Annotated in this window: 50 protein-coding genes and 1 riboswitch (2 of these 51 only partly in view); of the genes, 14 read left to right on the top strand and 36 right to left on the bottom strand. The window is 72.1% G+C overall.

The window, feature by feature from the left end:
- Together B082_RS0106830 and B082_RS0106825 are read right to left on the bottom strand one after the other, a co-directional pair.
- Positions 1-299: the 5' portion of a GNAT family N-acetyltransferase gene (locus B082_RS0106830; RefSeq protein ID WP_078622509.1), read on the bottom strand. It extends 193 nt beyond the left edge of the window; the window shows 299 of its 492 coding nt (coding positions 1-299); it begins with the start codon at positions 297-299; its stop codon lies beyond the left edge, outside the window.
- Positions 300-329: 30 nt separating this feature from the next.
- A complete protein-coding gene (locus B082_RS0106825) occupies positions 330-731 on the bottom strand; it encodes a DUF1992 domain-containing protein (protein ID WP_018551066.1) in 402 nt (133 codons plus the stop codon).
- Positions 732-986: 255 nt separating this feature from the next.
- On the opposite strand from B082_RS0106825, the gene B082_RS0106820 reads away from it, so the two are divergent.
- On the top strand, positions 987-1571 hold the full coding sequence (locus B082_RS0106820) for a hypothetical protein (protein ID WP_018551065.1): 585 nt from the start codon (positions 987-989) through the stop codon (positions 1569-1571).
- Positions 1568-2137, top strand: coding sequence for a hypothetical protein (locus tag B082_RS0106815; RefSeq protein WP_018551064.1), 570 nt, complete (start codon positions 1568-1570; stop codon positions 2135-2137). Before B082_RS0106820 ends, B082_RS0106815 begins: the two co-directional genes overlap by 4 nt.
- Positions 2138-2225: 88 nt before the next feature.
- Here B082_RS0106815 and B082_RS0106810 read toward each other — a convergent pair whose 3' ends face one another.
- Positions 2226-3029, bottom strand: a complete 804-nt coding sequence (locus tag B082_RS0106810) for a tyrosine-protein phosphatase (protein WP_018551063.1) — start codon at positions 3027-3029, stop codon at positions 2226-2228.
- A 528-nt stretch (positions 3030-3557) separates the two neighbouring features.
- On the opposite strand from B082_RS0106810, the gene mutA reads away from it, so the two are divergent.
- The 4 genes from mutA to rho all read left to right on the top strand — a co-directional run bounded on the left by mutA (position 3558) and on the right by rho (position 10082).
- Positions 3558-5414, top strand: a complete 1857-nt coding sequence (gene mutA / locus B082_RS0106805) for a methylmalonyl-CoA mutase small subunit (protein ID WP_026249501.1) — start codon at positions 3558-3560, stop codon at positions 5412-5414.
- Positions 5414-7615, top strand: a complete 2202-nt coding sequence (gene scpA / locus B082_RS0106800) for a methylmalonyl-CoA mutase (protein ID WP_018551061.1) — start codon at positions 5414-5416, stop codon at positions 7613-7615. Before mutA ends, scpA begins: the two co-directional genes overlap by 1 nt.
- 11 nt (positions 7616-7626) lie before the next feature.
- Positions 7627-8625 carry a methylmalonyl Co-A mutase-associated GTPase MeaB gene (gene meaB, locus B082_RS0106795; RefSeq protein ID WP_026249500.1) on the top strand — a complete coding sequence of 333 codons (999 nt, stop codon included), beginning with the start codon at positions 7627-7629 and terminating at the stop codon, positions 8623-8625.
- A gap of 314 nt (positions 8626-8939) precedes the next feature.
- Positions 8940-10082: a transcription termination factor Rho gene (gene rho, locus B082_RS0106790; protein WP_018551059.1), complete on the top strand. Its 1143-nt coding sequence runs from the start codon at positions 8940-8942 to the stop codon at positions 10080-10082.
- Positions 10083-10094: 12 nt separating this feature from the next.
- Here rho and B082_RS0106785 read toward each other — a convergent pair whose 3' ends face one another.
- The 6 genes from B082_RS0106785 to B082_RS0106760 all read right to left on the bottom strand — a co-directional run bounded on the left by B082_RS0106785 (position 10095) and on the right by B082_RS0106760 (position 18758).
- Positions 10095-11456 (bottom strand): NAD(P)/FAD-dependent oxidoreductase, encoded by a 1362-nt coding sequence (locus B082_RS0106785; protein WP_026249499.1) that lies wholly within the window; start codon positions 11454-11456, stop codon positions 10095-10097.
- A 133-nt stretch (positions 11457-11589) separates the two neighbouring features.
- Positions 11590-11892 carry a hypothetical protein gene (locus tag B082_RS0106780; protein WP_051094592.1) on the bottom strand — a complete coding sequence of 101 codons (303 nt, stop codon included), beginning with the start codon at positions 11890-11892 and terminating at the stop codon, positions 11590-11592.
- A 74-nt stretch (positions 11893-11966) separates the two neighbouring features.
- Positions 11967-13697, bottom strand: coding sequence for a cytochrome c oxidase subunit I (gene ctaD, locus B082_RS0106775; RefSeq protein ID WP_018551056.1), 1731 nt, complete (start codon positions 13695-13697; stop codon positions 11967-11969).
- A gap of 174 nt (positions 13698-13871) precedes the next feature.
- Positions 13872-16091, bottom strand: a complete 2220-nt coding sequence (locus tag B082_RS0106770; RefSeq protein ID WP_018551055.1) for an NADP-dependent isocitrate dehydrogenase — start codon at positions 16089-16091, stop codon at positions 13872-13874.
- Between the two features lie 101 nt (positions 16092-16192).
- Positions 16193-17224, bottom strand: a complete 1032-nt coding sequence (locus B082_RS0106765) for a glutathione S-transferase family protein (RefSeq protein ID WP_018551054.1) — start codon at positions 17222-17224, stop codon at positions 16193-16195.
- Positions 17225-17252: 28 nt separating this feature from the next.
- Complete coding sequence (locus B082_RS0106760; RefSeq protein ID WP_018551053.1) at positions 17253-18758, bottom strand: MFS transporter; 1506 nt, start codon at positions 18756-18758, stop codon at positions 17253-17255.
- Between the two features lie 98 nt (positions 18759-18856).
- On the opposite strand from B082_RS0106760, the gene B082_RS0106755 reads away from it, so the two are divergent.
- Positions 18857-19252 carry a TOBE domain-containing protein gene (locus tag B082_RS0106755; RefSeq protein WP_018551052.1) on the top strand — a complete coding sequence of 132 codons (396 nt, stop codon included), beginning with the start codon at positions 18857-18859 and terminating at the stop codon, positions 19250-19252.
- A gap of 16 nt (positions 19253-19268) precedes the next feature.
- On the opposite strand, the gene B082_RS0106750 is transcribed toward B082_RS0106755, so the two are convergent.
- The gene (locus tag B082_RS0106750; protein ID WP_018551051.1) at positions 19269-19814 is read right to left on the bottom strand and encodes a DUF1697 domain-containing protein; all 546 of its coding nucleotides are present in this window, start codon (positions 19812-19814) and stop codon (positions 19269-19271) included.
- A gap of 150 nt (positions 19815-19964) precedes the next feature.
- Between B082_RS0106750 and dhaK the strand changes: the two genes are divergently transcribed.
- The 4 genes from dhaK to B082_RS0106730 are packed head-to-tail and all read left to right on the top strand — an operon-like array spanning position 19965 to position 22548.
- On the top strand, positions 19965-20957 hold the full coding sequence (gene dhaK, locus B082_RS0106745; protein WP_026249497.1) for a dihydroxyacetone kinase subunit DhaK: 993 nt from the start codon (positions 19965-19967) through the stop codon (positions 20955-20957).
- Positions 20958-20987: 30 nt separating this feature from the next.
- Complete coding sequence (gene dhaL, locus B082_RS0106740; protein WP_018551049.1) at positions 20988-21602, top strand: dihydroxyacetone kinase subunit DhaL; 615 nt, start codon at positions 20988-20990, stop codon at positions 21600-21602.
- Positions 21599-22009 carry a PTS-dependent dihydroxyacetone kinase phosphotransferase subunit DhaM gene (locus tag B082_RS0106735; protein ID WP_018551048.1) on the top strand — a complete coding sequence of 137 codons (411 nt, stop codon included), beginning with the start codon at positions 21599-21601 and terminating at the stop codon, positions 22007-22009. The genes dhaL and B082_RS0106735 overlap by 4 nt, the downstream gene beginning before the upstream one ends.
- 47 nt (positions 22010-22056) lie before the next feature.
- Positions 22057-22548, top strand: coding sequence for an NUDIX domain-containing protein (locus B082_RS0106730; protein WP_018551047.1), 492 nt, complete (start codon positions 22057-22059; stop codon positions 22546-22548).
- 76 nt (positions 22549-22624) lie between these two features.
- Here the strand turns inward: B082_RS0106730 and B082_RS0106725 are convergent, their stop codons facing one another.
- From B082_RS0106725 to B082_RS35745, 8 genes are all read right to left on the bottom strand, one after another.
- The gene (locus B082_RS0106725) at positions 22625-23665 is read right to left on the bottom strand and encodes an NAD(P)-dependent alcohol dehydrogenase (protein ID WP_018551046.1); all 1041 of its coding nucleotides are present in this window, start codon (positions 23663-23665) and stop codon (positions 22625-22627) included.
- Positions 23666-23772: 107 nt separating this feature from the next.
- Positions 23773-24549 (bottom strand): SDR family NAD(P)-dependent oxidoreductase, encoded by a 777-nt coding sequence (locus B082_RS0106720; protein ID WP_018551045.1) that lies wholly within the window; start codon positions 24547-24549, stop codon positions 23773-23775.
- Positions 24546-25241, bottom strand: a complete 696-nt coding sequence (locus tag B082_RS0106715) for a TetR family transcriptional regulator (protein ID WP_018551044.1) — start codon at positions 25239-25241, stop codon at positions 24546-24548. Before B082_RS0106715 ends, B082_RS0106720 begins: the two co-directional genes overlap by 4 nt.
- A gap of 98 nt (positions 25242-25339) precedes the next feature.
- Positions 25340-26554: a PP2C family protein-serine/threonine phosphatase gene (locus B082_RS0106710; RefSeq protein ID WP_018551043.1), complete on the bottom strand. Its 1215-nt coding sequence runs from the start codon at positions 26552-26554 to the stop codon at positions 25340-25342.
- Between the two features lie 168 nt (positions 26555-26722).
- Entirely contained in the window at positions 26723-27475 is a 753-nt protein-coding gene (locus B082_RS0106705) for a GNAT family N-acetyltransferase (RefSeq protein ID WP_018551042.1), read from the bottom strand.
- A complete protein-coding gene (locus B082_RS0106700; protein WP_018551041.1) occupies positions 27472-28389 on the bottom strand; it encodes an NADP-dependent oxidoreductase in 918 nt (305 codons plus the stop codon). Before B082_RS0106700 ends, B082_RS0106705 begins: the two co-directional genes overlap by 4 nt.
- Before the next feature lie 245 nt (positions 28390-28634).
- Positions 28635-29540, bottom strand: a complete 906-nt coding sequence (locus B082_RS0106695) for an NAD(P)-dependent oxidoreductase (protein WP_018551040.1) — start codon at positions 29538-29540, stop codon at positions 28635-28637.
- A complete protein-coding gene (locus tag B082_RS35745; RefSeq protein ID WP_234018120.1) occupies positions 29537-30319 on the bottom strand; it encodes an adenosylcobinamide amidohydrolase in 783 nt (260 codons plus the stop codon). The genes B082_RS0106695 and B082_RS35745 overlap by 4 nt, the downstream gene beginning before the upstream one ends.
- Positions 30320-30588: 269 nt before the next feature.
- On the opposite strand from B082_RS35745, the gene B082_RS0106685 reads away from it, so the two are divergent.
- The gene (locus tag B082_RS0106685; RefSeq protein WP_018551038.1) at positions 30589-31620 is read left to right on the top strand and encodes a PRC and DUF2382 domain-containing protein; all 1032 of its coding nucleotides are present in this window, start codon (positions 30589-30591) and stop codon (positions 31618-31620) included.
- Between the two features lie 93 nt (positions 31621-31713).
- Here B082_RS0106685 and B082_RS0106680 read toward each other — a convergent pair whose 3' ends face one another.
- From B082_RS0106680 to B082_RS0106600, 17 genes are all read right to left on the bottom strand, one after another.
- Positions 31714-32502 (bottom strand): ABC transporter ATP-binding protein, encoded by a 789-nt coding sequence (locus tag B082_RS0106680; RefSeq protein WP_018551037.1) that lies wholly within the window; start codon positions 32500-32502, stop codon positions 31714-31716.
- A complete protein-coding gene (locus B082_RS0106675; protein WP_018551036.1) occupies positions 32499-33590 on the bottom strand; it encodes an iron chelate uptake ABC transporter family permease subunit in 1092 nt (363 codons plus the stop codon). The genes B082_RS0106680 and B082_RS0106675 overlap by 4 nt, the downstream gene beginning before the upstream one ends.
- The gene (locus B082_RS0106670) at positions 33587-34657 is read right to left on the bottom strand and encodes an ABC transporter substrate-binding protein (RefSeq protein WP_037709571.1); all 1071 of its coding nucleotides are present in this window, start codon (positions 34655-34657) and stop codon (positions 33587-33589) included. Before B082_RS0106670 ends, B082_RS0106675 begins: the two co-directional genes overlap by 4 nt.
- Before the next feature lie 33 nt (positions 34658-34690).
- Positions 34691-34879, bottom strand: a riboswitch (cobalamin riboswitch).
- A gap of 74 nt (positions 34880-34953) precedes the next feature.
- Positions 34954-36177 (bottom strand): beta-ketoacyl-[acyl-carrier-protein] synthase family protein, encoded by a 1224-nt coding sequence (locus B082_RS0106665; protein WP_018551034.1) that lies wholly within the window; start codon positions 36175-36177, stop codon positions 34954-34956.
- Positions 36174-36434, bottom strand: coding sequence for an acyl carrier protein (locus B082_RS0106660; protein ID WP_018551033.1), 261 nt, complete (start codon positions 36432-36434; stop codon positions 36174-36176). Before B082_RS0106660 ends, B082_RS0106665 begins: the two co-directional genes overlap by 4 nt.
- Positions 36435-36525: 91 nt before the next feature.
- Positions 36526-36681, bottom strand: a complete 156-nt coding sequence (locus tag B082_RS39145) for a hypothetical protein (RefSeq protein ID WP_018551032.1) — start codon at positions 36679-36681, stop codon at positions 36526-36528.
- Positions 36678-38579, bottom strand: coding sequence for an acyl-CoA dehydrogenase (locus tag B082_RS0106650; RefSeq protein WP_018551031.1), 1902 nt, complete (start codon positions 38577-38579; stop codon positions 36678-36680). The genes B082_RS39145 and B082_RS0106650 overlap by 4 nt, the downstream gene beginning before the upstream one ends.
- Positions 38580-38629: 50 nt before the next feature.
- Entirely contained in the window at positions 38630-39874 is a 1245-nt protein-coding gene (locus B082_RS0106645; RefSeq protein WP_018551030.1) for a beta-ketoacyl-[acyl-carrier-protein] synthase family protein, read from the bottom strand.
- Between the two features lie 112 nt (positions 39875-39986).
- Complete coding sequence (locus tag B082_RS0106640; RefSeq protein ID WP_018551029.1) at positions 39987-40859, bottom strand: hypothetical protein; 873 nt, start codon at positions 40857-40859, stop codon at positions 39987-39989.
- A 99-nt stretch (positions 40860-40958) separates the two neighbouring features.
- Positions 40959-41585, bottom strand: coding sequence for a GNAT family N-acetyltransferase (locus tag B082_RS0106635; RefSeq protein ID WP_018551028.1), 627 nt, complete (start codon positions 41583-41585; stop codon positions 40959-40961).
- 98 nt (positions 41586-41683) lie between these two features.
- Entirely contained in the window at positions 41684-42010 is a 327-nt protein-coding gene (locus tag B082_RS0106630) for a cupin (protein ID WP_018551027.1), read from the bottom strand.
- Positions 42011-42113: 103 nt separating this feature from the next.
- A complete protein-coding gene (locus B082_RS0106625; protein WP_018551026.1) occupies positions 42114-43739 on the bottom strand; it encodes a glycoside hydrolase family 13 protein in 1626 nt (541 codons plus the stop codon).
- A gap of 122 nt (positions 43740-43861) precedes the next feature.
- A complete protein-coding gene (locus tag B082_RS0106620; RefSeq protein WP_018551025.1) occupies positions 43862-44821 on the bottom strand; it encodes a carbohydrate ABC transporter permease in 960 nt (319 codons plus the stop codon).
- A gap of 14 nt (positions 44822-44835) precedes the next feature.
- Complete coding sequence (locus B082_RS0106615) at positions 44836-45795, bottom strand: carbohydrate ABC transporter permease (protein WP_026249496.1); 960 nt, start codon at positions 45793-45795, stop codon at positions 44836-44838.
- 93 nt (positions 45796-45888) lie between these two features.
- The gene (locus tag B082_RS0106610) at positions 45889-47313 is read right to left on the bottom strand and encodes an extracellular solute-binding protein (protein WP_026249495.1); all 1425 of its coding nucleotides are present in this window, start codon (positions 47311-47313) and stop codon (positions 45889-45891) included.
- A 214-nt stretch (positions 47314-47527) separates the two neighbouring features.
- Positions 47528-51808 (bottom strand): discoidin domain-containing protein, encoded by a 4281-nt coding sequence (locus B082_RS0106605; protein WP_199783765.1) that lies wholly within the window; start codon positions 51806-51808, stop codon positions 47528-47530.
- Positions 51809-52260: 452 nt separating this feature from the next.
- Positions 52261-52752 (bottom strand): GNAT family N-acetyltransferase, encoded by a 492-nt coding sequence (locus tag B082_RS0106600; RefSeq protein ID WP_018551021.1) that lies wholly within the window; start codon positions 52750-52752, stop codon positions 52261-52263.
- A gap of 162 nt (positions 52753-52914) precedes the next feature.
- Between B082_RS0106600 and B082_RS0106595 the strand changes: the two genes are divergently transcribed.
- Positions 52915-53643: a 4'-phosphopantetheinyl transferase family protein gene (locus B082_RS0106595; RefSeq protein ID WP_018551020.1), complete on the top strand. Its 729-nt coding sequence runs from the start codon at positions 52915-52917 to the stop codon at positions 53641-53643.
- Positions 53644-53695: 52 nt separating this feature from the next.
- Entirely contained in the window at positions 53696-55336 is a 1641-nt protein-coding gene (pgm, locus tag B082_RS0106590) for a phosphoglucomutase (alpha-D-glucose-1,6-bisphosphate-dependent) (RefSeq protein ID WP_018551019.1), read from the top strand.
- Positions 55337-55384: 48 nt separating this feature from the next.
- Here pgm and B082_RS0106585 read toward each other — a convergent pair whose 3' ends face one another.
- Positions 55385-57006: the 3' portion of a rhamnogalacturonan lyase gene (locus B082_RS0106585; RefSeq protein ID WP_026249494.1), read on the bottom strand. Its footprint extends 268 nt past the window's final position; the window shows 1622 of its 1890 coding nt (coding positions 269-1890); the start codon falls outside the window, past its right edge; the stop codon is at positions 55385-55387.

Genomic DNA, 57006 nt, shown 5'->3' with positions numbered 1-57006 from the left:
CCGGTGCCCTGCGCGTCGTCGGCGACGAAGAGGAGGTCCAGCTCGGGCGGGTCGAGGACCAGCGCGTAGAAACCGAGCACCCGCTGCGTGGCCTCCTGCACGGCCGCGAAGACCGCGTGCGTCTCGATGTAGTCGGGACCCACCCGGTATCCGGCGACCATCGGCGCGTACGGGCCTTCGTACGCCCGCGAGGACCGGACCAGGCGGGTCAGCCGCCTGGCGTCCCGCGCGGTCGCCCGCCGGATGCGGACCGGACCGCCGGGCTCGCCCCGGCGCGAAGGCGTAACGCTTGATCTCATGGAGCGAGTATTACGCATCCGCCGCCGGTCTCAGGAGGCGCGCGCCTCGCGCCACTCCTCGATCAGGGCCGCCACGTCGAACGGCCGGAGGTTGAGCAGCGGTCCGGGCGGCGGACGCCGGACAGCCTCGTGGATCTTCTCGTTCACCTCGGTCAGCACGCGGCGCACCTCGGCCTCCGTCCGGATCTTCGGCAGGCGGGCGAGCACGTCCTCGGCCTCCTTGCGCAGCGCCAGCGCCGGCGGGAGCACCGACACCCCTTCGCGCTGCATCTTCGCCTTGATCCACCACGCCTCGTCGTACGGGGCGCTCAGCGCTTCGAGGGGCTTTCCGAATCCCGGCAGCCGGGAGATGTCACCACGCTGTTCGGACTCCCGGATCTGGTGATCGACCCAGGATTCGAAGCTGACACCCGCGGGTTTGCGCTCTGTCACGTGTTTCGCCCCTCTCGGAATGCTCCTGCTGCGGCCCCTCAAGCCTACCGAGGCGCCCCGCGCGGCCCGTTCGGCGCGGGGCGGTGCCAGGGGCCGTGCCCGGCACGCGATACGAGGAACGCGCGCCGGGTGCGTCTCGAACGCGTTCACAGGGGTACACGGGCTTCACGCCCGGCCGGAACGGAAGCCGGGCAGCGAACCGAAAGGGATGGTGGGAGTGGAACACAGCGACTTGCGGACCGACTACCGCCGGGGGTGGTGACCATGACGGCCCTCGTGATCATCCTCGCGGTCGTCGTGGTGGTGGCCGCCGGACTGTTCCTCGCCTTCGGCCGGACGACCGGCGGGCACGGACTGCGGCGCCGCTTCGGGCCCGAGTACGAGCGTGCCGTCGCCCGGCACGACGGCGACACCAAGGCCGCCGAACACGAGCTGAGCGAACGGCTGAAGCGTCACCGCTCGCTGGACGAGCGCCCGTTGACGCCCGAGGAGCGGACCGAGTACACCGCACGGTGGGCGCGGGTCCAGGACCGGTTCGTCGACTCGCCGCAGCAGGCGGTGGCCGACGCCGACGCGCTCCTCGCGGAACTGGCCCGGGATCTGGGCTTCCCCGACGGCGAGGACTTCGGCGAGCAGAGCGACGCGCTCTCCGTCCACCACGCCGAACAGGTCGGCGGCTACCGGCGGGTCCACGCCGCCAGGCGGGGCGAGGGCGACACGGAGGAGATGAGGACGGCCCTGGTCGAGGCCCGCGGCCTCTTCGACGTCCTGGTATCGAACGGCACGGACGGCCCGGTCCGCCGGGACCCCCACCATGCGGAAGGAAGTGGCACGGCATGACGAAGGACACCGACCGCACACCGCGGACCCCCGCCGAGGCTCCCGGAGCGCCCACGAACCGCCCGGTCGTCCCACAACCGGCCGCCGGCACCGGAACGGGGGCCGCCCGCCCCTCGGACGAGGCCTCGGCCCGGCCCCCGCAGACGACGGCCCCCGCTCCCCCGGGCGCCGCAGACTCCGCGCGCACGGCGTCAGGCGCCCCGGCCGGTGAGACGGGGACGGACACCGGACACACGGCGGCCGGTCACGCACCGGACGGCGGCACCGCACCGCACGGCGCGCCCGACGCGGCGCGGCCCCTGATCGCGACCGGCGACCAGGACAAGCTGGCCCACCGCCTCCAGCAGGCGGTCACGGACTTCGTGGAGAGCCCGCACCGGGCGGTCGAGGAGGCCGAATCCACCTTCGACGCGGCCGTCATCGGCCTCACGGACGCGCTCCAGGAACGCCGCCGCACCCTGCACGTCACGGACGGGGACGGCTCGGACCCCGGATCCCGGACCGAGGAGCTGCGGGTCACCCTCCAGCACTACCGGGACATCACCGAACGACTGCTGAAGGTGTGAGGAGCCCGGCCGGCGCGAGACCCGGCACCCGCACACAGGACTCCGCCCCCGGCGCGCGCCGGGGGCGGAGTGCCGCGTGGTGCGGCCGCTACGGGCGGGCGTACACCACCAGTTCGCTGCGCAGGCGCCGCAGCGTGAGACCGCGGACGCGCAGGCAGTCGCGCACATAGCCGTCCAGCCCGCCCCAGCGCTCGTCCATGGCGTCCAGCGCCGTGTCGAGGTAGCGGGGGCGCACCTCGATGATCGCGGAGGCGATCTCCGGGTCGCCGCCCGCGTCGAGAAAGCCCTGTACGTACGGCCGGTAGGCGTCCCGCACCACCGGGTTCACCGCCAGGAACTCCTGCCGTACGACGTCCCGCGACGCGCCGAGGAGCAGGAGCAGGAGGGCGGCCGCCCAGCCCGCGCGGTCCTTGCCCGTCGTGCAGTGGAACAGCACCGGCCGGGCCGCGGTGTCGGCGGCGGTGTCGATGAAGGCGCGGTACGCGGCCGCGGCACCCGGTGAGAGCACCATCTGCCGGTAGGACTGGGCGAACATCTCCTCGGCCCTGCCGTTCCCGAGCAGCCGCTCCGCCTCGACCGGGTCGGCGAGCAGCGTGCGGAAGCGGGCGGGGGCCACGCCCGGGTTGCCCCCGAGCACATCGGCGACGAACAGCCGGGAACCGGGCGGGAGCGCGTCGGGGGCCGAGCCGCGCTCGTCCGCGCTGCGCAGGTCGACGACCGTACGGATACCGAGCGCGGCCACGGAGGCGGCGTCCACCGGGTCGAGCCCGCTCAGGCGTCCGGAGCGCAGCACCACGCCCCGCCGCACCTGCCGGCCGGGGCCCAGGGGGATGCCTCCCAGATCGCGCAGATTGAGGGCGGAAGCGGTCGGGACGGCCCTGACGGTTTGCACGATGGGTTTCCTCTTTTCCCGACACGAATCCGAAGGGAGGCTTCGGCTTGGCCGGATCAAAAGTCGCATGATGTCGGCAAATCGACAAAGTAAAACGCCGGGGATCATCGATCGGGCGCGCCGCGAGCGGGAAGGGGTGCACGGGCGCCGGTTGCCGTCCCGTTGTCCCGTTCACCCGGAGACGGCGTCGTCCCGTTCACCTGGAGACGGACTGGAGGCGGAACGGCGGGGCGATGGAGCGCCCCTGGGGCACGGACCGGTGCGCCGCCCTCATTCCGCCGGAGGCCCGGCCCTCCGCGCCTCGACGAGGTACTCCACTGGTCCCACAGCCACGGGCGTGTCCTCTCCGGATGGATGGATTGTCAGCAGCATAACTTCGGGCATTCAGCGCCGCACTACGACAAAGCGCCGCACGGCGAAGAGCCCGGCGGACGCGACCGTGCGTGAAGGATCAGGTGCTGTGAGGGAGGGCAAGGTCACAGGCCGACGCACTGCTGCACCCCCGGGACCTGCCCTAGCATCTGGGCCATGACGGTCCAGCCTGCTGACGGGCTTTCGCTGGCCGCCGGATTCCCTGACCCCGCCCATGAGCAGTGGCAGAGCCTCGTCGAGGGTGTGCTTCGCAAATCGGGCAAGGATGTCTCGGGACCGGCCGCCGAGAAAGCGCTGTCCACCACGGTGGAGGACGGGCTCATCACCCGGCCCCTCTACACCTCGCGCGACGACGCGCCCGATGCCGGTCTCCCCGGCTTCGCCCCCTTCACCCGCGGCAGCAAGCCCGAGGGGTCCACGACGGACGGCTGGGGGGTACGCCAGCGGCACGCGTACACAGATCCCGTCCGGCTGAACGAGGCTGTGCTGACGGACCTGGAGAACGGCGTCACCTCGCTGTGGCTGGCCGTCGGCGGCCCCGACGGCGTACCGGTGTCCGGTCTGGCCCGAGCCCTGGACGGCGTACTCCTCGATCTGGCGCCCATCGTTCTCGACGCGGGTGACGAACTGGACGCGGCGGCGACCGAGTTGCTGCGGCTCCACACGGAACGCGAGGTGCCGGCACCGCAGGTGCGGGGCAGCCTCGGCGCCGATCCGCTGGGGAGGGCCGCGCGCACCGGCACCGAGCCGGAGCTCGGGCGGGCGGTCCACTGGTCCCGGCGCTGCGCGCAGGAGTACCCGGGGCTGCGGGCGATCGTCGTGGACGCGATGCCGTACCACGAGGCGGGCGGTTCGGCTGCCCAGGAACTGGGCACTTCGCTGGCCACCGGCGTCGCGTATCTGCGGGCGCTGACCGATGCCGGGCTCGGCCTCGAAGAGGCTTGCGGACAGCTGGAGTTCCGGTACGCGGCCACCGCCGACCAGTTCCTGACGATCGCCAAGCTGCGCGCGGCGCGCCGGCTCTGGGCGCGGGTCGCCGAGGCCTGCGGGGCTCCCGGCGCGGGGGCCCAGCGGCAGCACGCGGTGACCTCGCCGGTGATGATGACCCGGCGCGACCCGTGGGTGAACATGCTGCGCACCACGCTGGCCGGTCTCGGCGCGGGCGTGGGCGGGGCCGACTCCGTGACCGTGCTGCCCTTCGATCACGCGCTGGGCCTGCCCGACGCGTTCGCCCGGCGTATCGCCCGCAACACCTCCACGATCCTGCTGGAGGAGTCGCATCTGGCCCGGGTCATCGACCCGGCGGGCGGGTCCTGGTACGTGGAGCGGCTGACCGACGAACTCGCGGGCGCGGCCTGGGCGTTCTTCCAGGAGATCGAGCGGGCGGGCGGTCAGGCGGCCGCCCTGGGCTCCGGGCTGGTCGCGGAGCGGATCGCGACGACCTGGGAGGCACGCGGCAAGGACCTGGCCCGCCGCAAGGAACCCATCACCGGCGTCAGCGAGTTCCCCTCGCTGAACGAGCGCCCGGTGGAGCGCGAGCCGCTGCCGTCGGCCCCCGTGGGCGGCGGGCTTCCCGTGGTCCGGCGCGACGAGGCGTTCGAGGCGCTGCGGGCCCGCTCGGACGCCCATCTGGCGGCGACCGGCGGCCGGCCGCGGGTGTTCATCGCGGCGCTCGGTCCGGCGGCGGCGCACACCGCGCGGGCCTCGTTCGCCGCGAATCTCTTCCAGGCCGGCGGCATCGAGCCCGTGCACGAGCCGGTGCGGGTGGACGCCTCCTCGGTGGCCGAGGCGTTCGCGGCCTCCGGCACCGACGTCGCGTGCCTGTGCTCCACCGACGCGCTCTACGCCGAACAGGCGGACGAGGTCGTCCGCGCACTGGTGGCGGCAGGTGCGCGGCGCGTGTACCTGGCGGGGCGGCCCGGCGAGTACCCCGGCGTCGACGCGTACGTCTTCGCCGGCTGCGACGCGGTGGCCGTGCTCTCTTCCCTTCTCGACCGTATGGGTGTGGCGTAATGCGGATCCCCGACTTCTCCGACATCGAGCTCGGTCCGGGCGGCGGCGCCGAGGTGACCGAGGACCAGTGGCGTGCCGCGGTCAAGGAGTCCTCCGGAAGCTCCGACGGCGACCTGCTGTGGGAGACCCCGGAGGGCATCGCGGTCAAGCCGCTGTACACCGGCCATGACCTGGAGGGGCTCGACTTCCTGAGTACGTACCCGGGTGTGGCGCCGTATCTGCGCGGCCCGTACCCGACGATGTACGTCAACCAGCCCTGGACGATCCGGCAGTACGCGGGCTTCTCCACCGCCGAGGAGTCCAACGCCTTCTACCGCCGCAATCTCGCGGCCGGGCAGAAGGGTCTGTCGGTCGCCTTCGACCTGCCCACGCACCGAGGCTACGACAGCGACCACCCGAGGGTGACGGGCGATGTCGGCATGGCCGGGGTGGCGATCGACTCGATCTACGACATGCGCCGGCTTTTCGACGGCATCCCGCTCGACAGGATGTCGGTGTCGATGACGATGAACGGCGCGGTGCTCCCCGTCCTCGCGCTGTACATCGTGGCCGCCGAAGAACAGGGCGTACCGCCNGANAAGCTGGCCGGGACCATTCAGAACGACATTCTGAAGGAGTTCATGGTCCGCAACACCTACATCTANCCGCCGAAGCCGTCGATGCGGATCATCTCCGACATCTTCTCGTTCACCTCGCAGAGGATGCCGCGCTACAACTCGATCTCCATCTCCGGCTACCACATCCAGGAGGCCGGGGCGACGGCCGATCTGGAGCTGGCCTACACCCTGGCCGACGGGGTCGAGTACATCCGCGCGGGCCGGGANGCNGGNCTGGACGTCGACGCGTTCGCACCNCGTCTGTCGTTCTTCTGGGCGATCGGCATGAACTTCTTCATGGAGATCGCCAAGCTGCGCGCCGCCCGGCTCCTCTGGGCCAAGCTCGTGCGACAGTTCGACCCGAAGAACGCCAAATCGCTCTCTCTGCGCACCCATTCGCAGACCTCCGGCTGGTCGCTGACCGCGCAGGACGTGTTCAACAACGTCACCAGGACCTGCGTGGANGCGATGGCNGCNACGCAGGGACACACCCAGTCGCTGCACACCAACGCCCTGGACGAGGCGCTGGCCCTGCCCACCGACTTCTCCGCCCGCATCGCCCGCAACACCCAGCTCCTCCTCCAGCAGGAATCCGGCACCAGCCGNGTCATCGACCCCTGGGGCGGAAGCGCCTACGTNGAGAAGCTGACGTACGACCTCGCACGNNGGGCATGGCAGCACATCGAGGAGGTCGAGGCCGCCGGCGGCATGGCCAAGGCCATCGACGCGGGCATCCCNAAGCTCCGCATCGAGGAGGCCGCCGCCCGCACCCAGGCCCGCATCGACTCCGGACGCCAGCCCGTCATCGGCGTCAACAAATACCGCGTCGAGACCGACGAACAGATCGACGTCCTCAAGGTCGACAACTCCTCCGTCCGCACCCAGCAGATCGAGAAGCTGCGCCGACTGCGCGAGGAACGCGACGAGCGGGCCTGCCAGGACGCGCTGCGCGCCCTGACGGACGCCGCCGGACGGGCTCCCGGCCCCGGTCTGGAAGGCAACCTCCTCGCCCTGGCCGTGGACGCGGCCCGTGCGATGGCGACGGTGGGCGAGATCTCGGACGCGCTGGAGAAGGTGTACGGCCGGCACGCGGGCCAGATCCGTACGATCTCCGGTGTGTACCGCAACGAGGCAGGGGAGTCGCCGTCCGTGGACCGGACCCGCGCGTTGGTCGACGCGTTCGAAGAGGCGGAGGGGCGGCGTCCGCGCATCCTGGTCGCCAAGATGGGCCAGGACGGGCACGACCGCGGTCAGAAGGTCATCTCCACCGCCTTCGCCGACCTGGGCTTCGACGTGGACGTCGGCCCGCTCTTCCAGACGCCGGGCGAGGTCGCCCGGCAGGCGGTCGAGGCGGACGTGCACATCGTGGGCGTCTCCTCCCTGGCCGCCGGCCACCTCACGCTCGTCCCCGCGCTCCGCGAGGAACTGGCCGCCGAGGGGCGCGAGGACATCATGATCGTGGTGGGCGGGGTCATCCCGCCGCAGGACATCGAGGCGCTGCGCGAGGCGGGTGCCGCCGCTGTGTTCCCGCCCGGGACGGTAATCCCAGAAGCGGCGCACGACCTGGTGACACGCCTCGGCTCCGCTCTCGGTCACGAGCTGTGAGCCGCTGACCCATGGCCCCCAGGATCGATCTCGACAGTTATGTGAAGGGGGTACTCGACGGGAAACGCGCGCACATCGCGCGCGCCATCACCCTCGTCGAGTCCACCCGCCCCGACCACCGGGCGCTGGCCCAGGAGTTGCTGCGCGAACTGCTGCCGCACTCGGGCAACGCCCGCCGCGTCGGCATCAGCGGCGTGCCCGGGGTCGGCAAGTCGACGTTCATCGACGCGCTCGGCACCATGCTCACCGGGCTCGGACACCGGGTCGCGGTGCTGGCCGTCGACCCGTCGTCCAGCCGTACCGGCGGCTCCATCCTGGGCGACAAGACCAGGATGGAGCGGCTCGCGGTGGACCCGGCCGCCTTCGTACGCCCCTCCCCCACCGCCGGCACCCTGGGCGGGGTGGCCAAGGCGACCCGCGAGTCCATCGTGGTCATGGAGGCGGCGGGGTACGACGTCGTGCTGGTGGAGACCGTCGGCGTCGGCCAGTCGGAGACGGCCGTCGCCAACATGGTCGACACCTTCCTGCTGCTCACCCTGGCGCGCACCGGTGACCAGTTGCAGGGCATCAAGAAGGGCGTGCTCGAACTGGCGGACGCCATCGCGGTGAACAAGGCCGACGGCCCGCACGAACGCGACGCGCGCGCCGCCGCCCGCGAACTCGCGGGCGCGCTGCGGCTGATGCACCCGGTGGACGCCGCGTGGACCCCGCCGGTCCTGACGTGCAGCGCCCGCGAGTCGAGCGGGCTCGACACCCTGTGGGAGCGGCTGGAACAGCACCGGGCGCTGCTGGAGTCGACCGGCCGGCTCGCGCAGAAGCGCAGCGAGCAGCAGGTCGACTGGACCTGGACGATGGTGCGGGACGAGCTGCTGGAGAGCCTGCGCGGGCACGCCGGGGTGCGTGCGCTGGCACCGGAGCTCGAACGGCGGGTGCGGGAGGGAACGCTGCCGGCGTCCCTGGCCGCGGAAGAGATCCTGGAGGCGTTCCGGGGGTCCGGTCCACCGTCCTGACCAGCCGGAACACCTGAACAGCCCAGCCGTCCGGCCCTCCGGGGCCGGACGGCTTTCGCGGTCCCGCCCGGTGGGCGTGGTACATTTCCATCGGTACTTGTGTACGTCTCGTTCCGCAGACGCCGGTGCCGGTTCATTTCTCTCACGCTGACGCGCCCTTCATTGCGACCGGCGATCCAGCTTCGTCACACCGTTTCCCCAGTCCGGTACGGACTCCTCGCACCGGGCTTTCCCGCCCGTCGTCCGGGGCGTGATCATCCGCCCCCGTCTCTGCCGGGCCCCTTCATTCGCATGTCCGCGAAAGGACCACCCGCATGACCACCACACTCGAACACCCCACCACCACCCGGCCCGCGACCCCCACGGCCGCCGCCGGCATCCTCGACGTCACGCACCAGGGGAACGGCGCCCTGCGCTCGCCCCAGGGGCACCCCGCCCCCCGCGACGTACAGGTCCCCTCGGCGCTCGTCCGCCGGTACGGCCTGCGCAAGGGCGACGTCGTCGAGGGCATGTGCGAACGCGCCCGCTCCCTGAGCTCCGTCGAACGCGTCAACGGCCTTCCCCCGCAGGCACTGCGGGGCCGCCCCCACTTCCGTGACCTCACCCCGCTCCACCCCCGGCAGCGGCTGCGTCTGGAGACGGCGGCCGGCAGCCCGGCGACACGCGTCGTCGACCTGGTCGCCCCGGTCGGCAAGGGGCAGCGCGGTCTGATCGTCGCGCCGCCCAGGACCGGCAAGACGGTCCTGCTCCAGCAGATCGCGGCCGCCGTCGCCGAGAACCACCCCGAGAGCCATCTGATGGTGGTCCTCCTGGACGAACGGCCCGAAGAGGTCACCGACATGCGCCGCTCGGTACGCGGCGAGGTCTACGCCTCCACGTTCGACCGCCCCGCCAAGGAGCACATCGCCCTCGCCGAACTCGCCCTCGCCCGCGCCGAGCGGCTGGTCGAGCAGGGCCGGGACGTCGTCCTGCTGCTCGATTCCCTCACCCGGCTCTGCCGGGCCCACAACAACGCGGCGGGCAGCGGCGGACGCACCCTCAGCGGCGGGGTGGACGCCGCGGCGCTGCTCGGCCCCAAGCGCCTCTTCGGGGCCGCCCGCCTCACCGAGGAGGCCGGGTCGCTGACCATCCTGGCCACCGCCCTCGTCGAGACCGGCTCCCGGGCCGACGAGTACTTCTTCGAGGAGCTGAAGGGCACCGGGAACATGGAGCTGCGGCTCGACCGCGCTCTGGCCGAGAAGCGCGTCCACCCGGCGGTCGACATCGCCGCATCGGGCACCCGCCGCGACGAACTCCTCGTACCGGCCGATGAGTTGGCCGCTGTGCGGGGGCTGCGGCGGGCCCTGCACAGCCGGGACGCGCAGACATCCCTGGAGACGCTGCTCGACCGCATCCGGCGCACCCCGGACAACGCCGCGTTCCTGCGGCTGATCCGCACCACCGTGCCGTCCGCCTGACCTGCGTCCGGGTCACATCCGGGCGTGCAGCGCGGCCGTGTGCTTGCGGACCTGCTCCGGGGTGAGATAGCTGTCGGTGTACTCGAAGTCCCGCAGCGTCGCCGGTTTGCGCATCTGGAACCCGGTGCGGACGAAGTCGTCGCCGGCCGAGGCGTTGATCAGCCAGTTCGCCATGACGCGGGCCTTGGCCACGTTGGTCCGCAACGCCGTCCAGTGGTAGCCGCGGGCCACGGCCTGGGCGCCGATCCCGTGCATCTCGATGCCGAGGGGCTTGGAGACGGCGTCCTTCCCGCCGAGGTCCACGACGAGCCCGAGGTCCTTGTGGACGTACGGCTGGAGCGGCCGGCCGCGGAGGGTCGCCAGGAGGTTGTCGGCGAGCTTGCGGCCCTGGCGCATGGCGTGCTGGGCGGTCGGCGGGCAGACCGCGCCGTCTCCCTTGACCAGGTCGGGCACGGCGGCCACGTCGCCGAGCGCGAACATGCCGTCGTAGCCGGGGAGCGTCATCTCGGGGGTCACGGCGAGCCGGCCCTTCACGGTCTCCGCGTCGAAGGTGCCGACCAGCGGGCTCGCCGTGACCCCGGCCGTCCAGATCAGCGTGCGGCACGGCAGCACCCGGCCGTCGGTGAACTTCACGGTGTCGGGCCCCGCCTCGGCGACGGACACGCCGAGCGACACCTCGATCCCCCGGTCGCGCAGCACCTTCAGGGCGCTGTTGCCGAGCTTGTCGCCCAGTTCGGGCATGAGCTTGGGCGCGATGTCGATCAGGTGCCACTTGATGAGCTTCGGGTCGAGGCGGGGGTAGTGCCTCAGCGCGTTGGTGGTGAGCCGCTGGAGGCAGGCCGCGGTCTCGGTGCCCGCGTACCCGCCGCCGACCACGACGAACTGGAGCCGTGAGGCCCGTTCCTCCTCGTCGTCGCTGGCGTCCGCGAGGTCGAGCTGCGCGATCACGTGGTCGCGTACGTAGGCCGCCTCCGCCAGCGTCTTCATGCCGCGGGCGTTGTCGAGGAGGCCGGGGATGTCGAAGGTGCGGGTGACGCTGCCGGGGCTCAGGACGAGGTGGTCGTACGGCTCGTCCACGATCTCGTCGGTGATCTTGCGGACCACGCACACCTTCGCCTTGGGGTCCACTCCGATGGCCCCGCCGGGAATGATGCGCGTGCGGTGACGGCTGCTGCGCCGCAGGGACACCGCGACGGACTGCGGCGTCAGCACACCGGAGGCCACCTGGGGCAGCAGCGGCAGGTAGAGCTGGTACGAGAACGGGGCGACAAGTGCGATGTCCGCTTCACCGGGCCGCATCCGCCGCTCCAGACGGCGCACGCACTCGACCCCGGCGAAACCGGCTCCGACAACGAGAATCCTGGGTCGTGCCACAGTGATCGTCCCTTCTGGGGGGTCTGCACGGTCGTCCGTTCGCCTGCCCCGTCACACGCGCCCGTCACCTCTCATCTTCACGACGAAGGTGGCGGTCCGCCCGCTGGGACGGCAGAACGGACGACCTCGCCCCTCATCTGGCCAGGTACGTCACCACACCGCAGGCACCGCCCGCCGCGCCCGCCCAGACCAGCGCGGTGGCGACGCAGCGGGCACGGAGCCTGCGGTAGCGCTCGCTGTACTCGCCGCGCAGTTGCGTGGCGCGGGCCGAGATCCGCGCCAGCATCAGCCGGGAATCCATGGTGCGCTCCGCCGTGTAGACCCGCTCCACGTCCTCGCGCTGGGCGGTGGTGAGCCAGGGCAGCTGGTCGGTGAAGCGGCGGGCGAGCCTGCGCGCCTGCTCGACCTCGGCGTTCCACAGCAGGTAGCCCTCCATCTGGGCCAGCCCCCGGGCGCTCTCGGTGTCCGGGCCGCTCGCCGCCCGATTCTCCTTGCGGCCGTCCCTGGCGCTCACGCCTGCTTGTCCCCCGGTGCCACCGTGACGGAGCGGCCGGGACGGGTGGCGGCCTCCTCCAGCTCACGCACGGCCGGATGGTGCAGGTCGAAGGCCGGGGACTCGGAGCGGATGCGGGGCAGGGTGACGAAGTTGTGGCGCGGCGGCGGGCAGGAGGTCGCCCACTCCAGCGAGCGGCCGTAGCCCCAGGGGTCGTCCGCCTCGATCTTCTTGCCGTACTTGGCGGTCTTCCAGACGTTGTAGAGGAAGGGCAGCATCGACAGGCCGAGCAGGAACGAGGAGATCGTCGAGATCGTGTTCAGCGCGGTGAAGCCGTCCGCGGCGAGGTAGTCCGCGTAACGCCGCGGCATGCCCTCGACGCCCAGCCAGTGCTGCACCAGGAACGTGCCGTGGAACCCCGCGAACAGCGTCCAGAAGGTGATCTTCCCGAGCCGCTCGTCCAGCATCTTGCCGGTGAACTTCGGCCACCAGAAGTGGAACCCGGCGAACATCGCGAACACCACGGTGCCGAAGACGACGTAGTGGAAGTGCGCGACCACGAAGTACGAGTCCGAGACCTGGAAGTCCATCGGCGGCGACGCGAGGAGCACTCCGGTCAGTCCGCCGAAGAGGAACGTCACGAGGAAGCCGATGGACCAGAGCATCGGTGTCTCGAAGGACAACGAGCCCTTCCACATCGTGCCGATCCAGTTGAAGAACTTCACCCCGGTGGGCACCGCGATGAGGAACGACATGAACGAGAAGAACGGCAGCAGCACCGCGCCGGTGACGAACATGTGGTGCGCCCACACGGTGATCGAGAGGCCGGCGATGGAGATCGTCGCGGCCACCAGGCCGATGTAGCCGAAGATCGGCTTGCGGCTGAAGACCGGGATGATCTCGGAGACGATGCCGAAGAACGGCAGGGCGATGATGTACACCTCGGGATGGCCGAAGAACCAGAAGAGGTGCTGCCAGAGCAGCGCACCACCGTTGGCGGCGTCGAAGACGTGTGCGCCGAACTTGCGGTCCGCCTCCAGCGCCAGGAGTGCCGCGGCGAGCACCGGGAAGGCCAGTAGGACCAGCAGGGCGGTCAGCAGGACGTTCCAGGTGAAGATCGGCATGCGGAACATCGTCATGCCGGGGGCGCGCATGCAGATGATCGTGGTGATGAAGTTGACCGAGCCGAGGATCGTGCCGAAGCCGGAGAAGGCCAGACCCATGATCCACAGGTCACCGCCGATCCCGGGCGAGCGGACCGCGTCGGTCAGCGGCGAGTAGGCGAACCAGCCGAAGTCGGCGGCGCCGTTCGGGGTGAGGAAGCCGGCCACCGCGATGAGCGAGCCGAAGAGGTAGAGCCAGTAGGCCAGCATGTTCAGCCGCGGGAACGCCACGTCGGGCGCGCCGATCTGCAGCGGCATGATCCAGTTCGCGAATCCGGAGAACAGCGGCGTCGCGAACATCAGCAGCATGATCGTGCCGTGCATCGTGAACGCCTGGTTGAACTGCTCGTTCGACATGATCTGCATGCCGGGACGGGCCAGCTCGGCGCGCATGAACAGCGCGAGCAGCCCGCCGCCGAGGAAGAACGCGAACGAGGTGACCAGGTAGAGCGAGCCGATCGTCTTGTGGTCGGTGGTGGTCGCCCACTTGATGACGACGTTGCCGGGCTCCCTGCTGTGCACCGGTAGCTCGTTGGCGTACGACTCCTCGTCCTCCGCCGTACCTGCTGTGCCCGTCGTCGTCAAGGCCCGCTCCTTCGATCCGGTCAGCCGCGCATTACCGGTGCAGCAAACCAGCGAAGGGGCCCCCGGACGCGGCCCGGCACCCGCCGTGGCGCGACTTTCACCCGTCAGGGTGGTCGCGGCGGAAACGGCGATGCCCCGGCGCGGCGGAGACCGGCCGGGGCATCGCGCGTCAGATCAGGCGAGGCTCGCGATCGCCTGGTTGAACGTCGCGGAGGGACGCATGACGGCCGCGGCCTTGGCCGGGTCGGGCTGGTAGTAGCCGCCGATGTCGGCCGGCTTGCCCTGGACCGCGATCAGCTCGTCGATGATCGTCTGCTCCTGCTCGGCCAGCGTCTTGGCGAGCGGGGCGAACGACGCGGCGAGCTCGGCGTCGGCGGTCTGCTGCGCCAGCTCCTGCGCCCAGTACAGGGACAGGTAGAAGTGGCTGCCGCGGTTGTCGATGCCGCCGAGGCGACGGCTGGGCGACTTGTCCTCGTTGAGGAACGTGGCCGTGGCGCGGTCCAGCGTGTCGGCGAGGACCTGGGCGCGGGCGTTGCCCGTGGTCTGCGCGAGGTGCTCGAAGCTGACGGCGAGGGCGAGGAACTCGCCCAGGCTGTCCCAGCGCAGGTAGTCCTCCTTGACGAGCTGCTGCACGTGCTTGGGCGCGGAGCCGCCGGCGCCGGTCTCGAAGAGGCCGCCGCCGTTCATCAGGGGGACGACGGAGAGCATCTTCGCGCTGGTGCCGAGCTCCAGGATCGGGAAGAGGTCCGTCAGGTAGTCACGGAGCACGTTGCCGGTGACGGAGATGGTGTCCTCGCCGCGGCGGATGCGCTCCAGGGAGAAGGCGGTGGCCTCCTCGGGAGTCTTGATCTCGATCTGCAGGCCCTCGGTGTCGTGCTCGGCGAGGTAGGTGCGGACCTTCTCGATGAGCTGCGCGTCGTGCGCGCGGCCCTCGTCCAGCCAGAAGACGGCCGGGTTGCCGGTCGCGCGGGCGCGGGTGACGGCGAGCTTGACCCAGTCCTGGATCGGCAGGTCCTTGGTCTGGCACATCCGGAAGATGTCACCGGCGCCGACCGCCTGCTCCAGCACCGCGTTGCCGGCGGCGTCGACGACGCGGACCGTGCCGGTGGCGGGGATCTCGAAGGTCTTGTCGTGGCTGCCGTACTCCTCGGCCTTCTGCGCCATGAGACCGACGTTGGGCACCGAGCCCATCGTGGACGGGTCGAAGGCGCCGTTGGCGCGGCAGTCGTCGATGACGACCTGGTAGACACCGGCGTAGCTGCTGTCCGGGAGGACGGCGATGGTGTCGGCCTCCTGGCCGTCCGGGCCCCACATGTGGCCGGAGGTGCGGATCATGGCCGGCATGGAGGCGTCCACGATGACGTCGCTGGGGACGTGCAGGTTGGTGATGCCCTTGTCGGAGTCGACCATCGCGAGGGCGGGGCCCTCGGCGAGCTCGGCCTCGAAGGATGCCTTGATCTTCGCGCCCTCGGGCAGCGCCTCCAGGCCCTTGAGGATGCCGCCGAGGCCGTCGTTCGGGGTCAGGCCCGCCGCGGCGAGCGCGTCACCGTGCTCGGCGAAGGTCTTCGGGAAGAAGGCACGCACGACGTGACCGAAGATGATCGGGTCGGAGACCTTCATCATCGTGGCCTTGAGGTGCACGGAGAAGAGCACGCCCTCGGCCTTGGCGCGGGCGATCTGGGCGGTGATGAACTCGCGCAGCGCGGCGACCCGCATGACGGAGGCGTCGACGACCTCGCCCGCCAGGACCGGTACGGACTCGCGCAGGACGGTGGTGGTGCCGTCGTCACCGACGAGCTCGATGCGCAGGCTGCCCGGCTCGGCGACGACCGCGGACTTCTCGGTGGACCGGAAGTCGTCGACGCCCATGGTGGCGACGTTCGTCCTGGAGTCGGCGGTCCAGGCGCCCATGCGATGCGGGTGGGTCTTGGCGTAGTTCTTGACCGACGCGGGGGCACGGCGGTCGGAGTTGCCCTCGCGCAGGACGGGGTTGACGGCGCTGCCCTTGACCTTGTCGTAACGGGCGCGGACGTCCTTGTCCTCGTCGGTCTTCGGGTCGTCGGGGTAGTCCGGGAGGGCGTAGCCCTGGCCCTGGAGCTCGGCGATCGCGGCCTTCAGCTGCGGGATCGAGGCCGAGATGTTGGGCAGCTTGATGATGTTGGCCCCGGGGGTGGTGGCCAGCTCGCCGAGCTCGGCGAGAGCGTCGTCGACGCGCTGGTTCTCCGGGAGGCGGTCGGGGAAACCGGCGATGATCCGGCCCGCCAGGGAGATGTCACGGCTCTCCACGGTGACCCCGGCCTTGGAGGCGTAGGCCTCGATCACGGGCAGGAACGAATACGTCGCCAGGGCCGGGGCCTCGTCGGTGTGTGTATAGATGATGGTCGAGTCAGTCACCCTGTGCTCCGCTCCACGTCTGCAACATTGCTTGACATCAAGATATCTCGTGAGTGGGGCCGACTCGACAGGGCCCCGCCCCGCACCGGCCGGAACACGCCCTATGGCCGGTGCGGGGCGGGTACCGCCTCTCCGTCCGGCACCGGTCCCGGCGGGGTCCCGTCGCCGAAGGGACGTCCGCCGAGCTGTTCGCGGTGGTGCGGGGCCAGCCAGCCGGACAGGTCGGGTCCCACGGGGACGATCCCGGTGGGGTTGATGCCGGTGTGCACCCGGTAGTAGTGCTGCTTGATGTGGTGGAAGTCGACCGTGTCCCCGAACCCGGGGGTCTGGTAGAGGTCCCTGGCGTACGCCCACAGCACCGGGTCCTCGGTCAGTTTCCGGCGGTTGCACTTGAAGTGGCCGTGGTAGACGGCGTCGAAGCGCACCAGGGTGGTGAAGAACCGGATGTCGGCCTCGGTGATCGTGTCCCCGACGAGGTAGCGGCGGTCCGCGAGCCGCTGCGACATCTGTTCCAGCCTGCGGAAGACCGCCTCGTACGCGGCTTCGTAGGTGCTCTGGCCGTCCGCGAATCCGGCGCGGTACACGCCGTTGTTGACGTCCTGGTAGATGCCTTCCATGACCTCGTCGATCTCCGCGCGAAGCGGCTCGGGGTAGAGGTCGGGCGCGCCGGGCCGGTGCAGGGCGGTCCACTCGGTCGCGAGGTCCAGGGTGATCTGCTGGTAGTCGTTGGTGACGAGCATCCCGCTGGGTACGTCGACGATCGCGGGGACGCTGACGCCGCCCGGGTAGTCGCGTTCCCTGGCGTCGTAGGCCTCGCTCAGGTAGCGGATGCCGAGCACCGGGTCCCGGCCGCCGGCGTCCAGCGTGAAGCGCCAGCTGCGGTCGTCCTGCAACGGGTCGGTCACGCCGAGCGAGAGGGCGCTCTCCAGGCCGAGCAGCCTGCGGGAGACCAGGGCGCGGCTCGCCCAGGGGCAGGCGCGGCTGACGACGAGCCGGTAGCGCCCGGCCTCGACGGGCCAGCCGTCGCGGCCGTCGGCGGTGATGCGGTCGGCGAAGTGGCTGCGGGAGCGCTTGAACGGTTTGTGCCCGTACGCGCTGTTGCCCTCGGATCCGGTGCCGGCGGTGTCGTTCATCGCGTTCTCCTAACGAGGCGTGCGAGGCTTACGAGGCGGCTGCGGGAGGTACGGAGCGCCGCCCCCGGTTCCTACCCCGCCGGGCGCCGCCCACGTCGGCCAGCGCGACGAGCAGTCCGGCGACGACGAAGGCGACCGAGACGACGAGCCCGTGGTCGTAGGCGCTGGACCAGCCGTCGGAACCGACCCGGGCGAAGAAGACCGCGCCGACGGCGGCGATACCGATCGCGGAACCGACGCGCTGGCCGGTCTGAAGGGTGCCGCCGGCGCTGCCCGCGGTGGCCACCGGAACCTCGGAGAGGGTGAGGGTCTGGTTGGGCGCGATGACCAGGCCGCTGCCGAGTCCGGCGAACAGCAGGGGTGCGGCCATCGCCCAGCCGGCTCCCCGGCCGGGCACCAGGTGGACGGCGAGGGCGGTCGCCCCGAGGCCCACGGCCACGGCAGCCAGGCCGACGACGACGAGGGGGCGGCCGAACCGTCCGACGAGCCGGCCGCCGGGGCTCGCCGCGACGGCGGAGCCCAGGGCGAATGGGGTGATGGCCAGACCCGCCTGGAGGGCGGTGTAGTGCAGACCGCTCTGGAGATAGAGGGTCGTGATGAAGAAGATCGAGGTGAATCCCGCGAAGTACAGCAGGATCAGCAGGCAGCCCAGCCAGTAGGAGCGCACCCGGAAGAGTCTGAGGTCGATCACCGGCTGGGTGCCGCGGCGGCCGCACCGGCCCTCCCAGGCCACGAAGGCGGCGAGCAGTGCCACGGCCAGGATGAGCAGCAGCCATTTGCCGTTGCCGGGCCACTGCCGGGACTGGACGAACGGCAGCAGCAGCGTCAGCACCCCCGTGCCCAGCAGCAGGACCCCCAGCGGGTCGAGGTCCCGCAGCCTGACCGGCCCGGCCGACGGGGTGTCGGGCAGCAGGCGGCGGGCCAGCAGGAGGCAGATCAGGCCGAGCGGCAGGTTGACGTAGAACACCCACCGCCAGCCCTCTTCGGCTCCGGCCGCCTGGATGAGCAGGCCGCCGAGGAGCGGGCCGACGGCGGTGGAGATGCCGACCACCGTGCCGAACATGCCGAAGGCCCGGCCGCGTTCCCGTCCCTGGAACATCTGCTGGATGAGGGCGGAGATCTGCGGCGAGACCATGCCGCCGGCCAGTCCCTGGACCAGCCGGGCGATCACCAGCCAGAGGCTGGACTGGGCGGCGCCGCAGGCCGCGGACGAGAGCGTGAAGAGCGTCAGCCCGGCCATGAACACCGCGCGCCGGCCGCGCGCGTCGCCGAGCCGCCCGGCCGGGATCAGGAACAGGCCGAAGGCCAGGGCGTATCCGGACAGGACCCATTGCAGGTCGGACTCCGGGGTGTGCAGGCCTTCCCTGATGGACGGCAGCGCGACGTTGACGATCGAGACGTCCAGGAGGGTCATGAAGCCGGCGACCAGGCAGACGGCGAGCGCCCGCCACCGCCGGGGGTCGGGCGTGCCGTGGCCGGACGCGGAGTCCGTACCCCGTCCCGCGGAACCCCGGTCCGCCGCGCTCTCTGCCATGGTTCGCACCCTAGGACGCGCACCGCGATTCCTCATCCCGGCAGGTCCACCCGGCCGTGCCGGAATGGCCCGCGACCGGGCCGGTTAAGGTACGGCGCATGCAGTCCTACACGATCGGGCAGGCGGCCCGCCTCCTCGGGGTCAGCCCCGACACCGCACGGCGCTGGGCCGACGCAGGCCGCGTCGCGACGCACCGGGACGAGGGCGGCAGGCGCCTCATCGACGGCCGCGACCTGGCGGCGTTCTCCGTCGAGGTCGCCCAGAGCGGCGCGGGCGAGTCGGACGTCTCGTACACCTCCGCCCGCAACGCGTTCCCGGGCATCGTCACCGCCGTCAAGCTCGGTGACGTGGCCGCTCAGGTCGAGATCCAGGCCGGCCCGCACCGGCTGGTGTCGCTGCTGACCCGGGAGGCCGTCGAGGAGCTGGGTCTGGAGGTCGGTGTGCAGGCCACCGCCCGGGTGAAGTCGACCAGCGTGCACATCGACCGCGCCTGACCCGCGAGCCGGGCCCTCAGGCCGCGCCCTGCTCGGCCGCGGCGAGGATCTTCACCACGGTGTGGAAGTAGCGGGTCGTCGCGTCCCGTCCGAGGACCTTCTCCTGGAAGCCCTTCGCGGCCGGTGCCTTGCCGTTGAGGAGGTACCAGACGACGAAGGCGTCGTACTCCGTGCTGCCGATGATCTCCATGTCCTTCTTCGGAGAGAGCAGCGGCAGCGCCAGGTCCGGATCGATCCGCTCGGTCGTGAACACCACGCAGCAGCGCATGTCGTCGGTGACGGTGATGTCCTTGAACGGGTCGAGCGCGATGAGCGCCTTCAGTTCCGGGACCGTACGCAGGCATACCGCGACGGAGTAGCCGAGAGTGGTGGCGAGGTGGCCGCCGATCCGGGCGGCGAGCGCGGAGCGGTCGGTCTCGTCGGTCTCGAAGAAGACGTTGCCGCTCTGGATGTGGCTGCGCACCGACGCGAGGCCCAGCTCCGTGAACAGGCCGCGCAGGCGCTCCATCTTCACTGAACGGCCCGGGACGTTCAGTCCTCGCAGGAACGCGATGTACAGCAAGTCCGATCACCTGTTCGCACGAAGAGGGGTGGGAAAGGGGGCGCGGCAGACGCCCGACAGCGTAGCCCGGTGGCTCTTCGCACAGGGCCGATGACGGCCTACGGTGGTGTCGACGCCGTCCGGGTCCGACAGCCCTCCTGGGAGATTCCGTTGCGCATGCTGATCAATGTGCCCGAAACCGTGGTCGCCGACGCGCTGCGTGGCATCGCGGCAGCCCACCCCGAACTGACCGTGGATGTCGAGAACCGCGTCGTCGTCCGCCGTGACGCCCCCGTCGCGGGCAGGGTGGCCCTGGTCTCCGGCGGCGGGTCCGGGCACGAACCGCTGCACGCCGGGTTCGTCGGCCCGGGGATGCTGTCGGCCGCGTGTCCCGGCGAGGTGTTCACCTCTCCGGTGCCGGACCAGATGGTGCGGGCCGCGGCGGCCGTCGACAGCGGCGAGGGCGTGCTGTTCGTCGTCAAGAACTACACGGGTGACGTCCTCAACTTCGAGATGGCCGCCGAACTCGCCGACGAGGAGGGGGTGCGGGTCGCCCAGGTGCTCGTGGACGACGACATCGCGGTGAGCGACAGCCTCTACACCGCCGGACGACGGGGCACGGGGGCGACGCTGTTCGTGGAGAAGATCGCCGGCGCGGCGGCCGACGAGGGCGCCCCGCTGGACCGGGTGGCCGCGCTCGCCCGCCGGGTGAACGAGTCCTCGCGCAGCTTCGGTGTCGCCCTCAGCTCCGTCACCACCCCCGCGAAGGGCTCCCCCACCTTCGACCTGCCCGCCGGTGAACTCGAACTGGGCGTGGGCATCCACGGCGAACCCGGCCGGGAGCGGCGGGCGATGATGACCTCGGGGGAGATCGCCGACTACGCGGTCAACGCCGTGCTGGACGATCTGCGGCCCGGGGGGCCGGTGCTCGTCCTGGTCAACGGCATGGGGTCGACTCCCCTGCTGGAGCTGTACGGCTTCAACGCGGAGGTGCAGCGGGTGCTGGCCGAGCGGGGTGTGGTGGCGGCCCGTACCCTCGTGGGCAACTACGTGACCTCGCTCGACATGGCGGGCTGCTCGGTGACGCTCTGCCAGGCGGACGAGGAGCTGGTACGGCTGTGGGACGCGCCGGTCCAGACGCCCGCCCTGCGCTGGGGCCGCTGACCCGCTCGTTCCACGGACCAAGGAGTTGATGTGCTCGACGCCGCTTTCTTCCACCGCTGGATGACCACGGTCACCGCTCTCGTCGACCGCGAGGCGGAACGGCTGACCGAGCTGGACTCCGCGATCGGGGACGCCGATCACGGCAGCAATCTGCGCCGCGGATTCACCGCGGTCTCGGCGGCCCTGGAGAAGGAGCCGCAGCAGACCCCGGGAGCCGTACTGGCGCTGGCCGGACGGCAGTTGATCTCAACCGTCGGCGGGGCATCGGGACCGCTGTACGGGACACTGCTGCGGCGTACGGGCAAGGCGCTCGGCGACGCCCCCGCCGTGACGGCCGACGAACTGGCCCAGGCCCTCGGCGCAGGCGTGGCGGCCGTGGCGCAGCTGGGCGGGGCGCGGGCCGGTGACAAGACGATGCTCGACGCGCTGCTGCCGGCCGTCGACGCGCTCGGGACCTCGTTCGCCGCGGGGCGGGAGGCGGCGCTGGCGGGCGCGGAGGCGACTGTCCCGCTCCAGGCGCGCAGGGGCAGGGCGAGCTATCTGGGCGAGCGGAGCATCGGGCACCAGGACCCGGGGGCCGCGTCCGCGGCGCTCCTGATGGCCGCGCTGGCGGACACCGAGGACACGGCCGGGGGCGCGGCATGAGTACGGACGCGCAGGTGGGCATCGTGCTGGTCTCGCACAGCGGGCCGGTGGCCGAGGCGGTGGCGGAGCTGGCCAGGGGGCTCGCGGCGGGCGGTGCGACCGCTCCGGTGGCCGCGGCCGGCGGCACACGGGCGGGTGGCCTCGGGACGAGCGCGGAGCTGATCGCCGACGCGGCCCGGTCGGTGGACGCGGGCGCGGGGATAGCCGTGCTCGTCGACCTCGGGAGCGCGGTGCTGACGGTGAAGGCGATGCTGGCCGAGGGGGACGAACTCCCGGACGGGGCACGGCTGGTGGACGCCCCGTTCGTCGAGGGCGCGGTGGCGGCCCTGGTCACGGCCTCGGCCGGCGGAGACCTGGACGCCGTGGCCGCGGCCGCGTCGGAGGCGTACGACTACCGCAAGGCGTAGGGGGTGTCACCGGGGCGTGAGGGCGCTCGCCGCGCACACTTGGCGGTATGACGGCCACGAAGAACCCCCGCCGCAGCGCGGGCCTGCTGCTGTTCCGTACCGGTGCCGGGCGTGGGCTCGAAGTTCTCATCGGGCACATGGGCGGCCCGTTCTGGGCGGGCCGCGAGCAGGCCGCCTGGTCGGTGCCCAAGGGCGAGTACCTCCCCGGCGAGGAGCCCCGGGCGGCGGCCCGCAGGGAGTTCGAGGAGGAGTTCGGCCGCCCGGTGCCGGACGGTGAGTGGCTGGCGCTGGGCGAGGCCCGGCAGCCCAGCGGCAAGACGGTGACGGTGTGGGCGCTGCGGGCCGAGATCGATCCGGCGTCCGCCGTGCCCGGCACGTTCACGATGGAGTGGCCGCGCGGCTCCGGGGTGCTGCGGGAGTTCCCGGAGATGGACCGGTTCGCCTGGTGCGGCCCGAAGGTCGCGGCCGAGCGGCTGGTCAAGGGGCAGCGGGTCTTCGTGGAGCGGTTGCGCGCGCGTCTGGCGGGTGGCGGGGACTGAGCCCGGAGCATGAGCGCGGAGGCGGGCCGTCGTCCGGTGCGACGGCCCGCCTCCGTGCGCGGGTCCTCTCGCGGGGTCAGCCCTGCGGGAGGATGACGGCCCGGCCGTTGATCTTGCCGGCGTGCAGTCGCTCGTAGGCGAGCGGCGCCTCGTCCAGGGTGTACGTCTCGACGTGCACGTCGACCGCGCCGGCGTGGGCGAGGTCGAGGACCTCGGCCAGTTCGGAGCGTGATCCCCAGTACGGGGCGCTGACCGTCGTGTTGAACGGCAGTACGCCGAAGCCGACGGGCAGGGCTCCGCCGCCGATGCCGACGATCGTGACGTCGGAGTCGATGGCGGCCGCCGCTCCGGCCGTGGCGACGGTCGGTGCGGCGCCGACGAAGTCCAGGACGACCTGGGCGCCGACGCCGCCCGTCAGCTCCCGGATGCGTTCCGCGGCGTGCTCGTCCGACAGCACCGCCTCGTGCGCCCCGACCGTGCGGGCGAGGGTGAGCTTCTCCTCGGTGACGTCGAGGGCGATGACCCGGGCCGCGGTCAGGGCGCGCAGCAGCTGGATGGCCACGTGGCCGAGCCCTCCGGTGCCGATGACGACGGCGGTGGCCCCGGGTACCAGCTTCGGCAGGGAGCGCTTGATGGCGTGGTACGGGGTGAGGCCGGCGTCGGTGAGCGGCACCGTCCGCACCGGGTCGAGGTCGCCGATGGGGACGAGGTGGCGCGGGTCGTCGACGATCATGTACTCGGCCATGGCGCCCGGCGAGCCGAGTCCGGGCGGGTTGATGCCCAGCTCCTGGGCGCGCAGGCAGTAGTTTTCCTTGCCCTCGGCGCACTTGACGCAGGTGCCGCAGCCCCAGGGGCCGTAGACGGCGACGGACTGGCCGGTCGTGAGGCCGCTGACGCCGGCACCGAGTGCGGCGACCGTGCCGACGCCCTCGTGGCCGAGGGTGAGCGGCAGCGGGTAGGGGAACTGGTCGGCGGGCCAGCTCATCACGGCTATGTCGGAGTGGCAGACGCCTGCCGCGGTGACCTTCAACAGCACCTGCCCGGGGCCCGGTTCCGGGTCGGGCACGGTGACGACCTCGGGTGCGGCACCGATCTCGCGGTATTGGACGGCTTTCATGGGGTCCTCCTTGACCTCTGTCGACCTCTGGCTGTTCCGGCCCCCGAGCCCCCCGTTCCCCCCGGCCTCCCCCGTTGTCGTTCCCCGTCCCCGCCCCCGTCCGCCGCTCAGGAGGCGGAGTAGCCGCCGTCCACCAGGTGGTAGCTGCCGTGGATGAACGAGGCGCGGTCGGAGAGCAGGAAGGCGGCGAGCTCCGCCACTTCCTCCGCCGTGCCGAGACGCCCGGCCGGGTGCAGCGAGATCAGGTGGTCGCGGGCCGGTCCCTCGGTGTTGCGCAGGAGCGGGGTGTCGATGAAGCCGGGGCCCACCGCGTTGATCCGGACGTTCTGCGCGGCGTATTCGAGGGCGGCGGTCTTGGTGAGGCCGACGACGCCGTGCTTGGCGGCGGCGTAGGCCGGCGAGCCGGCGAAGCCGTTGGTACCGAGGATCGAGGACATGTTGACGATCGCACCGCCGCCCGCGGCGACGATGGCGGGCAGTTCGTAGCGCATCGAGTAGAAGACGCCGCTGAGGTTGGTGGCGACGACCCGGTCCCAGTCCTCGACGGCGTACTCGCCGGTCGGGCTGCTCGGCCCGCCGATGCCGGCGTTGTTCACCGCGAGGTGCAGTGCGCCGAAGGTGTCCACGGCGAACCGCACGCCCGCCTCCACGGACGCGGGGTCGGTGACGTCCATGGCCACGGCGGCGGCCCGGCCGCCGGCGCTCTCCAGTTCGGCGACCGCCGCGCGGGCGCTCTCCTCGTTGTAGTCGGCCACGACGACCGAGGCGCCCGCGCCGGCGAGCCGGCGGGCGAGGGCCAGGCCGATGCCGGAGGCTCCTCCGGTGACGAGCGCGGTGCGGCCGGCGAATTCCTGGCCGTTGGGGGTGGGGGTGGTGGTGCTCATGAGGTGCCGTTTCCTTCCGTGGTGCTGGTGGTGCTCTGTGACGCGGGAGTGCTGGTGGTGCTCTGTGACGCGGGCCGGGCGAACAGATCCGCGGCCAGGGCGTCGAAGGCCCGCTCGACGAGCCGGGGCAGCGCGTCGGGGCGGTTCCCGCGCACCCAGGCGGCCTGGGCCGCGAGGAGTGCGCCGGCTCCGGCGGCGACCGTGACGGCGGGCCGCAGGTCGCTGCGGGGGTCGGCCCCGATCCGGTCGGCGACGATGGTGACCGAGTCCTCCTGGGCGTCCACCCGGATGTGGTGGAACGCGGCGTAGAGGGTCGGCTCCCGCTCGGCGAGGACCATCAGTTCGAAGATCCTCGGGCGGCGGTGCCAGGCCGGCGCGGCCGGGTCCGCCAGCCAGTCCAGTACGGCCCGGCGGTAGGCGGTGAGCGGGGGCTCTTCGGCCGGGCGGGCCCGCAGGGCGGCGTTGATCCGGTCGCCGTCGCCCCGGACGGAGTCCAGGACGGCGTCCTCCTTGCTCGCGAAGTACCGGCTGAAGGTGCGGCGGTCGACGTCCGCGCGTTCCGCGATCTCCTCGACCGTCACGTCCCTGAGACCGCGGTCGAGCACGAGCTCGAATGCCGCCCCCGCCAGGGCGTCCCGGGTCCGGCGGGCCTTGCGGCTCCGCCTTTCCGGAAGCTTCTGTTCCGCTTGCATGTTTTTCACCGTACACCCGAAAATGTCCCGACGCGACATGAGTCTCGCCGGGACATGAAGTGCCCTGATCCGCTTGCTCCGCGGCCCGTTCTCCCGCTCTACAGCCCGCTGAACACCGAGGCCGCGCGCATCGCCTCCTGGCCCGCGGGCTCGGCCGGGCGGGGGACCGCCGAGGGGGCCCGGCGCAGCGCCAGGACGGCGATGTCGTCGCGCCGCACCCCGCCGGAGAAGTCCTCCAGATCCTGTTCGAGGGCGTCGAGCAGCTCCCGGGGCTCCAGGCGGGCCCAGCGGCCGAGCCGGGTGTCCAGCGGGTAGAAGTCGCCGTCGGCGTCACGGGCCTCGGTCACTCCGTCGGTGAACAGCAGGAGCGTCGCGCCGGGAGGGAAGTCCAGCCGCTCCGCGCTGCGGCCCTCGTTGCTGAGCTCCGCCATGCCCAGCGGCACCGAGGTACGGCGCAGCGGGACCGCGACGGCCACCCCGTCGTGCACCAGGCGGGGCGGCAGGTGGCCGCAGTTCACGGCCTGGACCCGGCCGTCGCCGTCGAAGCCGAGGACCAGGGCGGTCACGAAGCGCTCCGTCTCGCCGGTCTGGGCCGAGAAGGCGTTGTGCCGTGCGACGGCGTCCTCCAGGGCGTCGACGACGCCGGTCAGGGAGGGCTCGCGGATGGCCGCCTCGCGGAACGCGCCGAGGACGGCGAAGCCCGCACCGATGGCGGGAACGCCCTTGCCCTGGACGTCACCGATGATCACGCGGGTGCCGTAGGCCGACTGGACGACTTCGTAGATGTCCCCGCCGACCAGGCGGTCCTCCTCGATCGGCGTATAGGTGCCGTGAGCGGTGAGCTGGTCGGTGGGGATGGGCAGGGGGCGCAGGATCTGGCGCTGGAGAGCGACGGCGGCCGACCGGAGCCGGGCGATCTCGATGGCGTGCCGGATGCGCAGGGCGCAGGCACCGATCCCGAGAAGGCAGGCCACGACGGTGAAGATGATGCTGCTGGCGATGTCCCAGAAGGTCCCGCCGCTCATCAGCCGCGAGCCGACGGCCACCACCATGACCCAGGAGGCGGCGCCCACGGTCTGCGCCATCGTCCCGAAGACGGAGACGAGGGCCGGCACGACCACCAGCAGCGGCACCAGGCGCAGGTCCTCGCCGGAGAGGAAGTCGAGGCCGGCGATCACTGCGGTCAGCAGGACCAGTCCGCCGAACAGTGCCCCGTTCCCGACGCGCTGGGCGCGTACGGCCGCCTCGCCCGCGTCGGTGCCGGGGAGCGACACCTGCCGGGTCGCGGACCGGCTCAGGAGTCCGATGGTCAAGGTCCTCTCCTTCCGGGGGTCTGCCGGCCGGGCGCCGGCCTTCCTTCCATTCGACCCGGCGAACGGGGTGGCGCACACGAGGCTTACGGCCTCACGTCCCTGCCGAAGGTCCCGGGAAAGGGGGCGTCGGCGCCTTCGGACCCCGTACCGGAGGCCGAAGGCCCTGGATCAGCGGCCGGCCGCCGCGGTGCCGGCCCGTCGGCCGGGCTCCGGGACCACCGGCCGGACGGGGACGGACGCAGCGAGGAACGCGGTCCGGCGGCGGAGTGCGAAGCCGAGCGCTTCGTAGAGCCGGACGGCCCCGGTGTTGGAGGCGGCCGCGTGCAGGAACGGGGTGTCGCCGCGCTGCCTGATCTCATGGGCGACGGCGCGCACGAGCCCGCCGCCGAGCCCCTGGCCGCGCACCGACTCGTCCGTGCAGACCGCGCTGATCTCGCCCCAGCCCGGTGGCCGCAGGCGTTCGCCGGCCATGGCGACAAGGGCTCCGCCCCGGCGGATGCCGAGGTAGGTGCCGAGTTCCACGGTACGGGGTTCGAAGGGGCCCGGCCTGGTGCGGGCGACCAGGTCGAGCATCTCCGGTACGTCGGCGGGGCCGAGCCGTACGGCTTCCGGGTGCGGGGCGGCCGCCACGCCCGCGTCCACGAGCTGGACGCCCTCGGCGTGGAAGGAGACCTCCCAGTCGGCGGGCGGGGGCTGCCGGAAAGCGGTGAGCGTGACGGAACCACCCGGTCCGGCGAGCGCGGCGACGTCGGCCCAGTCGGCGGGCCCCGGGTCCGGCGGGATCGCGACCCAGGGGGTGACGTCCGGCGGGTAGCGCAGGACGCGGCCCCGGCGCTCGGCGAAGTGGGCGTGCGGGCCCGTCAGCGCGGTGCCCACCGGGTCGTCCAGCGGGTGGCCGGCCGGGATCAGGGACTCGCTCACGCGGTCACCTCGATCACGGTCTTGCCGAGCGCGTGACCGTCCTCCACCGCGCGCAGCGCCTCGCCCGCCCGGTCGAGCGGGAAGGTCCGGGTGACATGGGTCCGCAGGACGCCCTCGGCGACCAGCCGTGCCACCTCGTCCAGGACCGCGGCGGTACGCGCCCGCCGGACGGCCGCCCCGCCCAGCTCCTCGACGAGCGGCTTCCCGCCGGCGCTGATCAGCGCGGCGGGCGCGACGAGCGTGGCCGCCTCGCGCAGCGTGTCGCCGCCGACGAGGTCGAAGACGGCATCGACGCCGTCGGGGGCGGCGGCCCGTACCCGGTCGGCGAGTCCCGGTCCGGAGGGGATGTGCACCGCGCCGAGCGAGGCCACGAAGTCCTTCTTGGCCTCGCTCGCGGCACCGATGACCCGGACACCGGCATGCCGGGCGAGCTGGACGGCGGCGCTGCCCACCCCGCCGCCCGCCCCGGTGACCAGCAGCGTGGCTCCCGGGCCGAGCCCGAGCTGTCGCACTCCGTCGTAGGCGGTGGCGGCGGCGACGGGCAGGACGGCCGCGTCGGCGAACGAGACACCGGCCGGCTTGTGGGCGGTCACCGCGACGGGCAGGAGTGTGTACTCGGCGTACCCGCCGGTCAACGGATTGCCGAACACCTCGTCGCCCGGCCCGAACCCCTCGACGCCCGGTCCGGTCGCGCGGACCACTCCGGCGGCCTCGCTGCCGAAGACGGTGGGAAACGGCAGCGGCTCGCTGCCGGGCCTGGTGTATCCGGTGCGCAGTTTCCAGTCGACCGGGTTGACGCCTGCCGTGCGGACCGCGACGAGCAGTTCCCCCGGGCCCGGGACCGGCGTCTCCAGGTCGACGAGGGCCTCCGCTTCCGGTCCGCCGTTGCGGGTGAACACGTACGCCTTCGGCATGAGCTCCTTCTCCCCTGTTCCGTGCTCCGGCGCCCTGCTGCCGGACGCCACAGCTGCGGCAAGGACGCATGGCGCGCGGCTATTCCCCCGACCGTCGATTTCGACTCAACTACCGCCGGATATGAGCCGGTCGGCTCCTGCCGCGCCCCGGCCTGTGGCACTCTTGGTGGCGGCCGTCCCACCGGGCTCCCCCGTACCGGTGGGGCGGTCTTCGCCGTCGTACGACGGGGCGGCGCGCGGCCGGATCAGTCGCCGTGCCGCTCCGGGGCCCGGCCCGCGTAATAGGTGGCGACCATGTCCTCGTCGCCGTGTCCGTCCGCCTCCGCCCGCTCGAAGCGCGCGGCCGAAGCGGCGGTCAGGTCCAGCCGGACACCGGCCCGCCCGGCCGCTTCGAGAATGAGCCGGGTGTCCTTGAGAGCCGTGGACAGGGCGAAGCTGGGCGTCAGGTCCCCGTCCAGAACGGCGGCGGACTTGCTCTGCAGGTAGCCCGTGTCGAGCGGCCCGCCCTTGACGACGTCCAGGAACGCGCGCGGGTCGACGCCCAGACCCTCGGCGAGGTTCAGGCACTCGGCGACTCCGCCCACCAGGTTGACCACCCAGGTGTTGACCACGAGCTTGAGCCGGGAGGCCGCCCCCGGTTCCTCCCCGACCCAGACCGTGCGCTGCCCGATCGCGTCCAGCACCGGTCCGGCCACCGCACGGGCGGCCGAGGGGCCGGAGACGAGGACGGTCAGCGCGCCCGCCTCCGCGGGCTGCCGGGTCCCGGCGACCGGGGCGTCGAGGTGGACCAGCCCGAGGTCGGCGGCGCGCTGGGCCAGCTCGACGGCGCCGTCCGGCCCGACCGTCGAGGTCTGCAGCAGCACCTGGCCCCGGTGCAGCCCCTCGGACGCGGCGGTGAGCGCGGCGGCGACGGCCGTCGTGTCGCTGAGCGAGGTGAGCACGAGGTGGGCGCCGCGCACGGCCTCGGCCGCCGTCTCGGTGACGGTGGCGCCGTCGGAGGCGAGCGGTGCGGCCTTGGCCGGGGTGCGGTTCCAGGCCCGGACCTCCAGACCGGCGCGGAGCAGGCTGCGGGCCATGGCCGCGCCCATGATCCCGGTGCCGAGCACGGCGACGACCGGCTGCTGCGGGGCTGCGGGGACTGCTGAGGTCATGGGGTTCCCTTCATCGGCCGCGCCCCGGTCCGGTGCGCGGCGGCTTCGGCGTCCCAGGGTTGCCTGGCCGCGCCCTCCAGCACGGCAGCGTGCACGGCTCTGGCGAGTCGCGCGCCCCACACGGAGCGCGGCCCGGCGAACGGTTCCCCCGCACCGGTCGCCGGGGTGGGGGCGGCGACACAGACGGCGTCCGTGGGGGTGCCGGAGCAGTCGAGCCCGGCGTCCAGGAGCGCCTGCACCTTGGCCTCCGTGGCGGTGGCGACGGCGTTGACGAGGGCGGCGTCGGTCAGGGGCACGGGGAGCGTGACGACGATGTTCACGGTCCCGGGGCGCGGCGGTCCGCCGGTGCCGTCGACGGGTGCGGCGGCCCAGCCGCGTACGCCGAGGCCGCAGGTGGCGGTCGCGCTCACGCCCTCGTCGGCGGCGACCGTGTGCGCGGTGACGTCGGCTGCGGTCATCAGTCCCGCGCCGGGGCCGGTGAGCTGTGCGGCGGCGGCGATCTCGGCCAGGTGGCGGTCGGGGTCCATGCGCGGGTATCCGCCCGGCACCTGGGCGTTGAGGATCCACTCGCGCGGGCCGATACCGCCGCCCAGCACCGCACTGCTGCACACCCGCCAGCCCGGCCCCAGCCGCCACACGAGGTGGCGCAGGTCGAGCCCGTTCTCGCGCCGGGCCAGCAGTTCTCCGCGCTGCTCGGGGAGCCGGATGCGTACGGAACGGATGGGGCACCCCCGGGATGGCGCGGCAGGACGTGGGTCGGCATGGGACGCGCTGATCATATGTGCCGGGGCAGGGGCCCGCGGGAGCCGCCCCGCTCCCCCGTTCCGGCCGCTCCCCGGCCGGCCCCGTTCACCCGATTGGCGTAACTGGCGCAGGAGGTCCGCAGCCGCGTGGTGCTGGGCCTGCGCCGGTCCGCAGCGGATACGGCACGCCGCCCCCGGTGGCCGGGCGGTTGCAGCGTCCATCCGGGTGAGGCGCGATGGAATCCGGACGCGCCTTCTCTGCTGGACCCACCCACAGGACGCGCCCGGGCGAGGAGGAATCGGACATGGGAGCCGCTGACGGTTTCACGGATTCCGGAGAGCTCGACGGCCTGACGGTGTACGACACCGAGGGCGAAAAGATCGGCAACGTGGGCCGGGTGTATGTCGACGACAGCACCGGCCGCCCGGACTGGATCACGGTGAAGACCGGCCTGTTCGGTATGAAGGAGAGTTTCGTGCCTCTCGCCGGAGCCCGTCGAGTGGGCTCCGACCTGCACATATCCCACCCGAAGGACCAGGTCAAGGAAGCTCCCCGGGTGGACGCGGACGCGCATCTGTCCGTCTCCGAGGAGGAGGAGCTGTACCGGCACTACGGCCTGACCCGGAACACCAAGGACAACCTCGGCAACCGCTCCGGTACCGACGCCCCGACCACCACGGGCACCGGCACGATGGGCGCGGCGGGCACGGGCGCGGCCGCGGGAGCCGGGGCCGGGGCCATGGGCGCGGCCGGCAGGTCCGGCAACGACCGGACGCGGACGGCCGGCACCACCCCGGAGGCCGCCGGCATGACCGGTACCGGAAAGCACCGGGACGCCGACGCCGCCGGCACGGGCCGTCCGCTGGTCGGAGCCGGTGCGGGCGCCGAACGGTCCGCCGCCGACCCGGGCGGCAAGGACGAGCTGATCCGCTCCGAGGAACAGCTGCACATCGGCACCGAGGAGTACGAGAGCGGCAGGGCCCGCCTGCACAAGTACGTCGTCACCGAGAACGTCACGCGCACGGTGCCGGTCTCGCACGAGGAGGTGCGGGTGGTCCGTGAACCCCTGCAGCCCGGCGACAAGGGAGCGGGCCGTGGGGACCTCACCGAGCAGGACGTGGAGGTCACGCTGCACGCCGAGCGCGCCACCATGCGCAAGGAGGCGGTCCCGGTCGAACGCGTGCGGATGGAAACCAAGAAGGTGACGGAGCAGAAGGAGGTCTCCGCCGAGCTGCGCAAGGAGCAGATCGACTACGCGGACGGCACCACCAAGGGCGGAAAGGACATGGGCGGAAAGGACACGGGCGGCGACTTCGGCCGGGGACGCCACCGCTGACCCCCGCCGCCGTACCGGCCCTACCGCACGAAGAGCGAGGGGCGGACCCCCAGTCGGGTCCGCCCTCTCGCATGTCTTCCGGGTCGGTCCCGCTCAGGGACGCCGGGGGCGGAAGCGCACCGAGGGCCGCCCCTGCGGGCCCTCCGGGGTCACGACGGCCCGCACCCGGTAGACGTCCTCGATCAGCTCCTCGGTGATCACCTGCTCCGGAGTGCCGCCCGCGACCGCCCGTCCCCCGCTCATCACCACGATCCGGTCGCAGAACATCGCGGCCATATTGAGGTCGTGCAGGGCGATGACGGCGGTCAGCGGCAGTGCGGCGACCAGCGACAGCAGCTCCAGCTGGTGCTGGATGTCGAGGTGGTTGGTCGGCTCGTCCAGCAGGAGTTCGCGCGGCTGCTGGGCGAGCGCGCGGGCGATCTGGACGCGCTGGCGCTCCCCGCCGGAGAGCGTGTGCCAGGACTGGTCCCGGTGTCCGGTGAGACCGGTACGTTCCAGCGCCTCGTCCACCGCCGCCGCGTCTGCCTCCGACGGGGGTGACCAGGCGCGGCGGTGCGGGATGCGGCCCAGGCGTACGACGTCCAGGACGCACAGCTCGTCCTGTGTGACGGCGTGCTGGTCGACGACCGCGACGCGGCGGGCCACCGCACGCCGGCCGACGGAGGCGAGCGGGTCGCCGTCGAGCGTGACCACGCCCGCGTGCGGCGCGAGTACCCCGGCCAGGACGCGCAGCAGCGTGGACTTGCCGGAGCCGTTGGGGCCGATCAGCCCGACGGTGCTGCCCGGCTCGGGCGCGAGCGACACGCCGTCCAGGACGAGGCGGCCGCCGGCTTCCCTGCCGACCCGGTCGGCCCTGAGGCCGCCGGTCGCGGTTTCGCTCATGTGGCCCGCCTGGTGCGGTAGAGGACGAGGACGAAGGCGGGGACCCCGATCAGGGCGGTGACGACGCCCACCGGAACCTCCTGCGGATCGAGGACGGTGCGGGCGAGCGTGTCGACCCAGACCAGGAAGACGGCCCCGGCGAGCGCGGTGACCGGCAGCAGCCTGCGGTGGCCCGAGCCGGCGAGGGCGCGGGCGGCGTGCGGCAGCACCAGTCCGACGAAGCCGATGGCGCCGGCCGAGCTGACGAGTGCGGCGGTCAGCAGCGCGGTCGTGCACAGCAGGACGGTCCGGGTGCGTCCGACATGGACACCGAGGGCGGCGGCCGCCTCCTGGCCGAAGGCGAACGCGTCGAGCGTCCGGGCGTGGCCGAGGCACACCAGCAGCGCCACGGCGAGGACGGCCGAGCAGAGCCACACATCGGTCCAGCCGACGCCGCCGAGCGAGCCGAGGAGCCAGAAGAGCACCCCGCGGGTCTGCTCGGCGTCGGCGGCCGTCATGACGACGAAGGAGGTGAGCGCGGAGAAGAGCTGCATGGCCGCGACACCGGACAGGACGACCCGGTCGGTGCTGCCGCCGAGGGTGTGACTGAGCAGCATGACCAGGGCGAAGGAGCAGAGCGCCCCGATGAACGCGCCGGCCGGCAGGGAGATCGCTCCCCCGCCGACGCCGAGCACGACGACCAGGACCGCGCCGGTGGACGCCCCGGAGGAGACGCCGAGGACGAACGGGTCGGCCAGCGGGTTGCGCAGCAGGGACTGCATGACGGTGCCGCAGACCGCGAGCCCCGCGCCGCAGACGGCGGCGAGCAGGGTGCGCGGCATGCGCAGGTTCCAGATGATGCCGTCGCGGATCGGGCTGAGCCGCGCCTCGCCGATGCCGAGGTGGGAGGCGACCGCGGACCAGACGTCGACCACGGAGATCCGGGCCGGGCCGATGGTGACGGCCACCGCGACGGACAGGGCGAGCAGCAGGAGGCCGCCGGTCCAGAGGAGCCCGCCGCCCAGGCCCCGCAGGCGGGGGCGGCCGCGGGTGCCGGCCGCCGGCGCCGTGTGTTCGCGCGGCGCCGCGGTCCTCTCGGTGTCCGTCACCCCGCGAACCCGAACTCGCGGAGCCCGGCGGCCACCTGCTCCACGCCCTCGACCGTGCGGATGGACGGGTTCATGGCCTGGCCGCTGAGCAGGACGTAGCGCTTGTGGCGGACGGCGTCCATCTTCTTGGTGACCGGGTTCGACTCCAGGAAGGCGATCTTCCCGGCGGCGCTCTCCGCGGTCTGCGACTTGCGGGTCAGGTCGCCGATGACCAGGACGTCCGGGTTGCGGTCGGCGACGGTCTCCCAGTTGATCTGGGGCCACTCGTCGTGGGTGTCGTCGAAGGCGTTCTTCACGCCGAGTTCCCGGCTGATGATGCCGGGGGCTCCGCAGCATCCCGCCAGGTAGGGGGCTTCGGAGTTGGCGAACCAGTACAGGACGGAGGCGTCGGAGGCGTCGATGCCCTCGGCCGCCTCGCGGACCCGGGTGCGCAGCTGCGCGACGAGCTTCTCGCCGCGCTCCGGTACGCCGAACACGCGGGCCAGGTCGCGTACTTCGCCGTAGACGCTGTCCATGGTCAGGGCGCCGGTGCGGACGCCGTCGCCGTCCTTGGTGTTGTCCTTGGCCGTGCAGTCGGCGGGCGAGACGTAGGTGGGGACGCCCAGCTTCTCGAACTGCTCGCGGGGCGCGACACCGCCCTTGGCGAGGGTCGACTCGAAGGACGCGCTGACGAAGTCGGGCTCCTGGTCGAGGACCTTCTCCGACGAGGGGCGGTTGTCGGCGATCCTGGTCACCGACGCGTTGGCCTTCTCCAGGCCCTTCATCACCGGGTCGGTCCAGGTGGCCGTGGCCGCGATCCGGTCGGCGAGGCCGAGCGAGAGCAGGATCTCGGTCGAGCCCTGGTCGACGGAGACGGCGCGCCGGGGCGCGGTCTTCACGGTGACGGTGTGTCCGCAGTTCTTGAGTGTGACCGGATAGCCCCCGGCCTTCCCCTGGGCGCCGGTCTCCTCGCGCGGGCTCTGGCTCTGGCCACAGGCCGTCAGCAGCAGGAGGGCGGTGGTGAACAGGGCGGCGGAACGGGCGGGGCCGGCTATGGGCACGGGGTACCTCGGCGTCTCTGGGCCCATGCGCGGGGCCCGCTGTACGGTGTCCGCCGCCCGGTCCGGGCGCCGGTTGCCAGCAGGTCTTCGGACTCGGGTTCGCTCGGACGGGACGCCTTCCCGGGAGACGGTGGGTCTCCCAGTGGCCGTGGCCCCGCCCGTCCCCCTCACCGCTGCGCGTCAGTTCCGGATTCGCACCGGATTCCCTGACCCCATACGTGGAGTTCGACTGGCTCCGGCACGCTACCACGAGCGTCCGCGCAGCTCAGCGGCGGTAACAGCCGGTGGCGGACGGCCCCGTCCGCCACCGGCCGGCCCGGCGGTCAGGGGCGCCGGAGCGCCACCACCGCGTTGTGACCGCCGAAGCCGAAGGAGTGGCTGATGGCGCGGCCGACGGGCCGCACCAGCGGCTGCTTGGTGACGCAGTCGATGTCGAACCCGGGCGCGGGGGCGTCCAGGTTCGCGACGGGCGGGATGACTCCGCGCTGGAGTGTGAGGATCGTCAGCCCGGCCTCGATCGCCCCGGCCGCGCCCATGCAGTGGCCCAGTACGCCCTTGGGCGCGGTGACGGGGGGCCGGTGCGGGTACACACGGCTGATGAGGGCGGCTTCGGCGGCGTCGTTGCGCTGGGTCGCGGTGCCGTGCGCGTTGATGTGCTCGACTTCCTCGGCCCGCCAGCCCGCGTCGCGCAGCGCGGCCTCGACGGCTGCCTGGGCGATCCGGCCGTCGGGGTGCGGGCTGGTGGGGTGGTGGGCGTCCGTGGTGGCGCCGGCACCGGCGAGCAGGGCGCGGGGTTCGGCGCCCCTGGCCTCGGCGTCGTCCGCCCGCTCCAGCACCATGACGGCGGCGCCCTCTCCCATGACGAGGCCGGCCCGGTCGGCGGCGAAGGGGCGGCTGAGCCGGGACAGGTCGCCGTCCGCGCGGGCGGCGGCCCCGGACCTGGCGAATCCGGTCATGGCGATCGGGAAGACCGTCGATTCGGTGGCTCCCGCGATGGCCACGTCGCACTGCCCGGTGGCGAGCAGGTCCCGGGCGACCGACAACGCGGTGACGCCCGACGAACACGCCGTGCAAGGGGCCATGCTGGGGCCGGTGGCCCGCATCTCGATGGCGATCTCGGCGGCCGGCATGTTGGGGATGGTCAGCAGGACGCCGGCCGGCGAGGTCGCCTCCGGCCCCCTCCTTTCCAGCACCAGCGCCTGGTCGGTGAGGTGGGCGGAGCCGCCGCTGCTGGTGCCGACGACGACGGCGACCCGGCTGCCGTCCCAGCCGGCCGGGTCGAGACCCGCGTCGGCGACCGCCTCGCGGGCGGCGAGTACCGCGAACTTGACGTATCTGCCCATGCGGAAGGCCGTACGGCGGCCGACCGTCGCGTCCAGGTCGATGCCGTCGACCATGCAGGCGAAGTCGATCTCGCACCCTTCGAGGGCGGCGACGGTGCGGGCGGGACTGACGGCGGCGCACACGCCGTCCCAGGTGGACTCGGTGTCGTTGCCGACCGGGGTGATCATGCCCAGCCCCGTGACGGCGATGGCCGGTGTCTTCATCGGGCGTTGCTCACCGGGGCCCCGCCGTCGGCCGACGCGCGGAGGAACTCCGTGAGAGCGGCGAGGGTGGTCTGCCGGTGCAGGGTGGCGGAGTCCAGTTCGACCCCGGTGGTCTCCCTGAGGACGACGGCGAACTCGGCGACCGCGAGAGAGTCCATGTCCAGGCTGTCCATCGTGGATTCCGGGAGGATCTCGGCCACGGGCACCTTGAAGGTACGGCTGAGTACGTCGGTGATCCGGGGGTGAATCGTGCTCATGGTCTTCCTTTCCTCATTCCCATCCGGTGGGGGCGTCCGGGCGGCGGCGCGCACCGCCCGACGCCGGAGTAACTCGGCAGCGTCGTTCCGGTTACGCCTTGCGGCGAACCGATTCGCCACTGCCCGGTCGCGGCGGGACGCACCAGCGCGCGAACAGGGCGACGGTGCTCCAGTAGGCGAGGAGTACGGCGCCCGCCACGAGGGCCTGTCCGGCGTCCGCCGCGCGACGCGTCCGCGTGCCCGTCATCGGCTCTCCCCCGCTTCCTTCCGGGCGGCGGCGGTGTGCCAGTGGGCGTCCGGGTCGTCGTACGCGTCGGCGTAACGGGCCCCCGTGATCGGCCAGTCGTCGAGCACCTCGTCGGGAAACGCGAAGGAGTCGGCGAGCTCCGGCAGCCGGGGCGCCACCGCGCCGATCAGCCGCTCGACGCACTCGGTGAGGTCCTCGACCTGGCCGGCGCCCAGGTGGCCCGCCGCGAGCAGGACCCCGCTGCTGCGCGCGACCTGGCCCAGGGCGAACAGCCGGGCGAGTTCGTCCAGCCGGTCGCGGGCCGGCCCGGCGGGCAGGGCGTCGACCGCGTCCGCGTACGCCTCGGCGGCCTGCCGGGCGGCGTGCGTCTCGACCCCGCGCAGTGCGGGCCCGGACGCCGCGTTCCACCGCTCCAGCGGGTCGCCGTGCGCCACCGGGGCCATGCGCGCCGCCGCCTGCGCGAAGCGGATCTCCTCCACCCGCTCCAGGAGGCGGACCAGGAACCGCAGGTCGGTGAGGTCGCCGGCCGGCGGATGGGCGGCCGGCTCGTGCGCGGGGCCTGCCGTGGCGGCGAAGACCATGGTGGCGGCGGCCCTGGCATGGACGGCGAGGTTGTCGCCCTCGGCGGTGATGGCGCCCTCCACCCCGGTGACGAGCGCGGTCAGCCCGTTGTTCTCCAGCAGGCCCTGGGCGCCGCAGCGTTCCCGGCTCTCGACGATCACCTCGCGGGCCCGCCAGGTGATCCACCCCTTGGCGATGTCGACCAGCCGCTCGGCCACCTCGCGCCCGGCCGCGGGGCCCGCCGCGGCGGCCTCCCAGCGGTCCAGGACCCTGCGGTGCAGCAGGCTCATGGCGAAGACAGTGGCCATGGCCTCGGCGAGCGGCCCGTGGTGGCTGCGGTGGGCGATCACCGGCACCCGCGGCGAGCGGCGGCCCGCGGAGACGTACCGGTGGCCGCCGTAGCGCACGGCGACGGCCAGCGTGGCGCGGGCGGAGCCGACGGCGCTGGCGCTCATGCAGATGCGGCCCGTGACGACCCGGGCGATCGAGGCGAGGAAGCGGCGTCTGCGGCCCTCGGTGGCGCTGCGGAACACCCCGTCGTCGTCGATCCGCCCCTGCGGGCCAGCGAGCAGGGCGTCGCGGCGTACGAAAACCTGGTCGAAGGAGGTCAGGCAGTGGTCGACGGGGCTGCCCATCCGTGCCGGGAGTCTGCGGACGCGTACGCCGGGCAGTGGGCGGGCGGCGTCCGTGAGCGGCACGAGCAGGAGGAAGACGCCGTGGTCGGTGCCGTCGGCGATCAGGCGTGCGGCGACGAGCCCGGACTTGGGGCCGCCGGCCGGTCCGGTGTTGGGCATGAACTTCTGGGCACCGCAGTGCGGGGTGTGCACGACGAACCCGTCGCGCACGGGGTCGTAGGTGGCGGTCGTCTCGATGGCGGCGGCGTCGTTACCGTGGTCGACCTCCGTGCACAGGAACGTCCCGGTGCGCCGCAGCAGCAGGTAGTCCGACAGGTCGCGGGGGCAGCCGGTGTCGTGGTCGATGAGGCTGCCGAGGAAGAGGTTGTAGTGGATGCCGGCGATGGTGGCGAGCGCCGGGTCGACCGGGGCGAGCCATTCGTGCAGCGCGGCCAGGGCCCGGGGGTCACAGGCCGGGCGGGCCGCGCTGTCCAGGGCGTCGTTGAGGGTGCGCAGCCGGGCGTACGCGCGTGCGAGGCGCTCCTCCGGGGTGCCGCCCGTCCGCGGCCCGGTGGGCAGGCGGAACGGTTCGGTGGCGATGAGCCTGCGCCAGAAGCCGTGCTCGCGGTGGGCGTCGGCGCCGAGGAGCACGGAGGTGAGCGGGCGGGCGAGGGGGTCGGCACCGGTCCCCGGGGCGTCGGGGCTGTCGAGAGTGGTGGTCATACACGGGGAACGACCGGCGCACCGTCAGGACACCGTGATCGCGCAGTTGTTCACCTGCCGGCGTGCCGGATGTGTTCGAAGGCGAGCGCGACGTTGTGTCCGCCGAAGCCGAAGGAATGGCTGACGGCCCGCTCCACCCGCTGGTGTCGCGGCTGCTTGGTCACGCAGTCGATGTCCCACTCGGCGGGCGGGGCCTCCAGGTTGGCGATGGGCGGGACGACGCCGTGTTCCAGGGTCAGCACGGTGGCGGCGGCCTCGATCGCGCCGCCGGCGGCGAGGGTGTGGCCGATGACGCCCTTGGGGGCGGTCACCGAGGGGCGGTGGGGGAAGAGGCGGGCGATCAGGCCGGCCTCCATGGCGTCGTTCAGCGGGGTCGAGGTGCCGTGGGCGTTGATGTGGTCGACCTCGTGTGCGGCCCATCCGGCGCCGTCCAGGGCCGCTTCGACGGCGCGCCGGGCGCCGTGGCCGCCGGGGTCGGGGGCGGTGGGGTGGTGGGCGTCCGTGGCGGCTCCGGCCCCGGCGAGGACGGCCCGCGCCCTGCCTCCCCGGGCCGCCGCGTGCCCGGACCGCTCCAGGACCAGCACGGCGGCGCCCTCGCCGAGGACGAAGCCGTCGCGGTCGGCGGCGAACGGCCGGGACGCGGCAGACGGGTCCGCGGTGCGTACGGACAGCGCGCCCATCTGCGCGAAGGCCGTCACCACCAGGGGGGTCAGCACGGATTCGGCGCCGCCCGCGATCACGATGTCGCACCGGCCGGTGGCCAGGAGGTCGTGGGCGGTGGCGAGGGCGGTGGCGCCCGAGGCGCAGGCCGTGGCCGGGGCGAGGCTCGGGCCGCGGGCCCCCAGGTCGATGGCGATCTCGCCGGCGGCCGCGTTGGGCATCATCATCGGCGCCAGGAGCGGGGAGACGGCCTGCGGGCCGCCGCTGTCGAGCCTGCGGACGTTGTCCACGAGGGCGGTGACGCCGCCGACGCCGACGCCCAGCACGACGCCCACCCGGTCGCCGTCCCAGCCCGGCGGGCGCAGCCCGGCGTCGGCGACGGCTCGGCGCGCGGCGACCAGGGCCAGCTTCACGAACCGCGCCATCCGCCAGCCGGCCCGCCCGCCGACCGCTTCGTCCAGGTCGGTCCCGTCGGCCCGGCAGGCGAAGTCGGCCGGCAGACCGGCCAGTTCCTCACAGCGCCTGGCCACCGACCGGCCCGCGCACAGGCCGGCCCAGAAGGCGTCCTCGTCGGCGCCCACGGGCGTCACCAGGCCCAGGCCCGTCACCACGGTCGTGTCCTTCTCCCGCGCCATGCCGCGGACCTCCCCTGCCTCGTTCGGACCCACCGAAGGGCCAACGCGGCAGGCACCGCCGAGGGTGCGGGCAGCCGTGCCGAATGTGTCCGCCGGCGGGTGGCCGGTGTCCTCAGTTCTCCAAGGCGTCGGCCACGAGCTCCAGGAACCTGGCGTGCGCATGGGCGCTGCACACCGGTTCCGGGTTCCACGGCACCACCCGGGCCGCGCCCGCGACGGCCGTCCAGCCGGCGTTGGACCGGAGCTCGTCCAGCGGCGTGGCGTTGGACCGGATGTCGGCGAGGACGACGGCGGGGCGCAGGCCGGCGGCCTCGGTGTAGGCGGTCGTGGACCAGTTGGCACCCGGCCCTTCGGCGGGCTCCACGAGGTTGACGCCCAATTCGCTCAGCACCCGCAGCTCGGGCCACATGCGGGGGCGGGCCAGGTGCGCCTGTTCCTGGCCCGCCGGTGACAGGGCCAGGACCGTCGGCCCGTCACCGGCCGCGTTGAGCGCGCGCAGCCGGTTCCTGGCGGCGTCCAGCTCCCGGGTCGCCGCCGCGGGCTCCTCGGCACCGAGCGAGCGGGCCAGTCGGGCGAAGCGCTCACCGATCTCGGCGAGGGTGCGCGCCTGGCCGACGTCGATGACGACGACCGGGACGTGGCCCTCCAGGTGTTTGGCGGTCTCCGGGTCGAGGCCGTAGACCTGGCCGCCGCCGTAGCTGACGGCGACCACGAGGTCCGGCGCGCCGCGCAGCAGGGCGTCCACGTCCAGGGCGGGGCCCGCCCCGGCGTACGCGATCTCGTCCAGGGGGAGCGAGCCGGTCTTCGCCGCGTCGGGCGCGGCGGGGTCGTCGTGACCGGAGCCGAACAGGCCGGCCGGCCGTATCCCGTGGTCCCACAGGGTCGCGCCTGCCTGGATGTAGGCGAGCACCCGCTGCGGGCGCTCCTCGCGGGCCGCCAACTGCCCGCGGTCGTCGGTGAACTGCCAACCGGTCCGTTCCCTCACGTCACACGCCTCCCAGCCGGAACGCGCCGCCCGGCGGCGGCGGTCAACGAGTACCTGCCCAGCGAATCCCGGCGGCACCCTCTGGAGTGACGAAAGGTCCTACAGATCCGCCTCCGTGCCGCGTACCAGGTAGGTGACGGGCCCGGGGTCGGGGACGTGGATCTCTCTGAAGCCGAGCCGGTCGTAGAAGGCCCTGGCCGGGGTGTTGGCGGTGAGCATGGACAGATGGACACCCGCGACGCCCCTGGTGTTCAGGGCCGCGAGGAAGGTGCGCATCAGGTCTCTGCCGTACCCCTTGCGCTGCCAGTCGGGCAGCAGGTCGATGTGCAGGTGGGCGGGGTGGGCGGCGAGTTCGGGCAGGACCATCCGCTCGGGGTCGTGCAGGAGGGCGGTCATCTCGTCGGTGGGGCTGCGCGGCGGGCCTTCGGGGCGCGGGTAGCGGTCCTCCACCCGGGGCAGCCACCGCTCGCGGAACTGCTTCACGAAGCGCGGTGTGTCGGCGGTGCCGAGGATGTATCCGACCGCGCGGCCGGTGCCGTCGTCGAGGACGAAGGTGAGGTCGGGCTCCAGGACGGCGTAGGGCGTGGCGAAGATCGACGGCACCAGTTCGGGGTCGGGGTACAGGTGCCGGGCGTCGTCGCCGCCCGCTGCCGTGCGTATGCAGATGTCCGAGAGGGCGGCGCGGTCGCCGGGGTGGTAGGCCCGTGGGCCGGGGAGCTGGGTCACGGAGTCATCCTGCCGATGCTGAGAGCGCTCCCACAAGGGCCGGGCCGGGTCCTCGCGGAGGACTTCACCGCGAAGAACCGGCCACGGGCGGGGTGTTCTCAGGGGTTGACGGCCGTCAGGAGGACGACGGCGTCCTCCAGGGCGAGCAGCCCGTGCCGCTCCTGCGGGATCGGGTGCAGGCGGCCGGGCGCCAGTTCCACGTCGCCGGACGCGGCGGTGAGCCGGACCGAGCCGCGCAGCACCTGGAGCGAGGCGGCGGGCGGGGCGTTGTGCTCGTCGAGCGCGGAGCCCGAGGTCAGCGCGATGACGGTCTGGCGCAGCGGGTCCTGGTGGAGCAGGAGGTGGGCGCTGCGGCCGTGCGGGGAGGTGCGGGCGGCGGCCAGGTGCTCGGCGGCGAGGGCGTTCAGATCGTTGGGAGCGTCCATATGCCCACTGTGCCGCAGCCCCGGCCCGGCCGCGAACCTGCGGCCCGGCCACGGTCGCGCTCCCACGCGTCCGCGACCGGGCCGGGGTGCGGCCGCGGCGGTGTCAGGCGCGCAGCCACACCGCCGTGTCCTGCGGGAGGCGTCCCGCCCCGTCCAGGGGGCCGCTGGCGAGCAGCAGCGCGCTGTGCGGGGGCAGGGCCGCGGCGTCGGCGGCCAGATTGACGACGCACAGGAGTCCGTCGGTCCGGGCGAAGGCGAGCACACCGGGCGCGGCGTCCAGCCAGGTCAGCCGCTGGATGCCGGGCTCCCCCCCGGTCCCGAAGCCGGGTTCGGTGCGCCGCAGCCGCAGGGCCTCGCGGTAGAGGCTGAGCATCGAGTCCGGGTCCGTGCTCTGGACGTCGGCGGCGTACCCGGACCAGTCGTCCGGCTGCGGGAGCCAGGGGTCCATGGTGGCCCCGAATCCGGCGTGCGGTTCGCCGGCCGCCCAGGGCAGCGGGACGCGGCAGCCGTCCCGGCCCGGGTCGGTGCCGTTCTTGCGGAAGTGCATCGGGTCCTGGATGCGGTCCAGCGGGATGTCGGCCTCCGGCAGCCCGAGTTCCTCGCCCTGGTAGAGGTAGGCCGCGCCGGGCAGGGCCAGCGAGAGGAGGGCCGCGGCGCGGGCCCGGCGGGTGCCGAGCGCCAGGTCGGTGGGGGTGCCGAAGGTCTTGGCCGCGAAGTCGAACCCGGTCTCCGCGCGGCCGTAGCGGGTGACGGTCCGGGTCACGTCGTGATTGCACAGCACCCAGGTGGCGGGCGCGCCGACCGAGGCGTGCTCGGCGAGGGTGTCGTCGATGGCGGTCCTGAGCAGTCCGGCCTCCCAGGGGCAGGCCAGGAAGTTGAAGTTGAAGGCGGTGTGCAGTTCGTCGGGGCGCAGGTAGCGGGCGAACCGCTCGGTGTCGGGGAGCCAGACCTCGCCGACGAAGACCCCGCCGTACTCGTCGGCTATGGCGCGCCAGGAGCGGTAGATGTCGTGCAGTTCGTCCCGGTCCACGAAGGGGTGCGGGTCGGTGCCGATGACGAAGTCGGGCAGCGCGGGGTCCTTGGCGAGCAGGGCGGCGGAGTCGATGCGCACGCCCGCGACGCCGCGTTCGAACCAGAAGCGCAGCACGTCCTCGTGCTCCTGGCGGACAGCGGGGTGGGCCCAGTTGAGGTCGGGCTGCTGGGTGGCGAAGAGGTGGAGGTACCACTCGCCGTCCTCCAGCCTGGTCCAGGGGGTGCCGCCGAATTCGGAGACCCAGTCGTTGGGGGGGATCTCACCGTTCGCGCCGCGGCCCTTGCGGAAGTGGAAGAGGTCGCGTTCGGGGCTGCCGGAGCCGGCTTCGAGGGCGGCACGGAACCAGGCGTGCTGGTCGGAGACGTGGTTGGGCACGATGTCGATGATGGTGCGGATGCCCAGTTCGCGGGCCTCGGCGATCAGTTTCTCGGCTTCGGCGAGGGTGCCGAAGGCGGGGTCGATCGTGCGGTAGTCGGCCACGTCGTAGCCGCCGTCGGCCAGGGGCGACAGGTACCAGGGGGTGAACCAGAGCGCGTCCACGCCCAGTTCCACGAGGTAGGGAAGCTTGGCCCGTACCCCCGCCAGATCGCCGGTACCGTCGCCGTCGCCGTCGGCGAAGCTGCGTACGTAGATCTGGTAGATGGCGGCGTCGCGCCACCAGTGTGCGGTGGCCTCGGACGGACGGTTGGCTGCCACGTGGCGTTCCTTTCGGGCAGGTGGTACTCCGCCGCCGGCCCGGCAAGCGGGGCAGGATGGAAGGGCCGGCGGCGGAGTGCTGAGGGGGTGGCGGTCCGGGGGCGTGCCCCCCGGGGCGGGAGTCAGCCCTTGAGGCCGCCCGCGGTCAGACCGCTCATGATGTTGCGCTGGAAGATCAGGAAGATGAGCAGCGTGGGGATCGAGGCGATGGTGAGTGCGGCGATGAGGACGTTCTCCGGTACACCGCTGGCCAGTGAGTAGATGCCCACGTTGAGCGTCTGCTTGTTCGGGTCGGGCAGGGTGAGCATCGGCCAGAGGAAGTCCTTCCACACGCCGACGACGGCGAAGATGGACACGACTCCGAGGATCGGCCGGGAGATGGGCAGGACGATCGAGCGCAGGGTGCGCAGGGGTGAGGCGCCGTCCATGGCGGCGGCGTCGAGCAGTTCGCCGGGGATGGAGTCGAAGAACCGCTTCAGCAGGAAGATGTTGAAGGCGTTGGTGACCGACGGCAGCCAGATCGCCCAGGGCGAGTTGACGAGGTTCCGCTGGAAGACGGGCACGTCCAGGACCGTGAGGTACTGCGGGACGACGAGCACGGTGGCGGGGATCATCAGGGTGGCCAGCATCATGCCGAGGATGACCTTGCCGAACACCGGCCGCAGCTTGGAGAGCGAGTAGGCGGCCGCGACGTCGAAGATCAGCTGGAAGGCGAGCGCTCCGAAGGCGTAGTACAGGGTGTTGAAGAGCAGCCTGGACAGGTCCATCACGGTCCAGGCCTGCTTGTAGTTCTCGGTGTGGATGGAGCTGGGGAAGGCGGTGGGCGGGCTCTGCACCACTTCCTGGGTGGTCTTGAGGCCGCCGGTGACCATCCAGTACAGGGGGCCGAGGAAGACCACCGTGAACAGGACCATCACCAGGGCGAAGACGACCCAGTAGAAGACCTTGCCGCGGCGTCTGCCGAGCTGGGCCGGTGAGATCAGGGTGCGCTGCCGGCTGCGGTCGGCGGCGCCCTCGTTCCCGCGCCGGGCCGACTTGCGTGCGGTGCTCCCGCGCCGGGAGACCAACGTGTTCGATGCCATGGTGTGCTCCCGTCCTAGTCTTCGCTGCTGCGGCTCAGTCGTACGTACACCGCGGAGAAGCCCGCGAGGACGACGAGCAGGACGAGGCCGAGTGCCGCCGCGCTGCCGTAGTTGTTGAAGTTGAAGGCGTACTGGTAGATGAGGTAGACGACGGTGATGGTGGAGCCCTCGGGGCCGGCGCCGTTGGTGAGCAGGAAGGGTTCGGTGAAGACCTGCATCGTCGCGATGATCTGCATGAGCAGCAGCAGCGAGAGGATGAGGCGGGTCTGCGGGATGGTGACGTGCCAGATCTTGCGCAGCAGTCCCGCGCCGTCGAGTTCGGCCGCCTCGTACAGCTCGCCCGGGATGCCCTGGAGCGCGGCGAGGTAGATGAGCGTCGCGCCGCCCATGTTCATCCAGGTCGCCGCGATGACGACGGAGAGCATCGAGGTGGTGGTGTCCTGGAGCCATTGCTGTTCGGGCAGGTGGAAGATGGCCAGGATGCGGTTGAAGAGGCCGTAGCCGGGGTCGTAGAAGTACTTGAAGAGCAGGACCGAGGCGACCGGCGGCAGCATCACGGGGAGGTAGACCAGGAGCCGCAGGTAGCCCTGTCCGTGCCGGAACTCGTTGAGCACCACGGCGATGACGAACGGGACGAGGAAGCCGAGCAGCAGGGCGAGGACGGTGAACAGGAGGGTGTTGCGCCAGGCCTGCCAGAACGCCGGGTCGTTGAAGACGTACGTCAGGTTGGACCAGCCGGCCCAGGTGGTTTTGCCGTCCTCGTTCTTCTGGAAGGCCAGGATGAATTCCCGGACCATCGGATACCAGGAGAAGAGCGAGAAGCAGAGCACCGCTCCGATGAGGAAGCCGTGGGCTGAGATGTTGCGGCGCACGGCGCGCAGGAACTCCTCGCGGGCGGAGTCCCGGCGTGCGGGGCCTGTATGTCCTGGGCGAGGCCTGGTCGCCTTGCGGGGGGACAGGGTAGGGGCCGACATGGTGTCTCCTCGGTGCCGGTGAACGTCGAGCGCGGTACGCGCACGGGGTTCGGATGCGGGGCCGGGTCCGCGTGACCCGGCCCCGCGTGTCCGTTACTGGTTCGCCAGAACCTGGTTGACCTGCTTCTCGGCGGTGGAGAGCAGCTTGTCGACGTCCGCGTTCTTGTTGGTCAGGACGCCGGACATGGCGTTGTCGAGGATCTTGTAGATCTCCTGCGCCTTCGGCGGCTCGGCCTTGCCGGGGACGGGGTTGTCCATGAAGGCCTTGAAGTTCTCGACGGGCATCGTCGCGTTCTCGGCGCGTGCGGCGTCGTCCTTGGTCTTGCTCTCACCGAGGAAGAAGTTCGGCTGCGGGAGGCCGACGGGGAGCTTGTCGGCCTTGGTGCGGGCCCAGTCGAACTGGCCCTTGCCGGGGGTGAGGTTCTTGAAGTTGAGCCAGGCGATGGCGGCCTTGATCTGGTCGGGCGAGCTGCCCTTCTTGATCAGGTAGTTGTTGCCGCCGAAGAGGGTTCCCTTGGCGCCGGGGATCGGGCCCAGGCCGAAGGTCTCGTACGAGGCGCCGAGCTGCTGCACCATGTAGGCGATGTCGTCGGGCGCGGCGAGGAACATGCCGAGCTTGTCGCTGGCTATCTGCTTCTGGAGGTCGCCCCACTTCAGCAGCTGGGTCTTGCCCATGCTGTCGTCCTCCCAGCGCATGTCGTGCAGCTGCTGGAGGACCTGCTTGCCGTTGGCGTCGTTGAAGGCCGCCTTCTTGCCGGAGGCGTCGACGATGTCCCCGCCGAGGCCGAACTGGGTCGCGGCGAAGTGCCACCCGCCGTTGTTGCCGGCGCTGTACTCGCCGTAGCCGGAGATGCCCTTGCCCAGGCCCGCGATCTTCTTGGCGGCGGTGCGGACCTCCTCCCAGGTGGCCGGCGGTGTGTTCGGGTCGAGACCGGCCTCGGTGAAGAGCTTCCGGTTGATCATCAGGCCCATGGTGTAGTTGCTGGTCGGCAGGCCGTAGAGCTTGCCGTCCTTGCGGGCCACGTCGACGACCTGGGTCTGGATGTCCTTCAGCGCGGGCACTGTCTTGTCGGTGACGTACGCGGAGATGTCCTCGGCCCCGTCGTTGTCCAGGACCTGCTGGAGGTCACTGAAGTACGCGTAGAAGACGTCGGGCTGCGACTTCCCCTTCAGCATGGCGGTGAAGCGGGGCGGCTCGTTGCACTGGCCCGGGGTCGACTTCCCGTTGATCGTGACGTTCGGGTACTTCTCGTTGAACGTCTTGATGTCCTCGTTCCACTCACGCAGCTCCGCGGCCTTGGCCGCCGGCGGCATGCAGTCGATCGAGATCGTCACCTTCGTCTTCGGGTCCAGCGGAGCCGAAGGGTCGGACGACCCCTTGGACGAGCTGCTCGAATCGTCGTCCTTGCTGCTGCTCGTACCGCAAGAGGCGAGCGAGGTCAGGGCAAGTGCGGTGACAAGGGCAGCCGCGGAGGCACGGCTGATACGGCGTGTGCGGCGCAACCCAGCACTTCTCATCGTTGATCCCCTTTGGGCATGAGCGTGGATGGCCCTCGGCCGACTGACTGCCGGGGCGAGGCACACTCAACCAGCGTCGACATGTGAACGCAATATCTCGCGCAGTTTTCGTAAAAGTTTGACAGCCCTCCGTACGCGGCATGCGGGATTCGGCGTGCGCGCAGCACGGAGCGCCGTCCGGCATGCCGGACGGCGCCCCTGTATGCGGTGCTTGTTACGGGTTGATGTTGATCTTCATGGTGGACGTCGTGTTCTTCACGTCCTGGGCGTTGCCGCTGAGCTTGAGCCCGTTGAAGGTGACCTCACCGACGGCGGGCCCCTGGCCGGCCTCCGGCATCTCGTTGGCCCACAGTCCGAAGCCGGACTTGGCGTCGAAGGCGTCACCGCTCTTGCGGGCGCCGGAGATGGAGATGTCGGTCAGGATCGTGTCCTTGATCGGGAACTGCGGCTGACCCCCCACGTAGTTGGTCTGGAACATGATGCCGCTGTACGTCGGGTCGACGATGTCGACGTGGTTGATGCGGATGCCCTGGAAGACCTTGGAGGCGGAGAACAGCCAGATGCCGGGGAAGGTCTGCGTACCCCAGAAATGACCGCCCGAGCGGACCACGGAGACGTTCTCGACCGTCGTCGGACCGGTCCCGAAGCCGTTCATCGGGTAGCCGAAGTCCAGCGAGCTGACCGTGATCCCGGAGTAGACCAGGGTGTCCTCGATGCGGATGTTGCGGAAGGTGTTGTCGTAGCCGCCGTAGACGGCGAGACCGGCCGCGCGCCAGGTCAGGAGGGAGGTGAGGTTCTCGTAGACGTTGTTCTTCATGTCCGAGCCGCCGGAGTCGATCGCCGAGAACAGCGCGAAGCTGTCGTCCCCGGTGGCCCGCGACTCGATGTTGACGACGTGGTTGTCGGTCGAGCCGTTGGTCATGTTGATGCCGTCGGCGAACGTGTCCCGGATGCGGGAGTTCTTGATGGTGATGTTGTCGGTGTTGGCGCCCCAGTAGAGGCACACCGTGTGCTCGTTCCAGATGTTGTCGATCACCATGTCGGAGACGTTGGAGAAGTCGAACACCTTGCCCGGTCCGTCGATGCGCGAGGTGTAGTTCCCGAAGTACGCGAAGTTCGCGAACGTCGAGCCCTTGGCGCTGGCCTCGGCCCGGAAGCCGATGTCGGTGTTCTCCTGGGTCGAGGGGGCGTGGAACCTGGTGTACCAGGGCCCCGCCCCGATGATCTGGACGGCCTTGCCGTAGACCTGGAACTTGCTGGCGGTCTCGTAGTCACCGGCCGGCAGGTAGACGCCCACCAGCTTGCCCGTGGTGTCCATCCGCACCTTGTCCAGGGCGTTCTGGACGTCCTGGTGGGTGAAGCCGGCGGGGACGGCGTAGGCGGCCGGGTCCGGGTTGGCGATCTGGGTGGCCTGCTCCAGGCTGATGAAGTCGATCGCGTAGGTGCTGGTGTTCGCCGCGTCCTTCTGGAGCCGGATCTTGCTGCCTGCCGGGACGGTCGTGCCCAGCAGTACATTCGCCTCGTCGTAGATGTGCCGCGGCGAGCCCGCGTCCGGGGAGTTGCCGGGACCGGTCTCGGCGCCGTACAGCCACGCGTACTTCGAGGTGAGGTCGATCGCCTTGAGGAACGTGCCGTCGACGTAGATGTTCAGCTTGGAGTCGATGCCGCCGCCGCCCGCGGAGTCCGGGATGGAGTAGCGGGCCACCAGGCTGTTGGTGCTGGCCCTCGTGGTGAACTCGACGTAGTTGCCGGTCTCGTTGAGCGTGACGGCCTTGCGGCCCGATGCCTCGCCCGCGAGGTCGCCGACGGTCCTGTTCGGTCCGACGACCTTCGCGCCGCCGCCGGTGACCGCGTCCTCCGCCTCGTAGGTGTCGTACGGCATGTCGGCGCCGCGCCCGACGAAGAACGAGCTGCTCGCGGTGTTGTTCCCGCGCTTGACCGGAAGCTCGTTGGCGTCGTCCGCGATCACCGTCTTCACGGTGTACGAACCGTTGGCCGCCGTCCACGAGCCCAGGCTCACCGGGGCGGTCGTGGCACCCGCGGCTATCGCGCCGCTGTAGCTGCCGGTGAGGGTCTTCACCGTGGCGCCCTTGGAGTCGAGCAGGGTCAGGGTGACGGCGTGGCTGCCCGAGGCGGACGCGGCCGTGCCCTGGTTCCTGATGGCCGCGGAGAAGGTGACGTTGTCGCCCTCGGCCGGGGCGGACGGCGAGGTGGTGACCGCCGAGAGCACCAGGTCGGAGCTGTCGACCGGCTTGACGACCAGCTTGGCCGCGCTGGTGTAGGTGTTGTCGGTCTCGTTCTGCTCGATGATCTCGTTGTCCGGGTCGGCCACGGCGCTGAGGGTGTACGTCCCCGCGTCGAGCGCCCCGATGTCGGCGCTCACCTGCGTCGAGGCCCCGGCGGCGAGCGCGCCCACGGAGGCGGTGGCCACCTCGGAGTCGCCGAGCCGGAATTCGAGCTTGCCTGCCGGAGCGGCGACGGCGCCGCTGTTGCGCACCGTCGCGGTGAGCTTCACCGGGTCCGACTCGACCGGCGCGGACGGGTCCGCGGTCAGGGCGCTGACCTGGAGGTTCGGGTTGGGAGCGGGGGCGCCCAGGACCTGGAACTCCGCGACCTGTCCGGCGGACGAGCCGGTGTTGGAGGTGAACTTCAGCTGGACGTCGGCGACCCGGGCGTCGACCGGAATGGTCACCGTGTTGCCGCTGCCGGGGCTGAAGGCGTAGTCCTTGGCGGCGACCAGGCTGGTGAAGGACGAGGCGCTCTGCTCACGGCCGAGGACCTGGATGTTCTGCGTCCTGGCGCCCCAGCTGCTGTCCGGGTTGAGCTTGACGACGACGCTCTGGGTGTCGGCGTTGGCGCCCAGCTTCACCGTGAGGGTGTTGGGGTAGCTGCCGCCCGCGCCCTCCCAGTAGGTGGAGAGCTGGTTGTCGTTGGCGTTCTCCGCGACGAACGTGTGGACCACGGAGGATGCCTCGATGGGCTTGCCGACGGCGAGGTTGGAGGCGGCGCCGGTGCTGCCGTTGCGGGTGACGGTGTTGCTGTCGCCCGAGACGTTGCCCGCCGCGTCCTTGGCCCGGACGAAGTACGACACGGTGGTGCCGGCGGGCTGGGTGTCGGTGTAGGTGGTGACATCGCCCGCGACGCTCTTGCGCAGCACGTTGTTGGCGTAGATGTCGTAGCCGGTGACGGCCTTGTTGTCGCTGGAGGCCTGCCAGACCAGCTTGATCTGCCCGGAGGCCGGCTCGGTGAAGCTCAGGTCGGCCGGTGCGGTGGGCGCCTGGGTGTCGCCGGTCCCCCCGCTGCGGGTGACGGTGTTGCTGTTGCCCGAGACGTTGCCCGCGGCGTCCTTGGCCCGGACGTAGTAGGACACGGTGGTGCCGGCCGGGCGGGTGTCGGTGTACGTGGTGACGTCACCGGCCACGCTGGTCAGCAGGGTGTTGTCGGCGTAGATGTCGTAGCCGGTGACGGCGGTGTCGTCCGTCGACGCCTTCCAGGTCAGCCGGATCTGTCCGGTGGCCGGTTCGGTGTACGCCAGCTGGGCCGGCGCGCTCGGTGCCTGGGTGTCACCGGACTCGGGGCCGTAGATCTCCAGCTCGGAGACCTGGGCGCCGGGCTGGACGCTGTTGGCGCTGACCAGGACGCGCACATAGCGGGTGGTGGTGGCGTCGAAGGTGATCGTCGCCTTCTCGCCGGCCGTGGGGCTGAAGGTGTACGCCTCGGCCTGGGTCAGGTCGGTGAAGTCCGTGCCGTTGGCGCTGCCCTGGATCTTCAGCGTCTGGCTGCGGGTCTCCCAGCCGTCCGGCAGGCGCAGCACCACGCGGTCGACCCGTACGGACGAGCCGAGATCGGCCTGGATCCACTGCGGCAGTTCGTCGTTGCGGCTCTCCCAGTAGCTGGCCGGGTTGCCGTCGTTGGCGTGGGCGGCGACGTACGTCTCGGTGTAGCTGCTGGCCGTGAGCGTGCGCCCGGCGGCGAGGTTCACCGAGGACTCCGCTGCCGCCCGGACCTCCAGCTCGGCGAGCTGGCCGTTCTTGGAGGCGGTGTTCGCGGTGATGTCGGCCCGTACGAACCGGGCCTGGGTGGCCGGGAAGCTGATGGTGACCTTGTTGGAGCTGCCCGGGGCGAAGGTGTAGGCGGCCGAGGTCTTCAGCGTGGCGAAGCTGGTGCCGTCGACGCTGCCCTGGAGGGAGAGCGTCTGGCGGCGGGTCGCCCAGTCGGCGGGCAGCTTCAGCGTGACCTGGTCGATGCGGGTGACCTTGCCCAGGTCGCTCTGCACCCACTGGGGCAGGGACTTCCCCGACCCCTCCCAGTAGGTCGACTGCTGCCCGTCGGCGATGTTCCCGGCGGACTTCCCGCTGCTCGCGGCCGCGCGCTGGCCGGCGGCGATGTTCGGGCCGCCGGCGGCCGAGGCGTTCAACGCCGGCCAGGCGACCATCATCAGGCTGGTGGAGACGGTCGCGGAAAGGACCCGCCATCTCCATCGTCGCGTTCTCATGTGTCCCCGATCTGCTGCCTCGGCGCAGGGGGCCGAGGCGCGGCTCAGACTGCGAACCTGCCGGTACACGAATTCCTGCACCGACAGGATGACCTTTTGCGTTTTGCGGTCAGAGAGTTGCAGAGAATTGACGGGGAGTCCACCGTTCCGGCAGAAGAAAGCAGCCCGGAGTGCCCTCATCTCTTCCATCAACATGCCTGAGAACCAGGGCATTTGACGAAACATCGCCCACGCAAGCCGCACGGCCCCGTTTGCGCAAGGAATGTGCGTACCCGCGCAAGCCGCTGAAAGGTGCCAGTTGGGAGGGGTGATCGCTCTCGCGGCGGGCGCCCGGCGCGTGGAGGCCGGGCACACGGGGCCGGGCACGGCGAAGGGCGGGGTCCCCGACCGCGGACCCCGCCCCTGACCGTTGTGCCTGTGCTCCGTACGCGTTCCGGCTCCGCCGGAAGGGCTCACCCGGAGCGACGCCACCGGTAGCGCACGTCCGGCTCCTTCTCCTCGTTGCGGCTGCCGTCGTCGAAGGCCACGGCGGTGAACCCGTGGCGCTCGTAGAAGGCCCGAGCGCCGGTGTTGCGCTGGAAGGTGTAGAGGGTCAGCTCGTCACGGCCACCGCGCTTGGCCGCGTCCAGCAGGAGCGAGCCGATGCCGCGGCGTCGCAGCCCGGGGGCGATGTAGAGCTGCTCCAGCTCCGTCCCGTCGAGCGCGACGAAACCGGCCGGCTCCGACGCTCCCCCGCCCTCCGGGGACGCCGGGAACTCCGCCACCAGCACCTCGGTGCCGGGCAGCAGCACATGGGTCATCCAGGCGAGGGTCGCCTCGTCGCTGTGCACCCGGGCCAGGTACGGCATGGCGGCGGCCCGGGAGGCGAGCATGAGGCGGGTGAGGGGGACCGCGTCCTCCACACGGGCCTCCCGCAGCTGGAGGGGGCGACTGTCCGTCGGCATGCGCTGTTCTCCTGTCCGAAGGGCCACCGCCCCCGGGGGGCGCGGCCGCACGGTGATCGAACTTACGCCGGGCCCAGTCCTGATCTCCATAGGATAAGAACGCCCCTCCGGCGTCGTGGCCCGCTCACGGCGCCCGCCCCCTGCCGAGGAATCGACGTAACGGTGTACCAGCCCCACGAGTTCACACTGACCGAGGACGGCTACCGAGGACCTGCCCCGTCCTGGCGGCCCGGCGGCCTCTCCCTCTGGCTCGTGGACACGGACCGGTCCGCCGGGGCGGTCCGCCGGCTGGCACCCGGCGTCCTGGACGACTCGGAACTCGCCCGGGTGGAGAAGCTGGCCTTCCCGCCCGACCGCGACTGCTACCGGGCCGCCCATGTGGCACTGCGGATGCTCCTCGGCGCACTGCAGGGGGTCGCCCCCAGGGCCGTACGGCTGACGCGGGAGCCCTGCCCGACCTGCGACGGCCCGCACGGCAGGCCCGCGACCGGTGGCGGGGTGCACTTCTCGCTCTCGCACACCCGGGGCACCGCCCTGCTGGCCTTCGCCGGTACACCGGTCGGGGTGGACGTCGAACGCGTCCCCGAGGCCCGGATCGTGGCCGAGATCTCCGGGCAGCTGCATCCGGCCGAGGCCGAGGAGCTGGCCGCGCTGCCGGAGGCGGAGAGGCCCGCCGCGTTCGCCCGCGTGTGGACCCGCAAGGAGGCGTACCTGAAGGGGCAGGGCGTCGGCCTGGCGGGCGGTCTGCACCGCGAGCACGTGGGCACGGGACCGCGCCCCCTGGGCCCGCCGGGCTGGGACGTCACCGATGTCGCCGTCCCCGCCGGCTACGCGGCGGCGGTGGCCGTCGGCACGGCGGGGCGGGCATCCGCCCACGCGCACGACCGGTGAAAATGACCGCACGGGCAGATCGCACCGACCGACCCATACGGAGGAGTGGCAGATGCCGCACGCACGAGCCGGACAGCAGGCGCGCCCCGAGGACCTGACCGATGTGGCACGGCTGGTGACGGCGTACTACGCGCTGCACCCCGATCCGGCCGAGCCCGGCCAGCGGGTGGCGTTCGGCACCTCCGGGCATCGCGGCTCGTCCACGGCCACCGCCTTCAACGAGGACCACATCGCGGCGACGAGCCAGGCCATCAGCGAGTACCGGGCCCGGCAGGGCACCGACGGCCCGCTGTTCCTGGGCGCCGACACCCACGCCCTGTCGGAACCCGCCCGGGTCACGGCGCTGGAGGTGTTCGCCGCCAACGACGTGAGCGTGCTCATCGACTCCGGGGACGGCTACACGCCCACGCCCGCGGTCTCGCACGCCATCCTCACGTACAACCGGGGCCACGCCTCGCGGCCGGCCGACGGGGTGGTGGTCACCCCGTCCCACAACCCGCCGGGCGACGGCGGCTTCAAGTACAACCCCCCGAGCGGCGGCCCGGCCGGGTCGGAGGCGACCGGCTGGATCCAGGACCGGGCGAACGAGATCATCGCCGGCGGCCTCGGGGACGTCCGCCGCATCCCGTACACCCGGGCACTGACCGCCGCCACGACCGGCCGGTACGACTTCCTGGGCCGTTACGTGTCGGACCTCCCGTCCGTGCTCGACCTGGACGCGGTGCGCGAGGCCGGTGTGCGGATCGGCGCCGACCCGCTCGGCGGGGCCTCGGTCGCCTACTGGGGGCGGATCGCCGAGCAGCACCGGCTCGACCTGACCGTGGTCAACCCGCTGACCGACCCCACCTGGCGGTTCATGACGCTGGACTGGGACGGAAAGATCCGGATGGACTGCTCCTCGCCGTACGCGATGGCCTCGCTCATCGGGCAGAGCGACCGCTTCCGGATCGCCACCGGAAACGACGCCGACGCCGACCGGCACGGCATCGTCACCCCGGACGCCGGGCTGATGAACCCGAACCACTACCTCGCCGTCGCCATCAACTACCTGTACGCACACCGGGACCACTGGCCGTCGGGGGCGGGCGTCGGCAAGACCCTGGTGTCGTCCGGGATGATCGACCGGGTCGCCGCCGATCTCGGCCGGGAGCTGGTCGAGGTGCCGGTCGGCTTCAAGTGGTTCGTGGACGGGCTGGCCGACGGATCGCTGGGCTTCGGCGGCGAGGAGTCGGCCGGTGCCTCGTTCCTGCGCCGCGACGGCTCGGTGTGGACGACCGACAAGGACGGCATCCTGCTCGCCCTGCTCGCCTCCGAGATCCTCGCGGTCACCGGCGAGTCGCCGTCCCAGCACTACGCGGCACTGACCGCCCGGTTCGGCGAACCGGCCTACGCGCGGATCGACGCGCCCGCGGACCGCGAGCAGAAGGCGGTGCTGGCCCGCCTCTCCCCCGAGCAGGTCGGCGCCGACACGCTCGCCGGCGAGCCGGTCACCGCCGTGCTCACCTCGGCGCCGGGCAACGGGGCCGCGATCGGCGGGATCAAGGTGACCACGCAGAACGCCTGGTTCGCGGCCCGCCCCTCGGGCACCGAGGACGTCTACAAGATCTACGCGGAGTCCTTCAAGGGCGCCGAGCACCTGGGCCAGGTCCAGGAGGAGGCCGAGGCCGTGGTCTCGGCGGCGCTGAAGGCGTGACCCGTGGGCCCGCCCCCCGGTGCGGTGCGCCGGGGGACGGGCTTGCGGTCAGGGTGTGGAGACCGTGGGCCTCGGAGCGGTCCCCATGCCGCTCCCGATGAAGAAACCGGGGTGCGGCGGCTGGTTGTAGGCGGTGTTCTGCCAGGCCAGCGCGGTGCGGTAGGTGGTGTCGTGGAGCAGTGTGGTGATCTTCGTGCTGGTCTCGTACGGCGTGGAGTAGATCCGTAGCGCGGTGTTGTTCGTGGTCGCCCAGACCACTTCCTCGCGCCAGTCGCCCAGCAGGTCGCCGGAGATGACCGGGGTGGCCTTGGTGCCGTTGTTGGAGTGGACCGAAGCGCCGGTCAGCAGCCGGGTGTCGCCGGAGGTGCCGTACTTGTCGATGTGGGTGCCGTCCAGCAGCTCCCTGGTCGTGTCGCCGTCCCACCAGACCAGGAAGTTGGTGCTGGAGGGCTTGCGGCTCGCGACGACGGTGCCCCGGGTGTCGCGTATCCCGTCGGCCGCCGACGACCAGGACTCGGCGCCCGGACTGCCCGCCCAGATGTCGCCGCTGACGCCGCGGCCGTTGTCACCGCCCGCGGGCGTCGACCAGAGGATCCGGCCGGTCGCGGCGTCCGCCATCCACGACGAGGGCTTCGAGCCGTCCTCGTCCACCTTGAACTCCTCAAGACCCGGGCGCGCGGGGTCCAGGTCGCCGACGTGCATGGCGTCGCCGTGGCCGTTGCCCGTGGTCCACAGGGCGCGGCCGTCGTCGTCCACGGCCATGGCACCGTAGACGATCTCGTCCTTGCCGTCGCCGTCCACGTCGGCCACCGACAGCTGGTGGTTGCCCTGGCCGTCGTATCCGCGGCCGGTGTTGGTCGAGCTGTTGGTGTCGAAGGTCCAGCGCCGGGTGAAGGCCCCGTCGCGCCAGTCCCAGGCGGCGATCACCGTACGCGTGTAGTAGCCGCGGGCCATGATCAGGGACGGCCGGGAGCCGTCCAGGTAGGCGGTGCCGGCGAGGAAGCGGTCGACCCGGTTGCCGTAGCTGTCGCCCCACGAGGAGACGGTGCCGCGCGCCGGGACGTAGTCGACCGTGCCCATGGCCGCGCCCGTCAGGCCGTTGAACATCGTCAGGTACTCGGGGCCGGACAGGACGTAGCCGGAGGAGTTGCGGTGGTCGGCCGACGCGCTGCCGATGACCGTGCCCCTGCCGTCGGTGCTGCCGTCGGCGGTCTTCATCGCCACCTCGGCCCGGCCGTCGCCGTCGTAGTCGTACACCTGGAACTGCGTGTAGTGCGCGCCGGAGCGGATGTTGCGGCCCAGGTCGATCCGCCAGAGCCGGGTGCCGTCGAGCTTGACGCCGTCGACGACGGTGTTGCCCGTGTAGCCGGACTGGGAGTTGTCCTTGGCGTTGGTGGGCTGCCATTTCAGTACGAAGTCGAGGGCGCCGTCCCCGTCGAGATCGCCGACGGAGGCGTCGTTGGCCTCGTAGGTGTAGGCGACGCCGTCGGGGGTCGTGCCGCCCGGGGGCGGGCTGATGGGCACGTCCTTGTAGCCGCCGCGGAACTGGACCGCGTGCACGGAGTCGCCCTGTTCAACGCCGCCGACGACCGCGCGCACGGTGTAGTCGGCCGAGTCGGGGGCGCCGGTGTGGAAGTAGTTCGTGGAGCCGGTGACGGGTGAGGCGTTGA

The sequence above is a fragment of the Streptomyces sp. ATexAB-D23 genome (genome assembly GCF_000373645.1).
Taxonomy (GTDB): domain Bacteria; phylum Actinomycetota; class Actinomycetes; order Streptomycetales; family Streptomycetaceae; genus Streptomyces; species Streptomyces castrisilvae.
Note: the sequence above shows the minus strand (reverse complement) of the source record. Positions and strands in the feature narration are given on the sequence as shown.

Bases quoted from the DNA above. Each gene is read 5' to 3' on its own strand.
- B082_RS0106815 (WP_018551064.1), top strand. From the start codon at position 1,568: ATGACGAAGGACACCGACCGCACACCGCGGACCCCCGCCGAGGCTCCC.
- mutA (WP_026249501.1), top strand. From the start codon at position 3,558: ATGACGGTCCAGCCTGCTGACGGGCTTTCGCTGGCCGCCGGATTCCCT.
- meaB (WP_026249500.1), top strand. From the start codon at position 7,627: ATGGCCCCCAGGATCGATCTCGACAGTTATGTGAAGGGGGTACTCGAC.
- rho (WP_018551059.1), top strand. From the start codon at position 8,940: ATGACCACCACACTCGAACACCCCACCACCACCCGGCCCGCGACCCCC.
- B082_RS0106780 (WP_051094592.1), bottom strand. From the start codon at position 11,892: ATGGAGGGCTACCTGCTGTGGAACGCCGAGGTCGAGCAGGCGCGCAGG.
- B082_RS0106765 (WP_018551054.1), bottom strand. From the start codon at position 17,224: ATGAACGACACCGCCGGCACCGGATCCGAGGGCAACAGCGCGTACGGG.
- B082_RS0106760 (WP_018551053.1), bottom strand. From the start codon at position 18,758: ATGGCAGAGAGCGCGGCGGACCGGGGTTCCGCGGGACGGGGTACGGAC.
- B082_RS0106755 (WP_018551052.1), top strand. From the start codon at position 18,857: ATGCAGTCCTACACGATCGGGCAGGCGGCCCGCCTCCTCGGGGTCAGC.
- B082_RS0106735 (WP_018551048.1), top strand. From the start codon at position 21,599: ATGAGTACGGACGCGCAGGTGGGCATCGTGCTGGTCTCGCACAGCGGG.
- B082_RS0106730 (WP_018551047.1), top strand. From the start codon at position 22,057: ATGACGGCCACGAAGAACCCCCGCCGCAGCGCGGGCCTGCTGCTGTTC.
- B082_RS0106725 (WP_018551046.1), bottom strand. From the start codon at position 23,665: ATGAAAGCCGTCCAATACCGCGAGATCGGTGCCGCACCCGAGGTCGTC.
- B082_RS0106720 (WP_018551045.1), bottom strand. From the start codon at position 24,549: ATGAGCACCACCACCCCCACCCCCAACGGCCAGGAATTCGCCGGCCGC.
- B082_RS0106715 (WP_018551044.1), bottom strand. From the start codon at position 25,241: ATGCAAGCGGAACAGAAGCTTCCGGAAAGGCGGAGCCGCAAGGCCCGC.
- B082_RS0106700 (WP_018551041.1), bottom strand. From the start codon at position 28,389: ATGCCGAAGGCGTACGTGTTCACCCGCAACGGCGGACCGGAAGCGGAG.
- B082_RS0106695 (WP_018551040.1), bottom strand. From the start codon at position 29,540: ATGACCTCAGCAGTCCCCGCAGCCCCGCAGCAGCCGGTCGTCGCCGTG.
- B082_RS35745 (WP_234018120.1), bottom strand. From the start codon at position 30,319: ATGATCAGCGCGTCCCATGCCGACCCACGTCCTGCCGCGCCATCCCGG.
- B082_RS0106685 (WP_018551038.1), top strand. From the start codon at position 30,589: ATGGGAGCCGCTGACGGTTTCACGGATTCCGGAGAGCTCGACGGCCTG.
- B082_RS0106680 (WP_018551037.1), bottom strand. From the start codon at position 32,502: ATGAGCGAAACCGCGACCGGCGGCCTCAGGGCCGACCGGGTCGGCAGG.
- B082_RS0106670 (WP_037709571.1), bottom strand. From the start codon at position 34,657: ATGGGCCCAGAGACGCCGAGGTACCCCGTGCCCATAGCCGGCCCCGCC.
- B082_RS0106665 (WP_018551034.1), bottom strand. From the start codon at position 36,177: ATGAAGACACCGGCCATCGCCGTCACGGGGCTGGGCATGATCACCCCG.
- B082_RS0106660 (WP_018551033.1), bottom strand. From the start codon at position 36,434: ATGAGCACGATTCACCCCCGGATCACCGACGTACTCAGCCGTACCTTC.
- B082_RS39145 (WP_018551032.1), bottom strand. From the start codon at position 36,681: ATGACGGGCACGCGGACGCGTCGCGCGGCGGACGCCGGACAGGCCCTC.
- B082_RS0106650 (WP_018551031.1), bottom strand. From the start codon at position 38,579: ATGACCACCACTCTCGACAGCCCCGACGCCCCGGGGACCGGTGCCGAC.
- B082_RS0106645 (WP_018551030.1), bottom strand. From the start codon at position 39,874: ATGGCGCGGGAGAAGGACACGACCGTGGTGACGGGCCTGGGCCTGGTG.
- B082_RS0106630 (WP_018551027.1), bottom strand. From the start codon at position 42,010: ATGGACGCTCCCAACGATCTGAACGCCCTCGCCGCCGAGCACCTGGCC.
- B082_RS0106620 (WP_018551025.1), bottom strand. From the start codon at position 44,821: ATGGCATCGAACACGTTGGTCTCCCGGCGCGGGAGCACCGCACGCAAG.
- B082_RS0106615 (WP_026249496.1), bottom strand. From the start codon at position 45,795: ATGTCGGCCCCTACCCTGTCCCCCCGCAAGGCGACCAGGCCTCGCCCA.
- B082_RS0106610 (WP_026249495.1), bottom strand. From the start codon at position 47,313: ATGAGAAGTGCTGGGTTGCGCCGCACACGCCGTATCAGCCGTGCCTCC.
- B082_RS0106605 (WP_199783765.1), bottom strand. From the start codon at position 51,808: ATGAGAACGCGACGATGGAGATGGCGGGTCCTTTCCGCGACCGTCTCC.
- B082_RS0106600 (WP_018551021.1), bottom strand. From the start codon at position 52,752: ATGCCGACGGACAGTCGCCCCCTCCAGCTGCGGGAGGCCCGTGTGGAG.
- pgm (WP_018551019.1), top strand. From the start codon at position 53,696: ATGCCGCACGCACGAGCCGGACAGCAGGCGCGCCCCGAGGACCTGACC.